At 66.6% G+C, this 57671-nt stretch carries 45 protein-coding genes and 1 tRNA gene (2 of these 46 only partly in view); 22 read left to right on the top strand and 24 right to left on the bottom strand.

Features of this window, described 5'->3' with window-relative positions; all coding sequences use genetic code 11:
* Together LPA45_RS17435 and LPA45_RS17440 are read right to left on the bottom strand one after the other, a co-directional pair.
* Nucleotides 1-1200, bottom strand: the 5' end (the start) of a protein-coding gene (locus tag LPA45_RS17435; RefSeq protein WP_367394683.1) for an alpha-2-macroglobulin. 4869 nt of this gene lie to the left of the window's left edge; 1200 of the gene's 6069 nt are visible here — the first part of the coding sequence; it begins with the start codon at nucleotides 1198-1200; the stop codon falls past the left edge of the window.
* 109 nt (nucleotides 1201-1309) lie between these two features.
* Nucleotides 1310-1795 (bottom strand): Lrp/AsnC family transcriptional regulator, encoded by a 486-nt coding sequence (locus LPA45_RS17440; RefSeq protein ID WP_116320045.1) that lies wholly within the window; start codon nucleotides 1793-1795, stop codon nucleotides 1310-1312.
* Nucleotides 1796-1978: 183 nt separating this feature from the next.
* Between LPA45_RS17440 and phhA the strand changes: the two genes are divergently transcribed.
* The 4 genes from phhA to LPA45_RS17460 all read left to right on the top strand — a co-directional run bounded on the left by phhA (nucleotide 1979) and on the right by LPA45_RS17460 (nucleotide 5981).
* The gene (gene phhA / locus LPA45_RS17445; protein ID WP_376790650.1) at nucleotides 1979-2899 is read left to right on the top strand and encodes a phenylalanine 4-monooxygenase; all 921 of its coding nucleotides are present in this window, start codon (nucleotides 1979-1981) and stop codon (nucleotides 2897-2899) included.
* Nucleotides 2900-3081: 182 nt separating this feature from the next.
* The gene (locus LPA45_RS17450) at nucleotides 3082-3387 is read left to right on the top strand and encodes a 4a-hydroxytetrahydrobiopterin dehydratase (protein ID WP_116320047.1); all 306 of its coding nucleotides are present in this window, start codon (nucleotides 3082-3084) and stop codon (nucleotides 3385-3387) included.
* 158 nt (nucleotides 3388-3545) lie between these two features.
* Nucleotides 3546-4250, top strand: a complete 705-nt coding sequence (locus LPA45_RS17455; protein WP_022537042.1) for a response regulator transcription factor — start codon at nucleotides 3546-3548, stop codon at nucleotides 4248-4250.
* Nucleotides 4251-4322: 72 nt separating this feature from the next.
* Complete coding sequence (locus LPA45_RS17460) at nucleotides 4323-5981, top strand: sensor histidine kinase (protein WP_317922963.1); 1659 nt, start codon at nucleotides 4323-4325, stop codon at nucleotides 5979-5981.
* A 13-nt stretch (nucleotides 5982-5994) separates the two neighbouring features.
* Here the strand turns inward: LPA45_RS17460 and LPA45_RS17465 are convergent, their stop codons facing one another.
* Nucleotides 5995-6498: an SET domain-containing protein gene (locus LPA45_RS17465; RefSeq protein ID WP_116320049.1), complete on the bottom strand. Its 504-nt coding sequence runs from the start codon at nucleotides 6496-6498 to the stop codon at nucleotides 5995-5997.
* 1048 nt (nucleotides 6499-7546) lie between these two features.
* Here LPA45_RS17465 and LPA45_RS17470 point away from each other — a divergent pair.
* Nucleotides 7547-7825 (top strand): HU family DNA-binding protein, encoded by a 279-nt coding sequence (locus LPA45_RS17470; RefSeq protein ID WP_012354324.1) that lies wholly within the window; start codon nucleotides 7547-7549, stop codon nucleotides 7823-7825.
* A 250-nt stretch (nucleotides 7826-8075) separates the two neighbouring features.
* Nucleotides 8076-9071: a DUF2272 domain-containing protein gene (locus tag LPA45_RS17475; RefSeq protein WP_367394685.1), complete on the top strand. Its 996-nt coding sequence runs from the start codon at nucleotides 8076-8078 to the stop codon at nucleotides 9069-9071.
* A 79-nt stretch (nucleotides 9072-9150) separates the two neighbouring features.
* Here the strand turns inward: LPA45_RS17475 and dinB are convergent, their stop codons facing one another.
* The 4 genes from dinB to ltrA form a co-directional block, all read right to left on the bottom strand.
* Complete coding sequence (gene dinB / locus LPA45_RS17480; RefSeq protein ID WP_116320051.1) at nucleotides 9151-10230, bottom strand: DNA polymerase IV; 1080 nt, start codon at nucleotides 10228-10230, stop codon at nucleotides 9151-9153.
* Nucleotides 10231-10277: 47 nt separating this feature from the next.
* Nucleotides 10278-11180, bottom strand: a complete 903-nt coding sequence (gene rarD / locus LPA45_RS17485; RefSeq protein ID WP_116320052.1) for an EamA family transporter RarD — start codon at nucleotides 11178-11180, stop codon at nucleotides 10278-10280.
* 119 nt (nucleotides 11181-11299) lie between these two features.
* Nucleotides 11300-12436, bottom strand: a complete 1137-nt coding sequence (locus LPA45_RS17490; protein ID WP_116320053.1) for a TRAP transporter substrate-binding protein — start codon at nucleotides 12434-12436, stop codon at nucleotides 11300-11302.
* Nucleotides 12437-12721: 285 nt separating this feature from the next.
* Nucleotides 12722-14434 (bottom strand): group II intron reverse transcriptase/maturase, encoded by a 1713-nt coding sequence (gene ltrA / locus LPA45_RS17495; protein WP_224080152.1) that lies wholly within the window; start codon nucleotides 14432-14434, stop codon nucleotides 12722-12724.
* A gap of 1516 nt (nucleotides 14435-15950) precedes the next feature.
* On the opposite strand from ltrA, the gene LPA45_RS17500 reads away from it, so the two are divergent.
* Nucleotides 15951-17660 (top strand): carbohydrate porin, encoded by a 1710-nt coding sequence (locus LPA45_RS17500; protein WP_376790651.1) that lies wholly within the window; start codon nucleotides 15951-15953, stop codon nucleotides 17658-17660.
* Here LPA45_RS17500 and LPA45_RS17505 read toward each other — a convergent pair.
* On the bottom strand, nucleotides 17644-18411 hold the full coding sequence (locus LPA45_RS17505; RefSeq protein WP_116320055.1) for an MIP/aquaporin family protein: 768 nt from the start codon (nucleotides 18409-18411) through the stop codon (nucleotides 17644-17646). The genes LPA45_RS17500 and LPA45_RS17505 overlap by 17 nt on opposite strands.
* 372 nt (nucleotides 18412-18783) lie before the next feature.
* On the opposite strand from LPA45_RS17505, the gene LPA45_RS17510 reads away from it, so the two are divergent.
* Nucleotides 18784-20565, top strand: coding sequence for a diguanylate cyclase (locus tag LPA45_RS17510; RefSeq protein ID WP_367394686.1), 1782 nt, complete (start codon nucleotides 18784-18786; stop codon nucleotides 20563-20565).
* Nucleotides 20566-20572: 7 nt separating this feature from the next.
* Here the strand turns inward: LPA45_RS17510 and LPA45_RS17515 are convergent, their stop codons facing one another.
* From LPA45_RS17515 to def, 9 genes are all read right to left on the bottom strand, one after another.
* Nucleotides 20573-21037, bottom strand: a complete 465-nt coding sequence (locus LPA45_RS17515; protein WP_116320057.1) for a hypothetical protein — start codon at nucleotides 21035-21037, stop codon at nucleotides 20573-20575.
* 272 nt (nucleotides 21038-21309) lie between these two features.
* Nucleotides 21310-21385: transfer RNA gene (locus LPA45_RS17520), tRNA-Phe, on the bottom strand.
* A 60-nt stretch (nucleotides 21386-21445) separates the two neighbouring features.
* Complete coding sequence (locus LPA45_RS17525) at nucleotides 21446-22156, bottom strand: response regulator (RefSeq protein ID WP_116320058.1); 711 nt, start codon at nucleotides 22154-22156, stop codon at nucleotides 21446-21448.
* Nucleotides 22157-22209: 53 nt separating this feature from the next.
* Entirely contained in the window at nucleotides 22210-24645 is a 2436-nt protein-coding gene (locus LPA45_RS17530; protein WP_317922967.1) for a PAS domain-containing sensor histidine kinase, read from the bottom strand.
* Nucleotides 24642-25526, bottom strand: coding sequence for a DUF4390 domain-containing protein (locus LPA45_RS17535; protein ID WP_367394687.1), 885 nt, complete (start codon nucleotides 25524-25526; stop codon nucleotides 24642-24644). Before LPA45_RS17535 ends, LPA45_RS17530 begins: the two co-directional genes overlap by 4 nt.
* A gap of 9 nt (nucleotides 25527-25535) precedes the next feature.
* Entirely contained in the window at nucleotides 25536-26960 is a 1425-nt protein-coding gene (gene rsmB, locus LPA45_RS17540; protein WP_116320061.1) for a 16S rRNA (cytosine(967)-C(5))-methyltransferase RsmB, read from the bottom strand.
* A gap of 180 nt (nucleotides 26961-27140) precedes the next feature.
* Entirely contained in the window at nucleotides 27141-28001 is an 861-nt protein-coding gene (gene htpX, locus LPA45_RS17545; protein WP_116320153.1) for a zinc metalloprotease HtpX, read from the bottom strand.
* Between the two features lie 210 nt (nucleotides 28002-28211).
* The gene (gene fmt / locus LPA45_RS17550; RefSeq protein WP_367394688.1) at nucleotides 28212-29225 is read right to left on the bottom strand and encodes a methionyl-tRNA formyltransferase; all 1014 of its coding nucleotides are present in this window, start codon (nucleotides 29223-29225) and stop codon (nucleotides 28212-28214) included.
* Between the two features lie 159 nt (nucleotides 29226-29384).
* A complete protein-coding gene (gene def, locus LPA45_RS17555) occupies nucleotides 29385-29891 on the bottom strand; it encodes a peptide deformylase (RefSeq protein WP_116320063.1) in 507 nt (168 codons plus the stop codon).
* A 161-nt stretch (nucleotides 29892-30052) separates the two neighbouring features.
* On the opposite strand from def, the gene LPA45_RS17560 reads away from it, so the two are divergent.
* The 4 genes from LPA45_RS17560 to LPA45_RS17575 all read left to right on the top strand — a co-directional run bounded on the left by LPA45_RS17560 (nucleotide 30053) and on the right by LPA45_RS17575 (nucleotide 35762).
* Nucleotides 30053-31222: a LysM peptidoglycan-binding domain-containing protein gene (locus LPA45_RS17560; protein ID WP_116320064.1), complete on the top strand. Its 1170-nt coding sequence runs from the start codon at nucleotides 30053-30055 to the stop codon at nucleotides 31220-31222.
* Between the two features lie 49 nt (nucleotides 31223-31271).
* Nucleotides 31272-32426 (top strand): DNA-processing protein DprA, encoded by a 1155-nt coding sequence (gene dprA / locus LPA45_RS17565; protein WP_367395033.1) that lies wholly within the window; start codon nucleotides 31272-31274, stop codon nucleotides 32424-32426.
* 93 nt (nucleotides 32427-32519) lie between these two features.
* Nucleotides 32520-32924 (top strand): thioredoxin family protein, encoded by a 405-nt coding sequence (locus LPA45_RS17570; RefSeq protein WP_116320155.1) that lies wholly within the window; start codon nucleotides 32520-32522, stop codon nucleotides 32922-32924.
* A 147-nt stretch (nucleotides 32925-33071) separates the two neighbouring features.
* Nucleotides 33072-35762: a DNA topoisomerase III gene (locus tag LPA45_RS17575; RefSeq protein WP_367394689.1), complete on the top strand. Its 2691-nt coding sequence runs from the start codon at nucleotides 33072-33074 to the stop codon at nucleotides 35760-35762.
* Between the two features lie 96 nt (nucleotides 35763-35858).
* Here LPA45_RS17575 and LPA45_RS17580 read toward each other — a convergent pair whose 3' ends face one another.
* Entirely contained in the window at nucleotides 35859-36800 is a 942-nt protein-coding gene (locus LPA45_RS17580; protein WP_116320066.1) for a LysR family transcriptional regulator, read from the bottom strand.
* Between the two features lie 198 nt (nucleotides 36801-36998).
* Between LPA45_RS17580 and LPA45_RS17585 the strand changes: the two genes are divergently transcribed.
* Nucleotides 36999-37289 carry a hypothetical protein gene (locus LPA45_RS17585; RefSeq protein ID WP_116320067.1) on the top strand — a complete coding sequence of 97 codons (291 nt, stop codon included), beginning with the start codon at nucleotides 36999-37001 and terminating at the stop codon, nucleotides 37287-37289.
* Between the two features lie 296 nt (nucleotides 37290-37585).
* On the opposite strand, the gene LPA45_RS17590 is transcribed toward LPA45_RS17585, so the two are convergent.
* The 3 genes from LPA45_RS17590 to LPA45_RS17600 form a co-directional block, all read right to left on the bottom strand.
* Complete coding sequence (locus LPA45_RS17590) at nucleotides 37586-38038, bottom strand: hypothetical protein (RefSeq protein ID WP_116320068.1); 453 nt, start codon at nucleotides 38036-38038, stop codon at nucleotides 37586-37588.
* Nucleotides 38039-38262: 224 nt separating this feature from the next.
* On the bottom strand, nucleotides 38263-38457 hold the full coding sequence (locus LPA45_RS17595; protein ID WP_012354346.1) for a YbdD/YjiX family protein: 195 nt from the start codon (nucleotides 38455-38457) through the stop codon (nucleotides 38263-38265).
* A gap of 25 nt (nucleotides 38458-38482) precedes the next feature.
* Nucleotides 38483-40555, bottom strand: a complete 2073-nt coding sequence (locus LPA45_RS17600; protein ID WP_367394690.1) for a carbon starvation CstA family protein — start codon at nucleotides 40553-40555, stop codon at nucleotides 38483-38485.
* Nucleotides 40556-40947: 392 nt separating this feature from the next.
* On the opposite strand from LPA45_RS17600, the gene LPA45_RS17605 reads away from it, so the two are divergent.
* Entirely contained in the window at nucleotides 40948-42366 is a 1419-nt protein-coding gene (locus tag LPA45_RS17605; RefSeq protein ID WP_116320070.1) for a cache domain-containing protein, read from the top strand.
* On the top strand, nucleotides 42363-43037 hold the full coding sequence (locus LPA45_RS17610) for a response regulator transcription factor (protein WP_116320071.1): 675 nt from the start codon (nucleotides 42363-42365) through the stop codon (nucleotides 43035-43037). Before LPA45_RS17605 ends, LPA45_RS17610 begins: the two co-directional genes overlap by 4 nt.
* Nucleotides 43038-43161: 124 nt before the next feature.
* Here LPA45_RS17610 and LPA45_RS17615 read toward each other — a convergent pair whose 3' ends face one another.
* Entirely contained in the window at nucleotides 43162-45018 is a 1857-nt protein-coding gene (locus LPA45_RS17615) for a phosphoenolpyruvate carboxykinase (GTP) (protein WP_367394691.1), read from the bottom strand.
* Nucleotides 45019-45536: 518 nt separating this feature from the next.
* On the opposite strand from LPA45_RS17615, the gene LPA45_RS17620 reads away from it, so the two are divergent.
* The 5 genes from LPA45_RS17620 (at nucleotide 45537) to LPA45_RS17640 (ending at nucleotide 53526) form a co-directional block, all read left to right on the top strand.
* Complete coding sequence (locus LPA45_RS17620) at nucleotides 45537-46562, top strand: D-2-hydroxyacid dehydrogenase family protein (RefSeq protein WP_116320073.1); 1026 nt, start codon at nucleotides 45537-45539, stop codon at nucleotides 46560-46562.
* A gap of 241 nt (nucleotides 46563-46803) precedes the next feature.
* Nucleotides 46804-47988, top strand: coding sequence for an MFS transporter (locus LPA45_RS17625; protein WP_116320074.1), 1185 nt, complete (start codon nucleotides 46804-46806; stop codon nucleotides 47986-47988).
* A gap of 173 nt (nucleotides 47989-48161) precedes the next feature.
* On the top strand, nucleotides 48162-48800 hold the full coding sequence (locus LPA45_RS17630) for an MOSC domain-containing protein (RefSeq protein ID WP_317922974.1): 639 nt from the start codon (nucleotides 48162-48164) through the stop codon (nucleotides 48798-48800).
* A 265-nt stretch (nucleotides 48801-49065) separates the two neighbouring features.
* Nucleotides 49066-50325, top strand: a complete 1260-nt coding sequence (locus tag LPA45_RS17635; protein WP_116320076.1) for an efflux RND transporter periplasmic adaptor subunit — start codon at nucleotides 49066-49068, stop codon at nucleotides 50323-50325.
* A 3-nt stretch (nucleotides 50326-50328) separates the two neighbouring features.
* Nucleotides 50329-53526 carry an efflux RND transporter permease subunit gene (locus LPA45_RS17640; protein ID WP_367394692.1) on the top strand — a complete coding sequence of 1066 codons (3198 nt, stop codon included), beginning with the start codon at nucleotides 50329-50331 and terminating at the stop codon, nucleotides 53524-53526.
* Between the two features lie 22 nt (nucleotides 53527-53548).
* On the opposite strand, the gene LPA45_RS17645 is transcribed toward LPA45_RS17640, so the two are convergent.
* Both LPA45_RS17645 and LPA45_RS17650 read right to left on the bottom strand, forming a co-directional pair.
* Nucleotides 53549-53926: a helix-turn-helix domain-containing protein gene (locus LPA45_RS17645; RefSeq protein ID WP_367394693.1), complete on the bottom strand. Its 378-nt coding sequence runs from the start codon at nucleotides 53924-53926 to the stop codon at nucleotides 53549-53551.
* Nucleotides 53923-54180, bottom strand: a complete 258-nt coding sequence (locus tag LPA45_RS17650) for a type II toxin-antitoxin system RelE/ParE family toxin (protein WP_367394694.1) — start codon at nucleotides 54178-54180, stop codon at nucleotides 53923-53925. Before LPA45_RS17650 ends, LPA45_RS17645 begins: the two co-directional genes overlap by 4 nt.
* A gap of 274 nt (nucleotides 54181-54454) precedes the next feature.
* Here LPA45_RS17650 and LPA45_RS17655 point away from each other — a divergent pair, with 274 nt between their 5' ends.
* Together LPA45_RS17655 and cobN are read left to right on the top strand one after the other, a co-directional pair.
* Nucleotides 54455-56734, top strand: a complete 2280-nt coding sequence (locus tag LPA45_RS17655) for a TonB-dependent hemoglobin/transferrin/lactoferrin family receptor (protein WP_367394695.1) — start codon at nucleotides 54455-54457, stop codon at nucleotides 56732-56734.
* Between the two features lie 26 nt (nucleotides 56735-56760).
* Nucleotides 56761-57671: the 5' portion of a cobaltochelatase subunit CobN gene (cobN, locus tag LPA45_RS17660; protein WP_367394696.1), read on the top strand. It continues 3106 nt past the right edge of the window; 911 of the gene's 4017 nt are visible here — the first part of the coding sequence; the start codon lies at nucleotides 56761-56763; its stop codon lies off the right edge, out of view.

Raw genomic sequence — 57671 nt, forward strand, 5'->3', positions numbered from 1 at the left:
GTCCGCCGGCGACTTGCCGCGCGGCAGCTCGCCAAAGCGCTCCACCACGCCGAATGGCGCGGCCGAGAACTTGGCCAGCGGCGGCATGGCGGCGGTCGCGACCTTGAGCGGGAACAGGTCGGCATTAGACAGCGTGCGGCCGCTGTCATCCTTCAGGTCCTTCGGTACCTCGATGGTGAATTGGACTTTCTCCGCGAACGGAGCGGCAAAGGTCAATGCGCTGACGCTGGCATCCGGCGCCAGGTCGGGATCGAATCGCGGCGCGCGCGGGCCGTTCGGTGTCTTCAGCACGACCTGTTCGGCCTGCTTGCGCGGCACCGGCGCCGAAAACGTGACCGACATCGGCCGCAGCGGCGTGCACGGCGACTGCGCATGCTCGCGCTCGCAGCTGAAGCTGGCGGTAAAGGGCTCGCGCACGGTGTAGTCGAAGCGCCGCTCGTCGCGCGTGGCCACACCCGACGGCGTGGCGATGCCCGCGCCCAGCACCAGTTGCACGCGCGCCGCAGCCGGCAGCCGCTGCTGGCAGGCAAGCAGATGGACGGCATCGGGCGCCGGCTTGGCCAGCTTGGTCCAGCGGATCGCTTCGAGCAGGTCGTCGCGTTCCTTGCCCGTGAGCAGCCGCACCGGGATGCGCTCGCCCAGCCCTTGCGCCTGGCACCAGGCGTGCTCGCGTACCGACGCCGGCGTGGCCAGTCCGTTGAAGCGCAGCGCGAAGACCTGGTCTTCCTCGATCTCGCCGCCGGACGGCCGGCTGGCGATCACGGTCGGGCCACCGGTCTCGAAGCGGTATTCGGGCTTGCCGGCATAGGCGGTGCCGGCGACGCTCTTCAACCCGGTACGCATGCGCACGCTGCAGCGTACGCCGGGCGGCAGGTCGCTGGCGAAATCGTAGACCCAGTTCCTGGCATCGACCCAGCGGGCCTGGCCGCTGGTGCTGGCGCCGGTGCAGGACACCGCGGCGGGCGCGGCGGCCTGCACGTCGCCCATCGGCACCATGGCCTCGTCGAAGCGGATCGCCACCTGCCGGACCTGCCCCACCGTGCCTTCCGGCGAGAAGCGGGTGACCTGGGCGGCATGGGCGGTTGGGCTCCCGGCAAGCAGGGCGAGCGCGGCGCCCAGCGCCAATGCCGCAGCGCATGACACGCGCGCCGGCTGCCTCCTGCCAAGGTCCCGATCGGCTCCGGCGACGATTCCCCTCATCCTGCCACCCTCCCTTTTCCGCCACTTTGTGGCACCCGGCGAGGGTGACACGCACGCCACAGGAGTGCAAGACCGGCACGCAATCCTGCAAGGCGTCCCGGGAAAAGATTCAACGCAGGTGCGACAGCGGCAGCGCCCCCTCGCACTTGATCGCGGTCAGCACGATATTGGAACGCACGCTCTCCACGCCAGGCACCCGCATCAGCCGCTTCATGGTGAATTCCGCCAGCGTCGGCAGGTCCGGCACGACCACGCGGATCAGGTAGTCGGCCTCACCCGCCACCGAATAGCACTCCTGCACCTCTTCCAGAAGCAGGATTTCCTCGCGGAAGCGCTCGACGATGGTGTCGCCGTGGTGCGCCAGCTTGACGCTGATAAAGACCAGCACGCCCAGCCCCAGCGCCTGCGTCGACAGGCTGACACGGTAGCCAGTGATGACGCCGTCGGCTTCCAGCCGCGCCAGGCGGCGGCCGACCTGGCTCGGCGACAGATGCACGCGCTCGGCCAGCTGCTGGTGGGTGGCGCGGCCGTCGGCCTGCAGCGCGGCAAGCAGCGCAAGGTCGAACTGGTCGAGTGAGACGCTTTGGGCAGTCATACACAAATCCCGCATTCCTTGATCGTATGGCGCACATTACATGCACGCCACCTCCAAAACAAGCCGATATTGCGGCCTGCATGCAGCACGCAATCCATAAACTACGCAGTAAATCCGCATTCAAGCTGCCTGCGCCGCAGCAAACCAACAAATCCAGGAGACAACCCCATGTCCACACCCGCCATGGCCGCCACCGAAGCCCCCGCCGCCTTCCAGGGCACCCTGACCGACAAGCTGCGGGAACAGTTCGACGAAGGCCTGCTGTCCGGCCAGTCGCTGCGCCCCGACTTCACCATCGCGCAGCCGGTGCACCGCTACACCAGCACCGACCACGCTATCTGGCGCAAGCTGTACGAGCGCCAGGCGGCAATGCTGCAGGGCCGGGTCAGCGACGAATTCCTGCAAGGACTGGCCACGCTGGGCATGGAGAAGGACCGCGTGCCGGATTTCGGCCAGCTCAACGAAACCCTGATGCGCGCCACCGGCTGGCAGGTGGTGGCCGTGCCCGGCCTGGTGCCGGACGAGGTGTTCTTCGAGCACCTGGCCAACCGCCGCTTCCCGGCGAGCTGGTGGATGCGCAAGCCCGAGCAGCTGGACTACCTGCAGGAGCCGGACTGCTTCCACGACGTGTTCGGCCACGTGCCGCTGCTGATCAACCCTGTCTTCGCCGACTACATGGAGGCCTACGGCAAGGGTGGCCTGAAGGCGGCCGGCATGGGAGCGCTGGACATGCTGTCGCGCCTGTACTGGTACACGGTGGAGTTTGGCCTGATCCGCACCGGGCAAGGACTGCGCATCTACGGCGCGGGCATCCTGTCGAGCCAGGGCGAATCGATTTACAGCCTGGATTCGGCCAGCCCGAACCGGATCGGCTTCGACGTGCGCCGCATCATGCGCACGCGCTACCGCATCGACACGTTCCAGAAGACCTACTTCGTGATCGACAGCTTCGAGCAGTTGTTCGACGCGACCCGTCCGGACTTCGCCCCGCTGTACCAGGAACTGCGCGCGCAGCCAACGCTGGGCGCCGGCGACGTGGTGCCGGGCGACCAGGTGATCAACGTCGGCACCCGCGAAGGCTGGGCCGAGACTGACGACATCTGAGCGACGCTTTTTGAGCAACGATTTCTGAGCGAAGACGAACGCCGGGGCGCCTGCCCCGCTTCCCGCTTTGTGAAACAATGCCGGCATGCCCGCCGCCACGGCGCGGGCGGGCCGGCTATCCGCTTTTGCGGCGTCCCCGGACGCTGGTTGCTGTTTTCCCCAAGACCCAGATCGAGCCCACCATGACCCCTCTGTCCCCGCAAGCCCGAGCCACGCTGCTCGCCGAACTGCCTGGCTGGACCACCGTCCAGGACCGCGACGCGATCTACAAGCGCTTTACCTTCCACGACTTCAACGCCGCCTTCGGCTTCATGACGCGCGTGGCGATCCAGGCTGACAAGGCCGACCACCATCCCGAGTGGTTCAACGTCTACAACCGCGTCGACATCACGCTGTCGACCCATGACGCCAACGGCCTTACGCAGCGCGACATCGACCTGGCCCACTTCATCGAGCGCGCCGCGGCGGCGCTGGTAGTGCCGGAATAAGACCCGGCAGACCCGGCTCGGCGGCAGATATCCGGGCGGATGTAGGCAAACCGTAAGGAAGCGGCCGTCCGCGCCTAGTACAATCTGCGGCAGGCCCGCACCTGCGTGTGCTGCATGGGCCCTCCTCCAGCCATGCCCAACCTCCTGCCCGAGCCGCCATGCGTATCCTGCTGATCGAGGACGACCGCCAGATTGCCAGCGGCGTCGAAGCCGGCCTGTCCCGCGCCGGCCACCAGGTACGCGTCGTCCATGACGGCGTCTATGCCACCGAACACCTGCTGCGCGAGCAGCACGACCTGGTCATCCTCGACCTGGGCCTGCCCGGGATCGACGGCATGACCCTGCTGGCGCGCTACCGCGCGCGCAACCGCACCACCCCGGTCATCATCCTGACCGCGCGCGACGAGCTGGAAGACAAGCTCTCGGGCCTGAACGCCGGTGCCGACGACTACCTGATCAAACCCTTCGCCCTGCCCGAGCTGGAAGCGCGCGTGCGCGTGCTGCTGCGCCGCAGCCAGCATGGCGAAGCCGCGCCCGAGCGCGACGTGCGCCTGGGGCGCCTGCGCCTGTCCGGCAACGATCGCCGCATGTTCATCGACGCCCGGCCGCTGGAGCTGTCGCCGCGCGAGTTCGCGGTGCTTGAGCTGCTGCTGCAGCGCCAGGGCCGCGTGGTCAGCAAGGCGCAGCTGCAGGACCACCTGGCCACCTTTGCCCACCCCGCCGGCGAAGGCGGCGACACCGTGGGTGACACCGCGATCGAGGTCTACGTGCACCGCGTGCGCAAGAAGCTCGAGGACAGCGATGTCGAGATCGTGACCGTGCGCGGCTTCGGCTACCTGCTGCAGAACCGCGCCGGCCAATGAAACCGTTCCGGCCGCTTGCGCTGCCCGCGGCGCGGCCCTGACCCTCGGCCTTGATCCTCTGCCCAGCCGGCAATGTGGCCCCGCTCCCGCACCTCCTCCCGAGTCTCATGGCGCACTGCCTCCCGCATCGCAACGCGGAACGTGCTGCCAGCTTCCGCCGCAGCTGACGGCAGCGGCGCCGCGCCCGCCTCGACACGCCAGGCCACCCGCCCCGGCTCCAACATCAGCCTGCGCGTGCACCTGCTGCGCGCGCTGGCGACCCCGCTGTTCGCGCTGGTACTGACCAGCGGCTCGCTGTCCTACTGGCTGGCGGCGCACTACACCACGCAGGTATTCGACCGCGCGCTATACGGCGTGGCCAACAACATCGCCCAGCAGATCCGCATTGCCGGCCCGCGGCTGGAGCAGGACATTCCGATGATCGCGCAGACGCTGGTCGAGGCCGAGGGCACCGACCGCATCTACTGGCGCATCCACGGGCCCGACGGGCTGATCGGCGGCATGGACACGTGGCTCGGCTACGGCACCGGCCAGACCACGCTGCACGACGCGCGGCTGTTCTACGCCTGGTTCAGCGGACGCCAGGTGCGCGCGGTGCGGCTGCCGGTGATGCTGCCCAGCGCCGCCGTGGACGAGCTTGGCACCAGCGAGGCCGGCAAGCCGGCGCGCGGGCCCATCGTGATCGAGGTGGCCGAGCTGCTCGACCGGCGCGAGACCGCTGCCAACGAGATCCTGCTGTCGGTGTCGGTGCCGCTGATCCTGCTGCTGCTGGTCGGCAGCCTGATCCTGTCGCACGTGCTCAAGGAAGAGCTGGTGCCGCTGCAGATCCTGGCCGACAAGCTCAACCGGCAGACCGCGCGCTCGCTGGCGGCGCTGGACGAGACCCAGGTGCCGGCGGAAGTGGCGCCGCTGATCCGCGGCCTGAACGGGCTGCTGGCGCGGCTGCGCGACGCCCTCGACGCGCAGCGCAAGTTCATCGCCGATGCCGCGCACCAGCTGCGCACGCCGCTGACCGCGGTCAAGCTGCATGCCGACCGCGCCGTGGAAGCCGATTCGCCGGAAGTCGCCCGGCATGCGCTGCGTGAAGTCCAGACCGCCGCGGACCGCGCGGTGCGGCTGTCGAACCAGCTGCTGTCGCTGGCGCGTGCCGAGCCCGGGCTGTCGCTGGAGCGGCTCGGGCCGGTGGAGCACTTCGACCTGGCCGAGCTTGCCTTCGAGATCGGCGCCGAATGGGTGCCGCAGGCGCTGGCCCGCCGCATCGACCTGGGTTTCGAGATATTGCCCGGACCGACTTTCACCGGCAGCACGCCCGCGGTCGTGCGCGGCAACCGCCTGCTGATGCGCGAGGCGCTGTCCAACCTGATCGACAATGCGGTGAAGTACGTGCCGGCCGGCGGCCGCATCACGGTGCGCGCCGGCGGCGAGGCCATGGGTCACCGCGGCATGGCGGTGGTGATGATCGAAGACAACGGGCCCGGCATCCCGCCGCAGCGGCGCGAAGAGGTGTTCAAGCGCTTTTTCCGCGGCGACCGCGCGGCCCAGAGCGGCGGTGCCGGCCTGGGGCTGGCCATCGTGCACGAGATCGTGACCCTGCACCAGGGCACCATCCATATCGAGGATGTGCCGCAGCAGCCGGCCAGCCCACAGGGCGCGGACGGCAAGCCGGAACGCAGGCCGACCATGCGTTTCGTGATCCGGATCCCGTGCGAGCCGGCAGGCTCGGCCGGCTGAACCGCTTCCGGCCTTACTTTTTCTTTTTCTTGTCCTTCGGCGCCAGCATGGTGCCGCGGCATTGCGGGCTGCCGCAGCGGCACTCGAATTCCTTCTTCAGCTTGGCGGTATAGCGCGCCTCGATCACCAGGCCGTAGTCATAGAACAGTTCTTCGCCCTGGGCGATATCGCGCAGCGCGTGGATATAGACGCGGCCCTTCTTCTCGCGCGCCTCGCAGTTGGGCTCGCAGGCGTGGTTGATCCAGCGCGCGCGGTTGCCGCCGAACTTGGCGTCGATGACGCTGCCATCATCCAGGCTGAAGTAGAAAGTGTGGTTGGGATCGCTCGGATCGTGCGGATGGCGCTCTAGCGCCTTCTTCCACGAGATGTGCTCGCCCTTGTATTCGATCACGCGTTCGCCTTCGACGATGGGTGCGATCGCGTAAACGCCCTTGCCGTGAACGCCTGACTGGCGCACCTCGATGCGGTCGCTCGCTGTCTTCTTGCCCGCTGCCTTGTGCTTTGCCTTGTCCGCCATTTGCCTTTCCGTGCGTGTCGCTTGCCTGTGCCGGCCGTTCCGGCGCGATCGGCATGATACCGGCGCGGCTGCGGCACGTATACGTGATCCCCGTGACCCCGGGTTAACCGCTCGCGCCCCCTCCTGGGGGGGGGTATACCGGCCAACCATGTATACCTCGCCGATGTGGATAACCCCGTCTCCATCTGTGGAAAAGCACGCGGATTCGATGTGGGCTGCCTGGGGCTGGCATGGGGATGCCTCAGGCATAAGTCCGGGCGTTTACCAAACCACTTCATCCGACAGGCTGATTCATCCACTGCGACCAACATTGGATGCGACCACTTCTCGTTTACGTAAACCGTTGAAGACAAAGACGTTTACGTGGTTTTCCACAGACGGAGACGGTGCTTATCTACTACCACTATTTGTATACATGAAAGAAAGATGTAAACCGAAAGACGAGCCCAGGGCGGCGGCAAGGGTTCGGCGTAAACCGGAGACAGCGGAAGGCTTAAGGGAGAGGGACGTATACGCGGGTTTGAATTGCCCGCGGGGATGGGGCTGCCGGAATTCATGCATGCATGAGCCGAATACCGGGCTTCGCAGACACGGACTTGCGGCTATTCCGATATGCAACATAGTGCAGTTGAACTACGCGGGCTTTTGCGCGCCTGCAGGCGCGTTTACGTGCGAGAGGCTTCCCTGGCCCTAAGCTGGCATCCCAGAGTGTCTGTAAACGCCTCTAAAGCGCTTCTGGGGCGTATACGCCCCACCGGCTGACTTCCTGCCTGGCAGCATCCTGCGCAGCGCGTGTGGCCGCCCCGGCGCTCGATGAGAGGCGTTTTCGTCGCAACGGCAGTGTCCGGAACCCGCCTCGCCGGCGCTTCGATTTGCCGCCAGCCAAGGCCTGATGCGGCCTCGCGCAAACCCGCAGGTAACAATCTGTTCCCGGTGCGCCTTGTCCGACACGGTATCATGTGGCCCGCGGCGTCTTGCCGGGGCGGTGCCAGCCTGGCCTCCTCCGACCGGGACGCCTGTGTTTTATCAACTCGATACGGAGTGAAGCATGACGAAAACCGAACTGATCGACGCTATCGCAGCCGGTGTGGACGGTCTGACCAAGGCCAAGGCGGAACAGGCACTGAACGTGACCCTGTCGGCCATCATGGACGCCGTGGCAAAGGGCGATACGCTGAGCCTCATCGGCTTTGGCACGTTCAGCAAGGGCGAGCGTGGCGAGCGCATGGCGCGCAACCCGCGTACCGGCGAAGAAATCAAGGTGGAAGCCGCCAAGACCGTGAAGTTCAAGGCCGGCCAGAAGTTCAAGGACGCTGTCAACCAGTGAGCCTGACGGGCTGCACTGCACGGCCCGAGTTTGTTTGACCCCGCCATGCCGCCGCCGGCCGCAAGGTTCGACCAGGGCGCAGGCGCGCGCCAGGCGGGGGACGTTATCCACAGCATGGATCGACGTTTTCTGCAGTATCCGCCGCTTCGCTGAAGCCATCGCTGCAGCGGGCGCGCGCCAGGTCTTCCAACAGGCGTCCAGCCAAGGCCGATGCAGGGCCGGACGGGGCGCCGAGCCATGTGGGGCTTCCATGTTTGCCCGTCCATCGCGCCGCAGATCTCCACAGCGTTATGCACAGCGCTTTCCACAGCGGATTCCACAGGTTTCTCCACAGGCAATTTGCGCCGCCGCGGCACTGGCGCTGCTGAGCGCCTGCACCACCGTCAGCGAACCCGCGCGTCCGCAGGCACGCCCGCTGCCCGATAACGAGCGGCCAGTCACCACGCCTGGCGCTACCGCGCGCGAGCGCATCGTCGAGATCGCCACGCAGGAATGGTCACGCTGGGGCGGACAAGTGGTACGGCTCGGCCGCGACGACAGCGCCTGCGTCGCTTATAGCCCGGTGCCGGCGCCCGAGCTGCCGCCTGCCTTGCCCGAACCGCCGGAGGTGCAACCCGATGCCCAGGCGAATACGGGGCCCCCGGCCAGCGGCACCAGCGCCGACACCGACAACCAGCACTCGCAACTGCCCCGCGCCGATTGCCTGTCCTTCCCGGACGGCACCGGCATGGAGGCCACGCCGCTGGGCTGCACGCTGGCTCGCCGCTACTGGGGCATCGTCGGCGAGGCCCCCACCTGCCGGCAGGTCACGCAAGGCGCGTGGGCGTGGTCGGCGGTGTTTATCTCATGGGTGCTGCGCAAGGCCGGACTGGACGAGCAGCAGTTCCTGACCGGCCAGTCACATTCGATGTACGTGGTCGACGCGCGCGACGGCATCCTTACCCGCCCCGCTTTCCGCATCGAACCGGTGCCCGCCTTGCCGCGCCCGGGCGACATCATCTGTTCCGGACGCGGGCGCGAACGCTACCTCGAAGATGTGGGCGAGATCGGCTTCGGCACCACGCCGATGCATTGCGACATCGTGGTGGCAGTCGATCCGGCGGCGCGGGTGGTGCGTGCGATCGGTGGCAATGTCCAGCAATCGGTATCGCTGGAGGAAATCGAACTGGGCGATTCCGGGCGGATCGACGGCGTAACGAACTCGCATATGCCGTGGGTCCTGGTGATGCGGAACAACCTGCAATAGGCCGAGCACTCTATTAGTGCGAGTAATCGATTTGCGGCAAGAGTACGGGAAATGATTATTCGCGTAAATAATCCTGGCGTCAGTCGAACAGTTCCAGCTGCGACTGGTCCCGGTCACTGGTCGCCACCCCAACCCCCAGCAACCGCACCGGCAGCCCGCGCCGGGCGTGGCCCTCGGCCAGCAGGCGCGCATAGATGGCGCGGTCCGGCGCATGGCCACGGCATTCCACCGTGGTCTGGCGGAAGTCGGAGAAGCGCAGCTTGACCGTGAGCTTGTCGATGGTGCCGTGTGCCTGTGCGCGCGCAATACGCGCCTCGAGCATTGCGATCAGCGGCTCCATCTCGGCGAGGCATGCCTGCAAATCGGGCAGGTCGTCGGCATAGGTCTCCTCCACGCTGATCGACTTGCGCTCGCGCTCGGGTGTCACCTCGCGCTCGTCCACGCCGCGGCAAAGCTTGTAGAGCCGCGCCCCGAACGCGCCGAATTCCCGGTGCAGCCGGTCCGGCGACCACGGCCGCAGGTCGCCGCAGGTCTGCGCCCCCAGGCGCCGCAGCTTGGCCGCGGTGACGTTGCCGACCCCGTGGATGCGATCGACCGGCAGCGCGGCGACGAAGGCATCGACCGCTGCCGGGCGGACCACGAACAGCCCGTCGGGCTTGTTCCAGTCGCTGGCGATCTTGGCGACAAACTTGCTGGGCCCCACGCCGGCGGAAACGGTTACACCGACCTCGTCGCGCACGCGCTGGCGGATTTCTTCGGCAATGCGGGTGGCGCTCCCGGCGTGGCGCGTGCAGAGACTGACGTCGAGGTAGGCCTCGTCCAGCGACAGCGGTTCGACCAGCTCGGTGTATTCGCGGTAGATCGCAAAGATCTGGCGCGATACCTCGCGATATTTGTCCATGGCCGGGCGCAGGATCAGCAAATCCGGGCAGCGCTTGACTGCCTGCGCCGACGCCATGGCCGAGCGCACGCCGAACGCGCGTGCCTCGTAGTTACAGGTGGCGATCACTCCGCGCCGGTCGGGCGAGCCGCCCACAGCCATCGGCCGGCCGCGCAGCGACGGGTCGTCGCGCGTCTCGACCGAGGCGTAGAAGCAGTCGCAGTCGCAATGGATGATCTTGCGCTGGACCGGGGGCGTGGCATCAGGCGGCGCGGACATTGCCGGGCACCAAATTTATCTACGTGAAGAATGAACTATTGATCGTTTTATATCGATTCATTAGTCGCCCGGATGGATTCCGCCTTTTGCCGGCTGTTCATCCACAACCCTTCCGCCGCATACAGCGCCAGTGAAATCCAGATCAGCGCATAGCCGGCCTGCTTCTGCGCGGGAAACGGTTCATGCCAAAGCCACACGCCCAGCAGCAGCTGCAGCGTTGGCCCGGTGTATTGCAGCAGCCCCAGCAGCGACAGCGGGATGCGCCGCGCGCCGGCGGCAAAGAACAGCAGCGGCACCGCCGTCACCGGCCCGGCCGCCAGCAGCAGCAATTGCGTACCAGGCGCTGCGTGGGTGAAGCCATCCTGCCCCGTGGTGAACAGGTAGGCCAGCGCCGCGGCGGCGAACGGGAACAGCAGCAGCGTCTCCAGCGACAGCCCTTCCAGCGCGCCCAGCGCCCCGGTCTTGCGCAACAGCCCGTAGCCGCCGAAGCTGGCCGCCAGCCCCAGTGCGATCCACGGCAGCTGGCCCGCCGCCACCGTCAGCCACGCCACCCCGGCCGCGGCTACCGCGATCGATAGCCACTGCACTGGCCGCAGCCGCTCGTGCAGGAACATCACGCCCAGCAGCACGCTGAACAGGGGGTTGATGAAGTAGCCCAGGCTGGCGTCGACTACCCGATTGGCCGACACCGCCCAGATATAGAGGAACCAGTTGGCGCACAGCAGCGCCGCGCTGGCGCCGAAGGACAGCAGCAGGCGCCGGTCCTTCAGCTGCCCAAGCCAGGCCCACTGGCGCCGCCAGGCCAGGATCAGGCCCAGGAACACCAGCGACCACACCATCCGGTGCAGCAGGATCTCCATGGGCGCAATGCCGGGCAGCGACTTGATGTAGAGCGGGAGCAGCCCCCAGATGACATAAGCCAGGAGCGCGTAAAGGATGCCGATTTGCATAGGGAATTCCGGTCGATGCCGGCGATTCTACCGGCGCTGCGTCAACCGCGCCGGGCAACAAAAAACCCCATGCCTGACGACAGGCATGGGGTTTGTGCCCGGCACCGGCCGGAATGTGCTTAGAGCTTGCGCGCGAAGCTGAACTGCGAGAATGCCTGCTCGGCCACGTTGAACCAGGCGGCCTCGTTGTTGCGGAACACGCGCCAGTCGTCGTAGATCTTCTTGAACGACGGGTTCTTGGCGGTCTCGTCGGCGTAGGCTTCCTGGGTCGCCTTGAAGCAGGCTTCCATGATTTCCTTGGAGAACGGGCGCAGCTTGACGCCGTTTTCCAGCAGGCGCGCCAGTGCCTGCGGGTTGACCGTGTCGTACTTGGCCATCATGGTGGTGTGGGCCTCGATGGTCGCCGTTTCCAGCGCGCGCTTGTACAGCGCCGGCAGTTTCTCGAACTCGCTGGCCGAGGCATAGAACGACAGCTGCGCGCTGCCTTCCCACCAGCCCGGGTAGTAGTAGTACGGCGCCACCTTGTAGAAGCCCAGCTTCTCGTCATCGTACGGGCCCACCCACTCGGCCGCGTCGATGGTGCCCTTTTCCAGCGCCGGGTAGATGTCGCCGCCGGCGATCTGCTGCGGCACCACGCCCAGGCGCGACAGCACCACGCCGGCAAACCCGGCGATACGGTACTTCAGGCCCTGGAGGTCGGCCACGGTCTTGATTTCCTTGCGGAACCAGCCGCCCATCTGCGCGTTGGTGTTGCCGCCCAGGAAGTTGACGACGTTGTATTCCTTGAAGAACTCGCGCATCAGCTTCATGCCGTTGCCTTGCAGCATCCAGGCGTTCTGCTGGCGCGCGGTCAGGCCGAACGGCACGGTGGTGTCGAAGCACAGCGTCGGGTTCTTGCCGAAGTAGTAGTAGCCGGCCGTGTGGCCAAGCTGCACGGTGTTGTTCTGCACCGAGTCCAGTACCTGCAGGCCCGGCACGAGCTCACCGGCCGCGAAGACCTTGATGTTGAACTTGCCGTCGGTCAGTTCCTTCACGCGCGCCGACAGCAGCTCGGAGGCGCCGAAGATGGTGTCGAGCGACTTGGGGAAGCTCGAGGCCAGGCGCCATTCCACGGCCGGGTTGCTGCCGACCACGGCCGGTGCTGCCGGACCGCTGGCGGCGGCCGGCGCCGCCTTCTCTTCACCCTTGCCGCACGCGGCCAGTGCCCCGGTGGCGGCAACGGCCGACGCCTTCAACAGAAAGGAACGACGTTCCATCTCTACTTCTCCTCTTATAGATTTTGGTTCGGATGCAAGCGCGCGGCTCGCTTGGTGCCGGCGCCGGACCGTGACGCACATGCCGCCGGCGATCGTGTCGATGGACGGCCTGCGCACGCTGTGCCTGTTGCGAACGGGCACGGCGGCGTGCCCTGCATGGCCGGGACATCAGTCGCACGGCGAGGGCTGTCTTACCCGAAAGAGTAGGGTAGGGACGAAGGTCATTACTGACCTGTCCCCCCCTAGGAACCGTACGTGCGAGTTTCCCCGCATACGGCTCGAGTCTCAACTAAATGCCCCTTCGGACACCGGCTTCACAACAGTTCTACCTTGGTGATGCACTTGCTTGTGACAGTTCGGATGCAGCAGCACGCGATTCCCTAGAGCATCGGAGCCCCCGCGTATGCGAGGTTCGATGTGATGATCTTCCCATCCTGTTTCCTTGGTTATCTTGCACTGACACACTGCGCACAAGCCTTGCTGGGATAGATACAACTTGATCCACTGCTTCCGGTGCGCCATGTTTTCCAACATACGCTCCTGTCGCAGCTTCTCGCCGTACCGTTCCTGCGTTGGATCGAAGGGATTGTAATCCCCCCGAATCTTCTTGTGCCGCCGGATAGGCGTACCCGCGAGCGAGTACAACTCCGTCCAACCTACACTGCCGTTGCCGCTCACGAACTTGGTTCCAAACACCCAGTTTCGTTCGCCGACGGTCGCAAAGTATTTCCTACGCACCCATTCGACGGACTTATGTGGATGTCGCCGCTTTGCCCACCGTCGCAGAGCATTAAAGATTTCATGCTCCACGCGGGCGAACACCGCTTTCGCCACCACCGGACTGTGATACTGTGCCCAGCCCCGTAGCATCGGGTTTAACAGTCGAATTAAGTCCGACTGCTCCACCGTCTTGTTGGTGCTGATGACCGCCTTTACCTTGCGATAGAACGCTTGCGCGTTTTTCTTGCTTGGCTTTATGAGCAGGGTTCCCGAGTACTTCCGGAAATTCCACCCTAGGAAGTCAAAGCCATCAGTGATGCTGACGATCCGCGTTTTCTCCGTAGACAGCGACAGCCCCCGTACTGCAAGGAACTGTTCTACCCACGGCTTCACTTCGTCCTCTAGGACCTCCGGCGTATCACCGGTGATGACGAAGTCGTCCGCGTAACGCACAACGTTCACTTTGAGCCTTTTCGCCTTGGTCGCTCCCAACTTCGTTCTGAGGAACTCGATCAGTTGCGTTTCCAAGCCGTTCAGCGCCACATTTGCCAGAGTCGGGGAAATGATGCCTCCCTGCGGTGTTCCGGCTTCGGTCGCCTGAAACTGGCCCTGAAATACCACGCCAGCTTTCAACCACTTGCGCAGGATTGCTTTGTCCATGGGGACATTGCTCTCCAGCCAGTCGTGACTGATATGGTCAAAGCATCCTTTGATGTCTGCTTCCAGTACCCATTGAGCCGAGGCCTTCTGAGATAGGGAAACAAACAGCTGGGACATGGCATCCGCGGTGGATCGGTTGGTCCGGAACCCATAGGAGTTCGGATCGCTCGTTCCTTCGGACACCGGTTCCAGCGCCAGCAAATACAGCGCTTGCATGGCTCGGTCCAACATGGTTGGAATGCCCAGAGGGCGCTCCTTCCCATTGGCCTTGGGGATGAAAACCCTCCGTAATGGCAAAGGTCTGTACCCCCGGCGCTTCAACCTCCCAATGGCTTCCCACCGGGCTTCAGGCGTTGTCCACTTTTCGCGATCGACGCCTGCCGTTCGCTTACCTTGGTTCATCGTCACTCGTCGTACCGCCAGTGCTTTGGCGGAGAACGAGCGGGTCAGAGACCGTTGCAGGGCTTTCACCCTACGCCAGTCCCCTTCCTGTGTCGCCTTCGCAATTCGAATCTGCATTTCTCGAACGTTCCGCTCCACGCGGCGCCAATTAATGGCGCCCCAGGTTTGCGGCACGCCGGAGAGCGCAGATTCATCCTTGCGGATCAATGCTTCCATGCTGCTCTCCAATCTTGAGGATCTCCCCCAACATCAAGAGACAGCACGCCCCTTGAGGGACGTGTTGCCCCTCAAGGGAAGAAAAATTTAAACAAGCGAGATCAGTCAGCCGTCCTGCGACGATTGACCAGTTGGAAGTCTGCCCGCTTTCGCGTGGGATGATGTCTCAACCCCTATCCGGACCATTACAGCCCGGCATTCGCTTTTTCCAACCTCCCATACCCGCACAGCCAACAGCGTTCCTTGCGGTTCGCCTGCCTGAGCCAAACTGCGCTCCGGCAGCCATACGGGCTTACCACGTTCCCTGCGCATTACACGACTGGGTTAGGGTCTGCCTTTCCGCCGGTGGTCATCGTGGCGACGTGTCCCAAGGCTTGAGTAGGACAACCGACCACACACCTTTTGGTTAATGCCTAGCAGCAGCTTTGGCATCTCAATCGTTACGACGTTTATCAGCAGTTCACTTACGTTACCCATACCAGTCAGCCTAGCGCCTCAACCCCGTTGCTGCTCGGAGCCTCCACCATCCTGTCTCGCGACCTGATGGCACCCTTTCGGGGGCTACATTGTCAGGAGAGCTTCACACCCCACCGTTACCAGTGACGCATGTCTCCCTAGGCTACTGCTAGTCGCATAGCAGGTTCTCTATCGTGTAACCCTTTCGGGCATATCCGACCGAACCATAATGCACAGAGCTACCGCTCCGGGACCTCACTTACCTACCGCTGTGCTCCTATGCAAGCGAGCGCTTGACGGCATCGGTCGCTCTTGCGAGCGCTGGCTGCCGTCCCAAAGAACGTAGCGCCGTTCCATCCAGAACGGTTTGAATGCTATGTTGCGGCGATACAACGGAATCTCCGCTGTTTGGCCGCATACACCCTCCGTTAGGGGGATGTCTACAGAGAACTCGCCCAAAGGCGAGCGTCCCCGCCCTTGGGCAATGGCTGGAAACCCATCCAGCAAAAAGCAAGCTGCAAGTCGGCCAGCGTTCCGGCTTCCTCACAACACATCGGACTCCCCTCTGGCTGTTCGGCCGGGTTCGTCTAAGCAAGTAATGGTCGAGATTGGACGGTTCAGGCCGAGGCCCTCCCCTTGTCTCGACAAAGGTCGATGCTCCTTACGTTGGAGCTACCCGGACACGAGAATGCGTGTCGCACCAAGCCAGCCGATTATAGCGGTGGCCCTTTCGGCACGGGGCATCGCGCCACTGCGGGTTTTCGCTAGTCGATTGCGACAGCCGGCGTGTGATTTTCGCATTGTGAGACGGCCAACACTGTGATGGATTTTGTAACCCGGCTTGCGGTCAAATGGACCGGCTGATAAAAAAACAGTCCCCGCCATCGGCGGGTTTGTTCGTTCCGGCGGACCGTTTTGGTCGCTGGAATCGTTATTCGCCTTGTTGCCTGTCTTGCCGTTCGTCTTGCTGCCCACCTCCTGCCGGCTTACCGCCGCCCTGCCTTGCCCGAGCCCTGCCGCCGGGCCGGGCGGCTTGCCCGTGCGCCGCTTCGGCTTTGCCGTGCTGGCCGCCTGGGGGCTGGTGGCGTGCGCGCAGACCGGCGGGCTGGTGGCAGTGGCCGCAAGCGACGGTACACAGCCGCCGCGCATAGCGCACCGTCCAGCGGTGCCGCCTGTGGTGCTGGCCGCGAATGCGGCGGCGGCCCCCGGCCAGTCCATCGGTCAGTCCATCCCCCAGCCTCCCGCTGCGGGCCAGGACGACCCGCTGGCGGCGCTGATCGCCGGCAATGCAGCCCCGGCGGCTGGCGTGACCGTACCCGCTGCAGCGCCCGCCCCGGCCGGTGCCGAGACTGCGGCGGCGACGCCCGCGCCGTCCGAGGGCAGCCCGCCGGCGACTGTTGCCGGCACCAGCGTGGCTGATACCAGTTTCGTGGGGCCGCCTGAGCCGCCCGCGCCCTCACCTCCGCCGTTGGTGCTGTTCCCGCCCCGTCTGGGCGAATTCCAGGCCGATCCGCCTGCACAGCGGGCAGCGGCCAGGGCAGATGCGCCGGCGGAAGCACCCGCGGACGCGTCGGCCGCCAATATGACCCAAACACCTTCCGAAGCGCCGCCTGTGCTGCGTTCGCAACTTCCAGCCGATGATCCCGCGGGCGACTCGGTGTGGCGGCTGAGCTACAGTGGCCGCGCCGCGGCCGAAGACCGCCCCGCCACCATGCGGGCCTGTCCGGGCGGCGCGCTGTCGACCGGCATCGGCAGCGGCCTGGCCTGCCGCAGCGCCGGCGAAGTGAAGATCCGCGAATCGGTGCTCGACCTGGACGGCGGCGCCCAGGTGATGCTGATCGCCCAGGCGCGTGGCACCGATGCCACCACCGTCAATGGCCGCCCCGCCGCGATCGATCCCTACGCGCTGGTGCCGCAGTTCTATACCGCCGTCAGCGGGCTGGCGGTGCTGGACGGCGCCACCATGTGGGCCGGCCGGCGTGACAATGCGCCGTTCCTGATGTCGTCCGGCCTGCTGCCACCCAATTCCACGGCGATGCGTTTCGGCGTCGACAACGCCAAGGTGATCGGCGACATCGGGCTGAGCTACCAGTACACCGCGCGGGCCGACCAGAATGGGCAAAACCTGCCGAGCTACCACTCGGTGCGCACCGCGCCGATCCCGACCAACGACAAGGGTTCGGTGCAGCTGGGCTTCACCCGCGTCGAAGCCCAGCCGATGGTGGAAGACACCGGCGGTGCATGGTGGGCGTCGGCGCTGCATGAGCAGAAAGGCGTGCTGTACGGGACCAATCGCCTGGGCATGCAGTTCGGCTCGGGCTCGCGCAATGCCATGACCGGCTATACCGGCATGGGGCCGTCGCTGTCGCGCATGCGCGTGGCGGAATCGATCGAATGGAAAGGCCGCTCGGGGCTGGGCGGCGCGGTGGAACAGAGCCTTCAGTTCGATCGCTCGCCGGTCGGCACGCTACAGTGGACTACCACGCGCGTGCGTCCTTCCTATGTGGCGAGCGACCAGTTCCGGCTGAACTTCGAGGTCTCGCACGACCAGATTTCGTCGGGCTTCGGCGTCGGCGGCCAGCGCACCGCGCTGACGGTCGCGCCCACGCTGACGCTGGGCAAGTCGGCTGGCAACGCCAACCTGCGCGCGTTCTATACCTACAGCCGCGCCAGCGACGTGGACGGTATCGGCTATACGGCGCCGGCCGATGCGTGGGCGTCGCAGGCCAGTGGCTCGATCTTCGGCGTGCAGCTCAATCGGCGCTGGTAGCGCTGGTCTGCCAGCCGCGCCGCGATGAAGCGCTGGTCGTTGCGTTGTCGGCGTTAGCCGGCTTTGACGCATTCGTCGCGCCATCGGCCGCCACCGGCTTGCGGCACAGCCAGTGGAACACCAGCGTCGCCGCCAGGCCGCCGCCAAGCTGCGCCAGCACGAAGCCCGGCACATCGATCGGCCGGATCCCGGTGAAGGTATCGGTCAAGGCGCAAGCGATGGTCAGCGCCGGGTTTGCGAACGATGTCGACGACGTGAACCAGTAGCCCGCCGTGATATAGCCCGCCACCACGAATGGCACCAGCTGCGGCCGGCTGCGCATCGTGCCGATGCCCACGCCGACCAGCCCGAAGGTCGCCACGCATTCGCTCCACCACATCGACGCCCCGGTACGCGCCTGGCCAGACCACGCCAGCGCCGGCTCGCCGAACATCGCATGCGCGGCCAGCACGCCGCACACGCCGCCCGCCAGCTGCACCAGCACGTAGCGCAGCGCATCGCGCGGCGACAGCGTCCCCTGCACCAGCGCGGACAGGCTCACCACCGGGTTGAAGTGCCCCCCGGACACCGGCCCCAGCGAAACCAGCAGCGCCACCAGGCCGGCGCCGGTGGCCAGCGAATTGGCCAGCAGCGCCAGCGCGGTATCGCCCGCGGCCAGGCGCTCGGCGCGGATGCCCGAACCCACCACGATCGCCACCAGCAGCGCCGTGCCCAGCCCTTCGGCCACGAGGCGGCGGGCGCGCGTACTCATCGCCGCGCTCCGGCGCCGGCGAGGTGGCCGGCAGGCACGCGCAAGGTAGCGGCAACGGGTGCGGGACGAGCGGGGAAAGCGTGCAGCGGCAAGATCGGCAACGTCGCCTGAGACGACGCCTCATACGGTGGGATTCAGCGGGGCAAGTCCCGCGCGGCAAGGGCCGGCGCGGACGCGACAGTGTTCCGCCGGCGGCAGGGAGCGTCAATGCGCGGCGGCTTTGTTGTGTGCTGACGCCGGGTATCGAATCGACACCGTCGGTCGGCTCTCGTCTACACTAAGCCAGTCCGCACGGCCAGCACATCGACATCGCGCGCCTGGTCGCCGGCATGCGACGCCCGACCCCTGACCGCACCGACAGGAGCCCGCCCCATGTGGCGACGTTTGCTGCCGCAGCCGCGCTGGCTGCCCCGCCTTGCCGTCATGCGCCCGCAACGGGTCGTGCTGGTTTGCTTCGGCGCGGTGTTCCTGATCACACTGGTGGTTGCCGCGCGCGAGCTGTATCTGGTGCGCGAGCGCGTCATTGGCGAGCGCCAGCATGCGCTGGTGCTGCGTGCGCTGGGTGTGGACGCAATCCTGTCCGCCGAGCGTCGCCGCCTGTTCTTCCTGCGCGACTTCGCCGAGCACCTGTTCGCGCTGCACGCCAATGTCGGCACCGCCGATGCCGATATCGAGCGCGCCTACGCCGCCCGCAATGACGAGGTCTGGCAGTTGCCCCTGCCGCGTGGCGATGCGCCCCTGACCGGTGTCAGCCCCGGCAGCCTTGCCGGTCTGCAAGGGTTTGCGCGGCGCGATGCCGACCTGAAGGCCGATCTGATGGTCGGCCGCACGCTGAGCCAGCTGCTCGGCCTGGGCCTGCGCGGGGACCTGATCCAGGGCAACGCGCTGTTCATCTCTTCCAATGGCTTCTTTGCCATCTATCCGCAGCAGGATCCCGCCAGGGCCGCCCGGCTCATGCAGCGCTTCGACAGCATGGATTACTACCGTGGCCACATGCCGGCGCAGAACCCGACCCGTGCCATCCATTGGGCGCCGCTCTATACGGAGTTCGAGGGCGCACGCGTGCTCACCACGATCAGCATTCCGGTCTATGCCGGCAGCCAGTTCCGCGGCGTGATCGCCGTGGACGTGGCGCAGCAGCGCCTGCACGACTTGCTGGGGGCGGCAAGCGCGCCCGGCACGGTGCAGTACATGGTCAACGTGCACGGCGATGTGGTGTCGTCATCCGGCAGCGGCTTCTCCACGCTGCAGAAGTGGCCCGAGGCTGTGCCCGGTGACTGGTCGGGTTATCGCGTGGCGGACCTGTTCGCGCGGGGTTCGGGCGTGCTCAGTCACCACGGCGACCTGCTGTTCTTCCAGCGCGCCGGGCAGAGTCCGTGGCTGGTGGTCAACGTGCTGCCCTTGTCGGCGATCGTGCCGGCGATGTTCAGCCAGCTGAGCGGGCCGCTGCTGATCGTGTGGCTGCTGTTGCCGCTGCTGCTGTGGGTCACGATGCGTGTGGTCACCCAGCTGTTCGACCATTACCTTGCGCTGGGCGAGAAGCTGCAGGAACTGGCGCAGCAGGACCCGCTGACAGGCCTGGCCAACCGCCGGCATTTCCGCGCAAGCTTCGGGCGCGAAGCCAGGCGCCAGCAGCGCGGCGGCACCGCGCTGTCGCTGCTGATGATCGATATCGATTTCTTCAAGAAGGTCAACGACCGCTGGGGCCATGCCAGCGGTGACCGCGTGCTGGGCACGCTGGCGCAGGCCCTGCACGGCACGCTGCGCGCCTTCGACCTGCCCGCTCGTCTTGGCGGCGAGGAGTTCGCCGTGCTGTTGCCGCAGACCGCGCTGGGCGATGCGGTGCGGATTGCCGAGCGCCTGCGCGAGGCCATCGCCGGGTGCAGGGTGGAGGCCGAGCCGGAAGCCGAGCCCGAGGCCGACCCCGCGCTGCGTGCGGGCGACGCCGGAACCGCGGGCCCCGAGCGCGTGATCCGCTTCACGATCTCGATCGGCGTGGCCGAATCGCCGGCCGACGCCCCGCTCGCGCTCGACGCGCTGCTCGCCATTGCCGACCGTCGCCTCTACGATGCCAAGACGCACGGGCGCAACCGCGTCGTCAGCGACGACGGGCTGCATGAAGGCGAAGCGGAGAATACGGAGCCGGCGACCTGAACGCGCGTCAGCGCAACAGGAACGCGATATCGTCGACGCCGATCTGCGATACCGGGATGCCCCTGCGGCGCTGGAACAGGATGTGCTGCTGCACGCGGCTGCGCTGCTCGGCGAATACCGCCGGATCGATCGGCGTACCCAGGCGCATGTAGTGCTGCACCAGCAGCTTGTAGGCGCGATGGCGCACCTGCATGGCCTCGGTCTCGGCACGCAGCCGCCGGATCTCGGCCGGACTGCGGTCCACCGCCTGGTGCAGTTCGTCGACGGTGCGGGCGTGGAGTTCGCGATAGACATCGCGCTCCGCCTCGGCATGGTGCAACGCATCGCGCAACTCGCGGATCTTGCGCTGCAGTTTCAGCGTCTGCGTCACCGCCTGCTGCATCTTGCCGGCCGCGCCCAGCGCCTGGCTCGCCGCGGCCATGGTGCTTTTCCACAGGCCGCGCTCGCCGGCCGTCCCGCTCAACGTATCCATCTGACCCCCGGTAGAAAGGACTGCCCTGGGCCGGATACCGCATTGTTCTGCAGCCGAGTGCGGTTCTCCGGCGCGCGACGCGCTGCCAGGTGGCAGGGCATCAGGCAATCCTAGAGATACCTATAACGGGTGCCAAGTAGAAGATATTTACTTCTGGATTGGGTGTTGCGTGGCGAGCAAAGACATTTGATTTGATGCCAGTGTGCCGGACAAATGATGGGCACGGCGCCAATGCAAAAAGCCCGGCTGCAAGAGCCGGGCTTTTTTTGTTCTGGTGGCCTGGGACGGAATCGAACCGCCGACACAAGGATTTTCAATCCTCTGCTCTACCGACTGAGCTACCGGGCCAAAGAAGCGAAACTATAACCGTTGATTTTGACGCCGTCAAGCGTCATCTGCATCACTGGCTCATTGCTCTGCCGGTTCGGGCTTGTTGCGGCCCAGTTCAACGCCGAGCTGCTTGAGCTTGCGGTACAGGTGGGTGCGCTCCAGCCCGGTCTTCTCGGCCACGCGGGTCATGCTGCCATGCTCGCGCAGCAGGTGGTACTCAAAGTAGGCGCGCTCGAACAGGTCGCGCGCTTCACGCAGCGGCATGTCGAACGAGAACTGCATCTCGGCCTCGGGCACGCGCGCCGGGCTGCCGTTGGTGGCGGTTTCGGCCGCGGCTTCCGGTGCGGCGGTGGCGTTGGCGGAGTCCACCGACGGCGCGCTTGCCGGTGTGGCGGCAGTGGCGGGGACGCTGCGCGGACGTTCGATGCCGCGTGCCAGGCCCTGCTCCACCGCCGACAGCAGCTTTTGCAGCGCGATCGGCTTTTCCAGGAAATTCAGCGCGCCGATCTTGGTGGCCTCGACCGCGGTATCGATGGTGGCATGGCCCGACATCATGATGACGGGCATGCTCAGCTGGCCCTGCGCGGACCATTCCTTGAGCAGGCTGACGCCATCGGTATCGGGCATCCAGATATCGAGCAGCACGAGATCGGGCGTGCTCGCCACGCGGTATTCGCGCGCCTGTTGCGCGTTTTCCGCGAGTTCGACCACGTGGCCTTCGTCGCTGAGGATCTCCGAGAGCAGCTCCCGGATTCCCATTTCGTCATCGACTACGAGGATGGTTGCCATACTTCCCCTCTTAAACCCACCGCAGCGTTCCGGAGCGGAGCGCCAAATGTTGACTATGTCAGCTTAACGAACAGGATCGAGATCTGTGCGCCGATGACCTCCGCACCTTCCATGCGATTGCGCAGCTCGATGCGCGCACCGTGTTCGTCAATGATCTTCTTTACCATCGCGAGCCCGAGACCCGTGCCCTTGGCTTTGGTGGTCACATAGGGCTCGAACGCACGGCTCAGGATCCGTGGTGCAAAGCCGGGACCATTGTCCGCAATGGTGAGCTTGACGGCCTGCCGGTTTTCGCCGGCAGAATCTTTGTATTCTACAGTCTCGGTGTTCAGAGTGATATGGGGCGCCGCCCTACCCGCCGCGACGTTCTCCGTCGCCGCATCCTGCGCGTTCTGCAGCAGGTTGTGGATGACCTGGCGCAGCTGCGTGGGATCGCCCTTGATCTCCGGCAGCGCACTGCCCAGCGTCGGATGGATCACCGGATGCTCATGCACTGCCGGATCGTCGATCCCATACAGATGCAGCACGTCCGCCACCAGGCTGTTGAGCTGCAGCGATTGCAGCACCGCGGGCGGCGTGCGCGCGTAGTCGCGGAAATCGTCGACCATGCGCTTCATCGCCGCCACCTGGTTGACGATGGTGGCAGCGCCGCGCTTGAGCACGTCGACATCGGTACCTTCCAGCTTTGGCGAAAGCTTCATCTGCAGCCGCTCGGCCGAGAGCTGGATCGGCGTCAGCGGATTCTTGATTTCGTGCGCGAGGCGTCGGGCCACTTCGCCCCATGCCACCGAGCGTTGAGCGGAAATCACATCGGAAATATCGTCGAAGACGATGACGTAGCCGGGCTCGTCGCGCTCGCCGCCAGGCAGCCGCGCACCGCGCACCAGCAGTGTCAGCGGCTGCTCGTCGGTGCCGGCGTGGCCTTGCGGCAGCTCGATCTGCTTCTGCCAGTGCTCGGCGCCGCCCAGGACCTCGCTGGTGTTCTGGTCCGAGAAGGCCTGGCGCACGATTTCGCCGAACGGGCCCATGCCGGGGATTTGTTCTACCGGCAGTCCCAGCACCGCGCCGAACGGCTGACGGAAAATGCGCTCTGCGCCGGGGTTCGCGGTGACCAGCACGAAGCGCCGGTCGAATACCAGCACGCCCGCAGTCAGGTTCTGCAGCACGCTTTCGAGGTAGGCCTTGGACTGCTCCAGCGCCGTGCGGTTTTCTTCCACCGCCAGGCGCGCTTCGGCCAGCTGCCGCGTCATCTGGTTGAACTGCTGCGTCAGCATGCCAAGCTCATCCCGGCTCTTCAGTTCGCGCTTGGGCGACAGATCACCCTCGGCCACTTCCTTGGTCCCCTGCAGCAGCATCAGCAGCGGCCGCGCCAGCTGGCCGCCGAGCAGCAGCGCCAGCATCACGGCGATAAAGACCGCGAGGAACAGCGTCAGCGTCAGCGTGCCGATATACATCTTGCGCAGGCCGGTGCGGCCCAGCGCCTTTTCCTGGTATTCCTGGTACGCGCGCTGGACCTCGTCGGCATTGCGCGCGAGCACCGCAGGCACCGGGTGCAGCACCTGCAGGTAGCGTTCTTCGCGCACGGTCTCGCCGACCAGGCCGAAGCCGCTCGACGGCGATTCCTCGGGCCGGCGTTCCACCGACAGGCCCGATCCGGCCCAGCGCGGGCGCGTCGCCGCGCGCGGCGTGCTCGCGGCCATCTGGTCCTGCGCGGTGGTTGGCGCCGCGCCCAGCGGGATGATCACGCGCAGCCGGTACAGGTGGCTGCTGTCGACGCGCTCGGCGCTCTTGCTGTCCTGCGCCGGATCGGTACCGCCTTCCACCGCCGCGTAGCCGCCTGCCAGTCGCGCCTGCTCGGCCAGCACGCCCGAGGGCAGGTCGGGCACCAGCGCCGCGTAGTTGCTCGACGCGGTCGCCAGCACGCGACCGCTGCCGGTGAAGATCGCCGCCTCCTGCACGCCATACTGCTCGCGCAGCCGGCTCAGCTGCAGCGAGGTGGCCACGCCCGACGACCCGGCCAGTTGCTCGCCCATCAGCCGCGCCTTGCCCTGCAGGTCGGCCAGTGCGCTGTCGATGGTGGAGCGGCCCAGGTTGAGGCCGGCTTCGAGCGCGGTTTCCACGCGCACGTCGAACCAGGACTCGATGCTGCGCGAGACGAACTGCAGCGACACCAGGTAGATCAACACACCTGGCAACACGCCCACCACGCCGAAGAACACCGCGAGCTTGGTCATCAGCCGCGTGCCAAACTTGCCGCGGCGATAGCGCAGCCACAGGGTCACCGCGAGTGCGCCGATGATCAGCACCAGCAGTACGCCGATCACCAGGTTCACCTTGAACAGCAGCGTGAAATAGCGATCGAAGAATTCGGTATTGGCCGACGCCCCGGCCAGCAGGCCAACCAGTACCAGCGCCAGGAAAACGATAATCCCTGCCACGACGCGATACAGCACGCGCCGGAAGCGGCTGTCCCACAGCGAAGTGTTCATGGCTGGCTTGAGGCAGACAGCGCTGGCTGCGCCAGCAGCGCCGGCGACAGCGCGTTCGACACCGTCTGCACGAAGACGGCGTTGCGCGGGTCCGCGGCGGCGGCCGGTGCGCCCGGCGCGGACGCAGGCGCGGGGACGGCAGGCGAAGCGGGCAGCGGCGGCGATGCCGGTGGCGGCGCCGGAACCGCGGGGGCCGGCACCGGCACCGGCGCTGGTACCGCGTTCAGGTCCGTGGGCACGGTATAGGTAAAGCGGCGCCAGTCCGATGCCAGGTTCCAGTCGCGTGTATTGACCGCATTGATCTGGAATGGCTTGGGCAACTGCGACAGGTCAAGCCGCATGCGCACCTGCGCGTGATAGCTTTCGCCGAGCCTGACCGCGTTGCGTTCGAATACGCGCCAGCCGCGTACCCGCTGGATAAACTGCAGCGCGCTCTTCAGCCGCGAGAACGGCAACTGCAGGCCGCCGGTGGAAACGCGGTATTGCCGCGTCAGCGGCTGGTAGGACAGGCGCACGCTGCGGCTGGTGTTGACGGGCTTGTCATCGAACCAGTACCAGCGTGGCCGTGTCAGCTCGAAATCGACCACAAAATAGAGCGAGATGCCCTTGTGCAGGGCCTCTTCCGGCGCGGGCGGCAGGTCGAACTCGAAGCTCGCGGCCAGATCGAAGCCGCCGTCCTGGTATTCGATGCGGGCCTCGGTGGCCTCGATCACCTGCGCATGGGCTGCGGGCGGCAGCCACAGCAGCAAGGCCAGCGCGAGCATCAACACCACCCGCAAGCGCGCCAGCAGGTGCGTCTGCAGGTGCGTCTGCAGGTGCCCTGTTCCCGTGGCGGAATCCACAGTAACGCGGCAGTCTGACGGGCGCGGCGTGCTCAGCATCGGATCAGATCAGGCGCGCTTCTGGAAGCGGGCGTAGTAGAAGCCATCGTGATCCGATGGCAGGCTGGCATTGCCGGCATCCTTTTCACCTTGTTCACCGGCCGCGGGCGTTGTCGTACGGGTGCCGGGCAGCAGCTGCCCCGGCGCCTCCAATCGTATCGCATCTGCCAGTTGTGCACCAAACCAGCGCGCCTGCTCCTCGCCTTCCGTTGGGAAAATAGAACACGTGACGTAGACCAGGATGCCGCCCGGCCTGAGCAGCGGCCACAGCTGCGACACGATGCGGCGCTGCTCGGTGATCAGCTTGGCGATATCGGTTTCGCGCCGCAGCCAGCGGATATCGGGATGGCGCCGCACGATGCCCGAGGCCGAGCATGGCACGTCGGCCAGGATGCGGTCGAAGGGCTGGCCGTCCCACCAGTCGGCGGGCCGGCTGGCATCACCCACCACGATGCGGGCCTGCTTGCCGAGGCGCGCCAGGTTTTCGTTGATGCGGGTGGCGCGTTGCGGGTCGCTTTCGACCGCGGTCACGTCGATGTCGGCAAGCTCCAGCAGGTGGCCGGTCTTGCCGCCGGGCGCTGCGCAGGCATCGAGCACGCGCATGCCGTCGGCCACCTCCAGCAGCGGCGCGGCCAGCTGCGCGCCGGCATCCTGCACCGACACCACGCCTTCGGCAAAGCCCGGCAATTGCGTCACCGGCACCGCGCGCACCAGGCGCACGGCCTGCGGGCCAACCACGGCGCCGGCCAGGCCGGCATTGGCCAGGTCGGTCTGGTATTGCTTCACGCTGACCCGCGCGGTGTTGACGCGCAGCGTCATCGGCGGGCGCACGTTGACGCTCGCGGCGAGGTCGGTCCACTGCTCGGGGTACGCCTCGCGCAGCATGCGCAGCCACCACGGCGGCAGGTTCCAGCGTGCCTGTTCGTCACGGTTGACCTCGGCCAGCAGCGCCTTGCGCTCGCGCAGGAAACGGCGCAGCACCGCGTTGACCAGGCCGCGCGCATGCGCGGTCTTGGGTTCCGAGGCGGCCGCGCCGACCGCCTGGTCGACCACCGTGAAGGTGCTGTAGCCGGCGCGGCCGGGCGCGCCTTGCGCCGTGTCCTGGCCGTCCTTGTCAGCCTTGTCCTGCCGCTGGCCCGGTGCCTGTTCCAGCAGCAGCGCCAGCGCCACCGCCAGCAGCGAGTCCACCTGCGCGCCAGGCGGGCGCGTGACCAGCTTGGTCACCAGCGCGCGCGCGGTGCCGAACTGGCGCATGGTGCGGTAGGCAATGTCCTGCAGCGCGCCGCGCGTGGCGGCATCGCGCACGCGGTCCAGGCGCAGCTGCGCCGAGGCGTCCTCGATTGCCTGCGGCAAGGCGGTGCCTTCGCTGACGGCACGTACCGCGGCGGCGGCGCCAAGCATCTGGAAGGCAAGCGAATCGGGAGGCAGGCGCATATCGGTCAGGCAGCGGGTGAGGCAGCAGGTAAGTCGTGAATCGGTGGGCAGCCGGGCATGGGTAAGAAAAAAAAGCCCGCTGGTCCATGTGGAAACCAGCGGGCAGTTTACCTTGTGCGAGGGGCCGGCACCGGATTTGCGGCCGCGACGGCTCCCCGACGGCGGCCAGCGCCCGCCTGGTCAGGCGGGATAGGTCCCGGTCTGCGCCATCTGCATCAGGCGCGCGATGCGTTCCTCGGTCGCCGGGTGGGTCGAGAACAGGTTGGCGATGGCGCCGCCCGAGAGCGGGTTCATGATCATCATCTGCGCCGTGGCCGGGTGCTCCTCGGCCGCCTGGAACGGGATGCCCTGCGCATAGCGATGGATCTTGTCCAGCGCGCTGGCCAGCGCCTGCGGGTCGCCGCTGATCTCGGCGCCGCCACGGTCAGCCTCGAATTCACGCGCGCGCGAGATCGCCATCTGGATCAGCGAGGCTGCCAGCGGCGCCAGGATCGCCACCGCGATGCTGGCGATGGGGTTGCTGCGGTTGCCATTCTCGTCGCGGCCGCCGAAGAACATCGCCATGTTGGCCAGCGCCGAGATGGCACCGGCCATGGTCGCGGCGATAGTCGAGGTCAGGATGTCGCGGTGGCGCACGTGCGCCAGCTCATGCGCCATCACGCCGCGCAGCTCGCGCTCGGACAGCACGCGCAGGATACCGGTGGTCGCCGCCACGGCGGCGTGTTCCGGGTTGCGGCCGGTGGCAAAGGCGTTCGGCGCGTCTTCGTTGATCAGGTAGACGCGTGGCATCGGCAGGCTGGCGCGCTGCGCCAGCTCCTGCACCATGCCGTAGAACTGTGGCGCGGTACTGGCGTCGACTTCCTGCGCGTTGTACATGCGCAGGACCATCTTGTCCGAGAACCAGTAGGAAAAGAAGTTCATGCCGAGCGCGAGCAGCAGCGCCATCATCATGCCGCTGCGTCCGCCGATCATGCCGCCGATGACGATGAACAGCGCCGTGATGGCCGCCATCAGCATGAAGGTCTTGACCCAGTTGAACATTGCGGTGATCTCCATGTAGTGGACCGCGCCTGCCGCTGCAAGACTTTGCAAAACATGCCGGCGCGATGACCGTTAGATAGGGGCCAACACCAGAAAATTCAACCGCTTGCGGGCGAAAGGGACCCGTGCCGGTCCCCTGTCTCCGCGTCATGGCGCATGGCGCACACTGCATGTGCACGCCGCGCTGATTCCGCCCGCGGGTACCACCGATTATGCCTGCGGCGCCCCGTTGCCGGGTACCGCGCAGCGCGTTCCGGGGGGCAGCGGCATGGCCTGCAGGAACTGCTGCGCCGGCTGGCGGCGCCCGCCCGGCTTTTGCAGCTCGGTGACCTGCAGGGCGCTGCCGTCGCCGCAGGCGATGAGGATGCCGCCGGCATCGGCCGCCAGCACCGTGCCGGGCGGGTGCGGCAGGCTGCTGGCCGCCGCCAACGGCAGCGCCTGCCAGCACTTGATGACGGTATCGCCGACCTGCACGGTGGCGCCGGGGAACGGGTTGAAGGCGCGCACCTGGCTGGCGAGCGCGGTGGCCGGGCGGCGCAGGTCCAGCGGCGCCTCGTCCTTGGCGATCTTCTCGGCGTAGGTGACGCCGGCTTCGGGCTGCTTCGTCGCCGCCAGCGCGCGGCCCGCGGCCAGTTCCTGCAGCGCCGCGACGGTCATGCGCGCGCCCAGCGCGGCCAGCTTGTCGTGCAGCGTGCCAGTGGTGTCGTCGGCGCCGATCGGCACGGCCTCGCGCGTGAGCATGTCGCCGGTGTCCAGGCCCTCGTCCATCTGCATCAGCGTGATGCCGGTCTCGGCATCGCCGGCCTCGATGGCGCGGTGGATCGGCGCCGCACCGCGCCAGCGCGGCAGCAGCGAGCCGTGGATGTTGAGGCAGCCCAGGCGCGGCAGCTCCAGTACCTCGACCGGCAGGATCAGGCCGTAGGCGGCCACCACCATCACATCGGGGGCGATCTCCGCCAGCGTATCCACGGCCGCGGCGGCCTCTTCCGGATACTTGCCTTGCCGGCGCAGCGACCGGGGCTGCAGCACCGGGCCGATCCCGTTGGCCACCGCGTACTGCTTGACCGGGCTCGCCTGCAGCTGCATGCCGCGGCCCGCAGGCCGGTCCGGCTGCGTCAGCACGGCCACCACGGGAAAGCCGGCGGCGTGGATGGCTTCAAGCGCGACGCGCGCGAACTCGGGCGTGCCGGCAAAGGCGACACGCAGGGGTTTGGCTTGGGACATGGCAGGTTCCGAGGTGAATACGGGCTGAAAGCGCAACCGGCCGCTATCGCGGCCGGTACGTTTGTTCTTCGGAAGTCATAAAGATAACAGACCCCGCGCACGTGTCGAGTGCAGGAGGCGGATTCCGCCGTGCTGTTACATCTTCGCGCGGACGCCGCCTTACATGCGGGTGCGCTCGCGCTTCTGCAGCTTGCTCTTGATGCGGTTCAGCTTGAGCGGCGACAGGTACTCGACGAAGACCTTGCCGCGCAGGTGGTCGATCTCGTGCTGGATGCACACAGCCAGCAGGTCGTCGGCGTCCAGCTCGAAAGTCTCGCCCTTTTCGTTGAGCGCGCGCACGCGCACGCGGTCGGGGCGCTCGACGCGGTCATAGACCTCCGGCACCGACAGGCAGCCCTCTTCCCACACCTTGCGGTTGTCGCTGGCCCAGACGATCTCCGGATTGATGAAGACCTGGAGCTGGTCGCGCGTTTCGGACACGTCGATCACCACCACCTGCTCATGGACGTTCACCTGCGTAGCGGCCAGGCCGATGCCGGGCGCTTCGTACATGGTCTCGGCCATGTCCTTCACCAGCTGGCGGATGCGGTCGTCCACTGCCGCGACGGGTTTCGCGACGGTGTGCAGGCGGGGATCGGGGTAAGTCAGGATGTCGAGTTTTGCCATGATGCTAGGGCGCAACGCCCGCTTGAGCGCGCGACCCGGCCGCGTTGCGGCGTCGGGTATTTACATGCAGAATCGGGGCGCCAGTACAAAAAATCAAGGCGCGCCGAAGCAGGCACGCTCTCCAGGGTCAATCCGGCCGTACCACCGGCCGGTTCAGGAAAATGCGCGATCTTACCAAAGAACACCAGGCGGCGTCGGGCCGCAGGCTGCACGCGTTCACCCTTACATTGCTGAGTGCCGCCGGCATCACTGCTGCGGCAAGCCTGCCCGTGCGGGCCGCTGACCTGACGGTCACGGCGGCGCAGCAGGCCGAGGCCCAGCGCACTGCCCGGCAGGGTATCCCGATCGCCGATCTCGCCCCCAATGCGCCCTCGCAGTACACCGTGCGCAACGGCGATACGCTGTGGGGCATTTCCGGCCGGTACCTGCGCCAGCCGTGGCGCTGGCCCGAGCTGTGGGGCATGAATCAGCAGCAGATCCGCAACCCGCACCTGATTTACCCCGGGCAGATCCTGTACCTGATCCAGCGCGACGGCCGCGCCTGGCTGTCGACCACCCCCGCCGGCAACGGGACCGTGCAGCTGTCGCCGCGCATGCGTGGCGGCGACGCGGACGGGGCCGCCATCCTCAGCATTTCCGCCAGCGATATCGAGCCGTTCCTGATTCGCCCGCTGGTGGTCGATGAGGGCACGCTGGCAACGTCGGCACGGATCGTCGCGGTGCCCGAATCGCGCGTGTACCTGGGCCGCGACGACAGCGCCTACGCGCGCGGCATTGCCGCCGATGCGCCGGCCGGCAGCGACTGGCAGGCCTATCGGCCAGTCACGCCGGTGCGCGATCCGGTCACCAACGCCGTGCTCGGCTATGAGGCCGAATACGAAGGCAATGCCCGCCTGGCGCGCGGCGCGCAGGGTCCCGACGCGGTTTCCACGCTGCAGGTCACGCAGGCCCAGCAAGAGATGGGCGTGGGCACACTGCTGATGCCGCAGCCGGCGCGCGAAGCGGTGCGCTACGTGCCGCACGCGCCCGATGCGGAGGTCGACGGCCGCGTTGCCAAGGTCTATGGCGGCGTCGAATTCGGCGGTGCCAAGCAGGTGGTGGTGCTCAACGTCGGCAGCAAGGCCGGGCTCGAGCCCGGGCAAGTGCTGGCGCTGTCGCGCGCCGGCGAGACCGTGCACGACCGGACCGATCAGAACCGCAGCATCCGCCTGCCCGACGAGCGCTACGGGCTCGCCTTTGTCTTCCGTGTGTTCCCCGGCGTTGCATACGCGCTGGTGACCGACGCCTCCAACGTGATCGCGGTCGGCGACCGCGCCACCTCGCCGCGCTGAGCCGGCCTTGGCGGATGGCGTGAAGGCCTTGCTCCTGGCTGGCGCAAGGCTGGACAACTCGGGGCAGGGCAACCCGCGGCAGGACACCGCGCGCGAGCCCGCGGACGTGCTCGCATGGCTGCGGCTGGCCAATGCGCCGGGCGTCGGCCCGGTGGCCGCGCAGCGCCTGCTGGCGGCGTTCGGCCTGCCACAGCAGGTGCTGGCGCAAAGCGTGGCAGCGCTGTCGTCGGTGGTGCCGGCCAAGCTGGCGCGCGCCGTGCTGGCTGCCCCCGGCGCCGCGGTGTCGGCGCTGGCCGAACGAACGCTGCGCTGGCTCGACACGCCCGGCAACCACGTCGTCACGCTCGCTGACGACGCCTATCCGCGGCGCTTGTTCGACCTGGCCGATCCGCCGTTGCTGTTATATATCCAGGGCGATCCCGCCATGCTGGCTCGCCCCGCCGTGGCCATCGTCGGCGCGCGCTCGGCCACCGTGCAGGGCACGCGCGACGCGCTGGCGTTCGGGCGCGCCCTGTCCGAGTCAGGGCTGACGGTGGTGTCGGGCCTGGCGCTGGGCATCGACGCGGCGGCCCATACGGGCGGCCTGCGCGGCTGCGGCGGCACCGTGGCGGTGACCGGCACCGGGGCGGACCGCGTCTATCCCGCCGGGAACCTTTCATTGGCACGCGAAGTGGCGCAGCGCGGCGCTATCGTCACCGAGTTCCCGCTCGGCATGCGCGGGCTGGCGGCCAATTTCCCCCGGCGCAACCGCATCATCGCCGCGCTCGCGCGCGGCGTGCTGGTGGTCGAGGCGGCAGCGCGCTCGGGCTCGCTGATCACGGCGCGGCTGGCGGCGGAGCTTGGGCGCGAGGTGTTCGCGATCCCAGGCTCGATCCACGCGCCGCTGTCGCATGGTTGCCACATGCTGATCGGCCAGGGGGCGAAGCTGGTGGAGTCGGTCGGGGACGTGCTCGACGAACTTGGCCTCCCCGCCCTACCCCGGGGCGCGGCGGCCCCGGACCACCACGATGTCACCGGCACGGCCCGATTTTCAGAACCGGCTGCTACCCTGTTGCCGGCACTCGGCTACGATCCGGTTACGCTGGACGCGCTGTGCGAGCGCAGCGGCCAGCCCCCGGAGTTGGTCGCGGCGCGCCTGCTCGAGCTGGAACTGGCCGGCGTGGCCGAACGTCTACCGGGAAACCTGTTCCGGCGCCTCGGCTGAGCCAGGCTTGGTGCCGCAAGAGAGGGGTGCAGTCCCGATACCGCTACAATCGCCGGCGTCCGCATGCTGCGGGCGCCTCATGATTCCGATGCCATGACCGTTTACTTTCCCGAGCGTGACGCCGCCGCCATAGCCGAATGCCTGGCGGCGCGGCCACAGGGCCGCCTGGTGGCATGCCTGTGCGCGCAATGGTGCGGTACCTGCCGGGATTACCTGAAGGCGCTGGCGGCGCTGGCCGGGCGCCATCCGCAGGATTGTTTCGTCTGGATCGATATCGAGACCCATGCCGACGCGCTTGGCGATATCGACATCGAGAACTTCCCGACGCTGCTGGTACAGCCGGCGTCGGGCGGCGCGCCGCAGTTCTATGGCACGCTGCTGCCGCACATCGAGGTGCTGGAACGCATGCTGACGCGTGGTGGCGCGATGCCGGCGAGCGCCGAAGAAATGCCGCAGGTGCTGGACTGGTTACTTGCCGGAGGCCGCGGCGCCGCCTAGGCGGTGCAGGCGACGACGATGGGGCTTGCTTGCACCGTCGTTGAAACCGCGCTTATTATTGGCGCCTCAAAGCCTCCCGGCGTTCTGATTACTACGTTTGCAGTGCAATAGCGGGTTGCCGGAAGCGGCTCGCAAGGACCCTTTCCCATGTCAAAAGCCCTCATCATCGCGGAAAAGCCGTCGGTCGCGGCGGATATCGCCCGTGCCCTCGGGGGGTTTACCAAGCACGACGAGTATTTCGAGAGCGACGAATACGTGCTGTCTTCGGCAGTTGGCCACCTGGTCGAGATTGCCGCCCCGGACGAATACGAGGTCAAGCGCGGCAAATGGAGCTTTGCCAACCTGCCGGTGATCCCGCCGCATTTTGACCTGCGCCCGATCGCCAAGACCGAGTCGCGCCTGAAGGTGCTGAACCGCCTGATCAAGCGCAAGGACGTGACCGGGCTGATCAACGCCTGCGACGCGGGGCGCGAAGGTGAACTGATCTTCCGCCTGATCGCGCAGCAGGCCAAGGCCAAACAGCCGATCCGCCGCCTGTGGCTGCAGTCGATGACGCCGCAGGCCATCCGCGATGGCTTTGCCAGCCTGCGCGAGGACGAGGACATGCTGCCGCTGGCTGACGCCGCGCGCTGCCGCTCGGAGGCCGACTGGCTGGTCGGCATCAACGGCACGCGCGCCATGACCGCCTTCAACAGCAAGGGCGGCGGCTTCTTCCTGACCACCGTGGGCCGCGTGCAGACGCCGACGCTGTCGATCGTGGTCGAGCGCGAAGAGAAGATCAAGCACTTCGTCCCGCGCGACTACTGGGAAGTGCACGCCGAGTTCATCGCCGCCGCCGGCCTGTATGAAGGCCGCTGGTTCGATCCCAAGTTCAAGAAGAGCGAGTTCGATCCCGAGGCGCGCGAGTCGCGACTGTGGAGCGAGGCCGAGGCCAAGAGCATCGTTGCCGCCTGCCGCGACAAGCCGGGCACCGTCACCGAGGAATCCAAGCCTTCGACGCAGCAGTCGCCGGCGCTGTTCGACCTGACCACGCTGCAGCGCGAGGCCAACTCGCGCTTCGGCTTCTCGGCCAAGAACACGCTGGGCCTGGCACAGGCGCTGTATGAGAAGCACAAGGTACTGACCTATCCGCGTACCGACGCGCGCGCGCTGCCAGAGGACTACCTGGACACGGTCAAGCAGACCATGGACATGCTGGCCGACAGCTCGCCCAACTACCTGCCGCACGCCAAGAAGATCCTGGCGCAGGGCTGGGTCAAGCCGAACAAGAAGATCTTCGACAACAGCAAGATCAGCGACCACTTCGCCATCATCCCGACGCTGCAGGCGCCCAAGAACCTGTCCGAGCCAGAGCAGAAGCTGTACGACCTGGTGGTGCGCCGCTTCCTGGCGGTGTTCTTCCCGGCGGCCGAGTTCCAGGTCACGACCCGCATCACCGAAGTTGCCGGCCACCACTTCAAGACCGAAGGCAAGGTGCTGGTCAACCCGGGCTGGCTGGTGATCTATGGCCGCGAGGCGCAGGGCGACAAGGACGCCGCCAACCTGGTGCCGGTGGCCAAGGACGAGAAGGTCAAGACCGACAAGGTCGAGAGCGTCGGCCTGACCACCAAGCCGCCTGCCCGCTACAACGAAGCGACGCTGCTGTCCGCCATGGAAGGCGCCGGCAAGCTGGTGGACGACGACGCGCTGCGCGAAGCCATGGCCGGCAAGGGCCTGGGCACGCCAGCGACGCGCGCGGCCATCATCGAAGGCCTGCTGACTGAAAAGTACCTGGTGCGCGAAGGCCGCGAGCTGATCCCGACCGCCAAGGCATTCCAGCTGATGACGCTGTTGCGCGGCCTGGGCGTGCAGGAACTGACGCAGGCCGAGCTGACCGGCGAGTGGGAACACAAGCTCTCGCAGATCGAACGCGGGCGCCTGAAGCGCGACGAGTTCATGCTCGAGATCGCGCAGATGACGCAGCAGATCGTCAAGCGCGCCAAGGAATACGACAGCGACACCATCCCGGGCGACTACGCCACGCTGGATACGCCGTGCCCGCAGTGCGGCGGCCAGGTCAAGGAAAACTACCGCCGCTTCGCCTGCACCGCGTGCGAATTCTCGATCAGCAAGATCCCGGGCGGACGCCAGTTCGAGATCGAAGAGGTCGAGGAGCTGCTGCTGAAGAAGGAAATTGGTCCGCTGCAGGGCTTCCGCAGCAAGATGGGCCGGCCGTTTGCCGCCATCCTGAAGCTGGGCAAGGACGACGACGGCAATTTCAAGATGGAATTCGACTTCGGCCAGAATGACGACGAGGGCGACGGCGAGCCGGTCGACTTCAGTGGCCAGGAGCCCGTCGGCACCTGCCCGAAGTGCGGCAGCGCGGTGTTCGAGCACGGCATGAAGTACGTCTGCGAGAACAGCGTGGCCAGCCCCAAGAGCTGCGACTTCACCACCGGCAAGATCATCCTGCAGCAGGAAATCAGCCGCGAGCAGATCGGCAAGCTGCTCAACGACGGCAAGACCGACTTGCTGACCGGGTTCAAGTCGTCGCGCACGGGCCGCAACTTCAAGGCGTTCCTGGTCAAGCAGCCGGACGGCAAGATCGGCTTCGAGTTCGAGGCCCGCGAGCCCAAGCCGGGTGCCAAGACCGCGGCCAAGACGGCGTCGCGCGGCGCGGCCAAGGAGGCTGACGCCGAGCCCGCACCGGCACCGGCCAAGTCCGCGGCTACGAAGACGGCGGCTACAAAGACGGCTGCCACGAAAACGGCAGCGAAGAAGACCGCCACCAAGACCGCGGCCAAAAAGGCGCCAGCCAAGAGCGCGGCGCGCAAGACCGCCGTCGAAGCCGGCGAGTAACGTGGTCGAATCGCGGCCGAATCGCGGTAACAGCACGGTAAAAGCAAAGGGGCCCGCAAGGGCCCCTTTTTCAATCCGGCATCGGCCCCTGAGCCCTTATGAGCTGACGCTATGCGCCGCATGCCGCGGCTCGGCGCCCTCTGCCTTCCCCTTCACCTGACCTTCCTCCAGCAGGAAATCGATAAACGCACGGACCTTGGTCGGCAGGAACTTCCGGCTCGGGTAGACCACGCTGACGTCGCGCCGTGGCAGCTGGTACTGCGGCAGCACATGGACCAGCTTGCCCGATTCGATATTCGGCCGGGCCAGGTAGGAAGACAGCATCGCCACGCCCATATTGGCCAGCGCAGCCTGGTGCGCCAGCTCGGCATTGCTGCACAGCAGGCCCGGGCGGATCGGCACGGTCACCTCGCCCTCGGGGCCAAGCAGCGTCCATTCATGTTCGGCGTTGGGCAGCCGCATCGCGATGCAACGGTGGTGGCTCAGCTCGTGCGCATGGCGCATCGGCGCGTGCGCGGCCACGTAGCCGGGCGATGCGCACAGGATCACCTCGGCCGACAGCAGCGGACGCGCCACCAGGTGCGAGCCCAGGCCCAGGTCCGACAGCATCACGGCCACGTCTCGGCCTTCTTCGACGATATCGACGTTGCGGTCTGACAGCAGGACGTCGAACACCACATCCGGATAAAGCTGCTGGAAACGCGACAGGAGTTCAGGCAGCAGGTGCAGGCCGAACATCACCGGCGTCACCAGCCGCAGCGTGCCCGACAGCGACTGGCTGCGCGCGGCGACCACGCTTTCGGCCTCTTCCACGTCCTCGAGGATCTGCTGGCAGCGCTGCAGGTAGGTTTCGCCGGCGTCGGTCAGCGACAGGCTGCGCGTGGTGCGGTTCAGCAGCCGGGTGCCCAGGTGGCTTTCCAGGTCGGCGACGTAGCGGGTGACGACGGCGTTGGACATTTCCAGCTGTTGCGCTGCACGCGCGAAGCTTCCCAGTTCCACCACCTTGGAAAACACACGCATCGATTGCAGGCGATCCATGACATAGTCTCCCGTTTCTGCGCTGAATCCTTACGCGGTCAGGCTGCTTTATTGTTGGAATCAGAACCAATCATTGTGGATCCTGATATTTATTGATATGAGGGAAATGCCTAATATCTAGCCTTCGGATGCCGCAATGCAACAATCATCTTTCGCCGAAGTGCCGGCTGAGGCATCCACGCAATAAAGAAGACCTGAATCATGAAAAACCGCTCCGCCCTGATCGCTGTCGCCACCATCGCCGCCGCCCTGTCGGCCACGCCTGCCTTTGCCAAGGCCGGCAAGTTCGATGTGTTCGCCGACGGTGCCAAGGTGGCCAAGTTCGACGTCTACGCGGACGGCGCCAAGGCCGGCAAGTACGACGTGTTCGCTGACGGTGCCAAGGCTGGCAAGTTCGACACCTACACCGATGGCGCCCGCGCCGGCAAGTTCGACGCCTTTGCCGACGGCGCCAAGTACGACACCGGTACCGATCGCGCGCCGCTGTAAGCGGCCCGTGCCTCCGGGGCCGCCACACAGGCAACAGGGCTCCTGCAAGCGCGATCCGGGGCCGCTCCTCCCCAGAGCGGCCCCTTCTGTTTTTGCCTGGTCTCCAACCGGCTTTGGGAGAGTGCGCGAACGCCTCTTCCGACTTTACTGGAGAAGAAGCCCGCCTCCGGCATGTCCGGCCGCGGGCTTCTTTGTTTCGGGGTGCGGCAGGTCAAGTGCCTTGCCGAACCGATTATGCCTGACCGCGCAAATAAATAACGGGCCCTTGGGGCCCGTTCTTGCTTAACCACCGCAGATCAGTCGTGGTGGTGGTGATGGTGATGCTTGTGCTTCTTGCGCTTGTAGCTGCTCTTGTAATAACGACGGTCATCGTCATACGAGTTGCTGCGCGAGACATTGCCGCCCAGCGCCGCGCCGGCACCGCCGCCCAGGCCGGCGCCGATCAGGCCGCCGGTACGGCCGCCCATGGCGTTGCCCGCTGCGGTACCTGCACCACCGCCCAGCGCGCCGCCGATGATGGCGCCCGTACGCTCGCGGCGGTTGGACGTCACGGCGCCACCTGCGCCGCCACCCACCGCACCACCGATCACTGCGCCGGTGCTACCGCCGAGCGCACCGCCAACTGCGGCACCGGCGACGCCGCCGAGCGCGCCGCCCAGTGCGTTGTTCATGTCGCTCGCGACGGCCGGCAGCGCGCAGGCCGCCAGGGCGAGGGCAATGGTCAGATTGCGAACGGGATGGCGAGTCATATGTTTTGTCCTTTGAATTGCCATGATGTGTCGCAAGTGTAGAGAAGGAGCCCCACCCTTGCTGTAACTACCTGTAAAGCCCTGTAACCCCCCACAGAAACGGCGTAACCGGGCATAAAAACGCGGGGAAAATACAACACTTAACAAAAAGACAGGCGATCAAGTGATCGCCTGTCTGCTTTGTCTGCACCCGGAAACTTGCCCGGATGCCTCTTACGGTGTGCTCAACAGCACTTTCCTTGCCCGCCGCCGTATCGGGCTTCCTGGCGCTCGCGGAAGAATTCTTCGTAGCTCATGGGCGCGCGGTCCGGGTGGGTGCTCTCCATGTGCGCCACATAGGTCTGGTAGTCGGGCAGGCCGACCATCAGCCGCAGCGACTGCCCGAGATAGCGCCCCATCGTACCCAGTTGTTCCAGCATGGCGGGCTCCTTGTCGAGGTCAGGGTCAGGACTGGGCCGAAGCAGCGCCCGGCAGCGGCTCGAACGGCGTTTCCTTGTCGGTCGGGCGATTCACGGCGCGGGCCTGCAGTGCGGTTTTGAAGCCGTAGAACACGATCGACAGCACTACCACCATGAACAGCGCGCACAGGCTGGCGTCCAGGTAGTCGTTGAAGACGACGCGGTGCATCTGCTCCATCGACTTGGCGGGGGCCAGTACCTTGCCTTCTGCGATGGCGGCGCTGAACTTGGCGGCGTGGGTCAGGAAGCTGACCTTCGGGTCGGCGTGGAACAGCTTCTGCCAGCCGGCGGTCAGCGTGCAGATCAGCAGCCAGATGGTCGGCAGCAGCGTGACCCAGGCGTACTGGCCGCGCTTCATCTTGACCAGCACGCAGGTGCCCAGCACCAGCGCCACCGCGGCCAGCATCTGGTTGGAAATGCCGAACAGCGGCCACAGCGTGTTGATGCCGCCGAGCGGATCGACCACGCCCTGGTACAGGAAGTAGCCCCAGGCCGCCACGCACAGCGCGGTGGCGGTCAGGTTGGCGACCAGCGAGTCGGTCTTGCGCATCGACGGGATGAAGCTGCCCAGCAGGTCCTGCAGCATGAAGCGGCCGGCGCGGGTACCCGCGTCGACGGCGGTCAGGATGAACAGCGCCTCGAACAGGATGGCAAAGTGGTACCAGAACGCCATCATGGCCTGGCCGCCCACCACCTGGTGCAGGATGTGGGCGATGCCAACGGCCAGCGTCGGCGCGCCACCGGCGCGCGAGATGATGGTGTTCTCGCCGACGTCCTTGGCGGTCTGCACCAGCACGTCAGGCGTGATCACGAAGCCCCAGGTCGAGACCGCCTGCGCCACCGCTTCCGGCGTGGTGCCGATCACGGCGGCCGGGCTGTTCATGGCGAAGTACACGCCCGGCTCGATCACCGAGGCGGCCACCAGCGCCATGATGGCGACGAAGGACTCGGCCAGCATCGCACCGTAGCCGATGAAGCGCGCGTGCGATTCATTCTCCAGCAGCTTGGGCGTGGTGCCCGACGAGATCAGTGCATGGAAGCCCGACACCGCGCCGCAGGCGATGGTGATGAACAGGAACGGGAACAGGTTGCCCGACCACACCGGGCCGCCGCCCTGGGCGAACTGCGTGAACGCCGGCATCTTCAGTTCCGGCGCCACGATCACGATGCCCACTGCCAGCGCGATGATGGTGCCGATCTTCAGGAAGGTCGACAGGTAGTCGCGCGGGGCCAGCAGCAGCCACACCGGCAGCACGGCGGCGATGAAGCCGTAGATGATCAGCATCCAGGTCAGCGCCTTGCCGTCGTAGGTGAACAGCGGCGCCAGCGTCGCGCTTTCATGCACGTACTGGCCGCCGATGATGGCCAGCATCAGCAGCACGAAGCCGATCACCGACACTTCGCCGATGCGGCCCGGACGGATGTAGCGGGTGTAGATGCCCATGAAGATGGCGATGGGGATGGTCACCGCCACGGTGAAGGTGCCCCAGGGCGAGTCGGCCAGGGCCTTCACGACGATCAGCGCCAGCACCGCCAGGATGATGATCATGATCATGAAGCAGCCGAACAGCGCGATCAGGCCCGGCACCGTGCCCATTTCGGACTTGACCAGGTCGCCCAGCGAGCGGCCGTCGCGGCGCGTCGAGATGAACAGCACCATGAAGTCCTGCACCGCCCCGGCGAACACCACGCCGGCCAGCAGCCACAGCATGCCCGGCATATAGCCCATCTGCGCGGCCAGCACCGGGCCGACCAGCGGGCCGGCGCCGGCGATCGCGGCGAAGTGGTGGCCGAACAGCACTGCCTTGTTGGTCGGCACGTAGTCCAGGCCGTCGTTGTGGCGCCATGCGGGCGTCATGCGGCGCGGATCGAGTTGCATCACCTTGTCGGCGATAAAGCGGCTGTAGTAGCGGTAGGCGATCAGGTAGATGCAGAGCGCGGCAACCACGATCCACAGCGCGCTGACGGCCTCGCCGCGCGCCAGCGCGACGGTGCCGAAGGCAAACGCGCCGAGCACGGCGACGGCCAGCCACACCAGGTGTTCTCCGATGCGATTCATAGTGAAGGTCTCCTCAGACCGGGATTTGGAAAGCCTGCGGCGGCGAAGGACTGGTAACTGGCAACGGGGTGGGTCGGCGGCGGGCGCGCCTGGGGCGGGCAGCTGGGGCAATCCGGCGGTGAGGGTATCTCCTGGATCTGGCTGCTGCTCGCCCGGTTCGTGTCGTTTCCGGATCTCGTCTTGCAGGCAGGCGGTGCACCATCCGGGTAGGCCGGTGCACCAGCTGCGTGGACGCGCGCCGCATGTTGGGGCGGCTTGCGTGTCCGGCGTGTAGTATTGACACCCGCCAAACCACGCACAAGCGCGTAACTACGCAGCACTTCTGCGTAGTACTACGCAAATCGACGGTGGCATGCCGCCTGCGCGGCATCGGTGTTTACCCCCGGTCCTGTATGAAACTCCGCCAGAAGATCCTGTTGCTCGCAGTGGCACCCCTTGCGGTGGCCATGCTGGGCATCGCGCTTGCCGTACGCTACCAGGCCACCCAACTCGCGCAGCACGAGCGCGCGCTGGTCGAGGCCGCCTACCTGCAAAGCAAGGAAATGGAGTTGCGCCACTACGTAGAACTGGCGCAGAGCGCGATCGCGCCGATGGTGCGTTCGGGGCGCAACGACACCGCCACGCGACAGGCGGCCATGGAGGCGCTGGCCCGGCTCGACTACGGGCCGGATGGCTATTTCTTCCTGTACGACCTGCAGGGCCGCAACCTGATGCACCCGCGCCAGCCCGAACTGGTCGGGCAGGACTTGTGGACCATGCGCGACCCGCAAGGGTCGCTGACCATCCAGCAACTGATCGCGGCGGCCAGGGACGGCGGCGGTTCGGTGCGCTACCTGTGGAAAAAGCCGTCGTCGCAGCAGCTGGTGCCCAAGCTCGGCTATGTGGTGTCGGTGCCCGAATGGGGCTGGATGCTTGGCACCGGCATCTATCTGGATGACGTGGAAAACACGCTGCGCCAGCTCGACGCCCGCGCCGAGACCGATATCCGCGAGACCATGGCCTGGATCGGTGTGATCGCGGCGATCAGCATCCTGCTGGTAGCGGCCAGCGGCCTGGCGCTCAATGTCAGCGAGCACCGGGAGGCCGATGCCAAGCTGCGCCAGCTGGCGCAGCGCGTGGTGCAGTCGCAGGAAGAGGAACGCGCGCGGCTGTCGCGCGAGCTGCACGACGGCATCAGCCAGTTGCTGGTGTCGGTCAAGCTGGTGCTGGAAACCGCCACCAACCGGCTGAGACTGGCCCCGACCGAAGGCGCCGCGGTGGCGCCGGTGCTGGGCATGGCGTTGAACCGGCTCGACACGGTTTTCAATGAAGTGCGGCGCGTGGCGCGCAACCTGCGCCCGGCGCTGCTGGATGACCTGGGTCTTTTTGCCGCGCTCCAGCACCTCGCGCGCGAGATGCAAGGCGGCAGCCGGCTACAGATCACCGTGGCGCAGTCAGGCACCCCGCGCGAACTGCCCGACGAGCAGGCCACCGCGCTGTTCCGCATCGCCCAGGAGGCGCTGACCAACGTGGAGCGCCATGCGAACGCCCGGCACGTGAGCGTGTCGCTGGCATTCGATGCCGACGCCACGCGGCTGACCGTGCGCGACGATGGCAGTGGTTTCGACGTGGCCCGCATGCAGGTCGATCCGCAGCGCGGCATCGGGCTGCGCAATTTGCGCGAGCGCATTGCCGCGCTGTGTGGAGAGTTCGGCATTGTTTCCGGCATTGGCGGCACGGAGCTGGTGGCAGCCTTGCCGCTGGCGAAGCCGCTGCCCCGGCCAGCCGCCGTTTCAGAACACCCTGTTTCCGCTGGACCTTCGCAGACATGAACCTTTCGTTTGAACCAACCCTCGCCGATGCGCCTGCGCGCGTGCTGCTGATCGACGACCACGCGCTGGTGCGCGACGGCATGCGCATGCACCTGGCGTTGCAGCCGGGTTTGCGGGTCGTTGGGGAAGCCGATGATGGCGAGGCGGCGCTCACCTGGCTGGGGCGTGCCGGTGAGGTGGACATGCCTGATCTGGTGATTACCGATATTGGCATGCGCGGCATGGGAGGGATTGCGCTGGCGGCGGCGCTGCATGACCGCTATCCGGAACTGGCGGTGTTGATCGTGTCGATGCACGACAACCTGGAATATGTGCGACAGGCGGTTCGTGCCGGGGCGCGGGGTTATGTCCTGAAGGATGCGCCGGCGGATGAACTGATGGCGGCGATTCAGGCGGTGCTGGCTGGGCGGGTGTTTTATAGCGCGCGGATTGCCCGGGGCATGGCGGAGCAGAACCCGGGGCCGCTGGATGCGCTGACGCGGCGTGAGCGGGATATTCTCGGGGGTATCGGGCGGGGGATGGCGAACAAGGAAATCGCGGCGCAGCTGGGGGTGTCTGTGCGGACGGTCGAGACGCATCGGCTTAATCTCAAGCGCAAGCTTGGGATTGAGGGGCGGGCTGGGCTGGTGAAGTATGCGGTCGAGGTATTGGGGGAGATTGAAGGCGGGTAAGGGTTTGATTTTGATATTTATCGTTCAATAAAAAAAGCCCGCCTCAATCAAGAGGCGAGCTTTTTAAATTAAAAGCAATAACACCAACTATTATCCAATAGCAGTGCACCGCTAGAAGCCAAAATCACCCCTCAAGCCGCTTACCCAGCGCCGCGCGAGTTTCCGCCAGCGCCTGCGGCAGGTTGTGCTTCAGCTGCGTGAACAGCTCATCATGCAGCGCCAGCTCCTTGATCCAGGCATCACGGTCGATCGAGGTCACCTGCTCGAACTGCGCCGGCGAGAACTCGACGCCGTTCCAGTTGAGGTCCGCGTAGCGCGGCGTGGTGCCGAACACGTGCTCGGCGCCCTGCCCCTTGCCTTCGACACGGTCGATCATCCACGACAGCACGCGCATGTTCTCGCCGAAGCCCGGCCACACGAAGCTGCCGTCGGCGTCCTTGCGGAACCAGTTGACGCAATAGATCTTCGGCAGTTTCGCGCCCGAGGCCTCCAGCTTCTTGCCCAGTTCCAGCCAGTGGCCAAAGTAGTCGCTCATGTTGTAGCCGCAGAACGGCAGCATGGCGAACGGGTCGCGGCGCACCACGCCTTGCTGGCCGGCGGCCGCGGCGGTGGTTTCCGAGCCCATGGTGGCAGCCATGTACACGCCCTCGGTCCAGTTGCGCGCCTCGGTCACCAGCGGCACGGTGGTCGAGCGGCGACCGCCGAAGATGAACGCATCAATGGGTACGCCAGCCGGGTTGTCCCAGTTCTCGTCGATCGACGGGCACTGCGACGCCGGCGCCGTGAAGCGCGCATTCGGGTGCGCCGCCTTGGCACCGGTAGCCCTGGCGATCTCCGGAGTCCAGTCCTTGCCCTGCCAGTCGACCAGGTGCGCCGGCGCTTCCCTGGTCATGCCCTCCCACCACACGTCGCCGTCGTCGGTCAGCGCCACGTTGGTGAAGATGACGTTTTCCTTCAGCGTCGCCATGGCGTTGTAGTTGGTCTTCTCGCTGGTGCCCGGGGCCACGCCGAAGTAGCCGGCTTCCGGGTTGATCGCGTACAGGCGGCCATCCTTGCCCGGCTTGATCCAGGCAATGTCGTCACCGATGGTGGTGACCTGCCAGCCCTCGAAGCCCTTGGGTGGGATCAGCATGGCGAAGTTGGTCTTGCCGCAGGCCGACGGGAACGCGGCGGCAACGTGGTACTTCTTGCCGGCCGGCGAGGTCACGCCCAGGATCAGCATGTGCTCGGCCAGCCAGCCTTCGTCGCGGCCCATGGTCGATGCGATACGCAGTGCGAAGCACTTCTTGCCGAGCAGCGCATTGCCGCCGTAGCCCGAGCCAAACGACCAGATCTCACGCGTTTCCGGGAAATGGACGATGTACTTGGTCGGATTGCACGGCCACGGCACGTCCTTCTCGCCGGCGTCGAGCGGCTTGCCGACGGTGTGCACGCACGGCACGAACTCGCCGTTGGTGCCCAGCACGTCATACACAGCCTTGCCCATGCGCGTCATGATGCGCATGTTGACCGCAACGTATGGCGAATCGGACAGTTCCACGCCGATATGCGCGATCGGCGAGCCCAGCGGGCCCATCGAGAACGGCACCACGTACAGCGTGCGGCCGCGCATGCAGCCGTCGAACAGGCCGTTCAGCGTCTGGCGCATCTCGGCCGGGGCGGTCCAGTTGTTGGTGGGGCCGGCGTCTTCCTGCTTGTCGGAGCAGATAAAGGTGCGGTCTTCAACACGGGCCACGTCCGACGGATCGGACAGCGCCAGGAAGGAGTTCTTGCGCTTGGCCGGGTTCAGCCGCTTCATTGTGCCGGCGGCGACCATCTGCTCGCACAGGCGGTCGTATTCTTCCTGCGAACCGTCGCACCAGTAGATATTGTCGGGCTTGGTCAGCGCGGCGATTCCGGCGACCCAGGCCACCAGCTTGGGGTGCTTGACCCAGGCCGGGGCATTCACTGGCGCCGTGCCTTGCATTGTGGGGTGGTTCATGCTGCAACTCCAGGTTTATAAGGGAAGAAGGGAAGGGAAACCTTGCAAAGCCTGGCCGGCGGGCGGTTTTTCCGCAGCTCGCGCGGTGGACGGAATCGCGGCATCGCGCCATGGGGTCGTCATGTCCCGATCGTCACATCCCGTTACAACTCCGCGGCGGCCCGTGTTGTGCAAAAGGTCGCGGCGGTCCCTGCGGCTGCGCTAAAGTTGCGCTTCGCCCGCGCAGGGGTAGCTGCGCGCGCCGGGCGGGCTTTGTCCGGCGGCGTCCGCTTGCCGGGAGCATGGCTCGACCGACAATCCACGGCGGCACCGGAGCGGGCAAGGATACCACTGGCGCACCCCCCTGTTTTTTGCTGCGCAACAATTGACACCATTGTTTCGCAAGAGTTATTCCACCTCGCGGCGGTCGGACATGCTGGCCCGACGCTGGGTTATCCACAATACTGTTGGCCGGCGCGCGGCTCGGTTGCCGCGCGCACCAACCGGCACAAGCGCCGGAAGACAAACCAGAGTTGCCGATGAAGATTGCCGTACTCGACGATTACCAGGACGCCGTGCGCAAGCTGCCGTGCTTCAGCCTGCTGGAGGGACACGACGTCAAGGTGTTCAACAACACCGTCAAGGGCGTGGGCCAGCTGGCCGCGCGCCTGTCGGACGTGGAAGCCGTGGTGCTCATCCGCGAACGCACCCGCATCACCCGGCAACTGCTGGAAAAACTGCCCAAACTGAAGCTGATCAGCCAGACGGGCAAGGTCGGCGCCGGCCCCGGCAGCCATATCGACCTGGATGGCGCCACTGACCGCGGCGTGGCCGTGCTGGAAGGCGTCGGTTCGCCGGTGGCTCCGGCCGAGCTGACCTGGGCGCTGATCATGGCGGCGCAGCGACGCATTCCGCAGTACGTGGCCAGCCTCAAGCACGGCGCGTGGCAGCAATCGGGGCTGAAATCGACCACCATGCCGCCCAACTTCGGTCTGGGCCAGGTGCTGCGCGGCCAGACGCTCGGCATCTGGGGCTACGGCAAGATCGGCCGTCTGCTGGCCGGTTATGGCAAGGCCTTCGGCATGCGGGTGATGGTGTGGGGCCGCGAGGCGTCACTGGACGCGGCGCGTGCCGACGGGCTGGACGTCGCGACCTCGAAGGACCAGTTTTTTGCCGACAGCGACGTTTTGTCGCTGCACCTGCGCCTGAACGACGACACCCGCGGCATCGTCAAGCTGACCGACCTGACGCGCATGAAGCCCACCGCCCTGTTCGTCAACACCAGCCGCGCCGAGCTGCTGGAAGAGAACGCGCTGGTCACCGCGCTCAACCGCGGCCGGCCCGGCATGGCGGCGGTCGACGTGTTCGAATCCGAGCCGATCCTGCAGGGGCACGCGCTGCTGCGCATGGAAAACTGCATCTGCACGCCGCACCTGGGCTATGTCGAGCGCGACAGCTATGAGCTGTACTTCCGCACGGCGTTCCAGAACATCCTGGATGTGCTGGGCGGCAATCACGACTGCATCGTCAATCCCAAGGCGTTGACGCCGGCGCTGTCGCGCTGAGGCGTTTCAGTTCCTGCCGGTTTGCACCCTTCTCCCGCGTTTTCCCGCGTTTTCCCGCGCTCTCCCGCGCGCGGGAGAAGAGGTGTCCAGTTCGCAAGGTGTTGACTGGCGCGATTGCGTCGTCAACGCGAATCCCCCAATCCCGCTACACTCGGGACTTCCCTAACCGCCGGCCGCAACGGCCCTGGCGGCAGCCCGAGAACAACAAGCGCCCGCGCGCACCCCTCTTCCCAAGGCCGGCATGGATCCCAGGCTTGTGACGCTCTGCGTCGGCAACTTCGTCATCGGCACCGGCGCGATGATCGTGACCGGCATGTTGAACGACATTGCCGGCGATTTCGGGCTGGGCGCCGCCAGTGCCGGGCAGCTGATTTCGGTATTTGCCCTGGCCACCTGCGTGGGCGCGCCGCTGTTCGCCACGCTGGGTTCGCGCATCGACCGCCGCCTGCTGCTGGCGGGATCGCTGCTGGTCTATGCCGTGATGCACCTGGCGGCCGCCTTTGCGCCCAGCTTCGCGGCGCTGATGGCCATCCGCTTCCTGACCGCGATCGGCGCCGCCATCTACACGCCGCAGACTGCGGCGACGCTGCCGCTGCTGGTCAACGCGCAGACGCGCGGCCGTGCCATCAGCTTCGTCTTCCTGGGCTGGAGCGTCGCCAGCGTGGTGGGCGTGCCGCTGGGCACGTGGATCTCGACCACGCTGGGCTGGCGCGTCAGCATGGGGCTGGTGGGAGGGCTGGCGCTGCTGGTGTCGGCCGCGGTATGGCGGGCGCTGCCGCGCGGGCTGTACGTGGAGCCGGTCGGGCGCGAGGCCTGGGCCGCGGTGCTGCGCCACAAGCCGATCATGCTGGTGGTGCTGACCACCATGGTGTCGTCGGCCGGCATGTTCACCATGTTTACCTATGTCGCGCCGCTGATGCGCGATGTCTATGGCATCAGCGGCGGCGCGCTCAGCCTGATGTTCCTGGCCTACGGCGCCTGCGGCGTGTTCGGCAATGCGCTGGCCGCGTCGCGCATGGACCGCGTCACGCCCAGCCGGATCGTGCAGGTCGCCCTGCTGAGCTCGGTGACCGCCATGGTGCTGTGGCCGCTGGCGGGGCTGGGCGGCGTGGCGCTGGTGCTGCTGTTCATGCTGTGGGGGCTCGGCGGGTTTGCCACCAACAGCGCGCAGCAGGCGCGGCTGGTGCTGCTGGCGCCGGAGCGTGCCTCGGCCTCGATCTCGCTGAACTCTTCGTCGATCTACCTGGGGCAGGCCGCGGGCGCGATGGCCGGCGCCGGCATCTATACCCTGGCCGGGGTCGATTCGCTGCACTGGGGTGCCGCGGCGCTGATGCTGGCGGCGCTGGTGGTGTCTCAGCGCGCCCGCTCGCTGGGCTGCCAGTGGCAGCGCCCGCAAGCCCCGCAGCAGGCGCCCAACGCCGGCTGAAGCCCCGCCCCGGGGCATCATGTCCCCGGGCGCGCGCCCCGCCTTGCGCCGCCAACGGCGTCTTGTGAGGCACCGCACCAAGCACTTGTCCACAGCGTTATCCGCCCCTTTATCCTCAGGGATATCCGCAGCTTATCCACATCTCTTTCCACAACCACCGAGCGGGGGCGCATGTGAGCGATTCCAGACGCTGGCAAGGCAATGCACGCGTGCTGGCCGTGAGCCTTGGCAAGGCGATCCCGCTGGTCGTGGCCGGCGCCGGCACCGAGGCGGTGGTCCTGTCCGGCATCCGCAAGCATCCCGTCAGCACCCTGCTGCACCCGCTCTCCGTGCAGGTCCGCGCGCTGGGCCTAACCGGCGACGAGCAGGCCGACCTGACCGTCCATGGCGGCCGTGACAAGGCGGTCTATGCCTACCCGTCCGAGCACTACCCCTGGTGGAATGCGCGGCGGCGTGCCTGCGGGCAGCCCGAGTCGGGGCAGCCGCTGCCGTTCGGCGCGCTGGGCGAGAACCTGAGCCTGGAAGGCCTGCTGGAGTCCGACCTGTGGATCGGCGACCTGGTGCGCGTCGGGACGGCGCTGCTGCGGGTGGAGGCGCCGCGCCGGCCCTGCTACAAGTTCAATGCCGCGCTCGGCTACCGCCATGCGGTGCGGGACATGGTGCAGAGCGGGTATTCGGGCGTCTACCTGAGCGTGCTGGTGACCGGCCAGGTCCGCGCCGGCGACGCCGTCATTGTGCAGCCAGGGCCACGCGAACTGTCGATCGACAGCGTCAATCAGTGGCGTCGCGACAGCCGGCGGCAGCTTTTCTGATAATGTTTGTCTAACGATACAAGCGCCCCGCCAATCTCATATCCGGTTTTCTCCGTGGTCCGGAGGGCGCTTGCCGGCGCCCGCCCGTCCCCACACCGCATTGCACCCCTGTAACGGACTGTAATACGCGACGCTGGCTCCGGCGGGCGAAGCGCGGTACTAGTAGAGTCTTTGCGCGACACGCGCCGGCGACATTCGATCACAACAAGCCGGCGCGGATCACGGGGAGTGGCGCAAAAGACGCGGTGCAGAGGGTCCACAGAACATGAAAACTGACAGGATCGACCAGCCCAAGGGCTTCGTCGACAGCAACTGGAGTGCGGCGGCCGGAACCGGGCGCGGCCGGGTATCGCCGTGGGTATTGGTCACGGCCGTGCTGGTGCTGGCCGGGCTGGGCTGGTTTGCCTGGCGCACGTGGCTGGCGCCCAAGCCGGCGCCCAAGCCGCCCGCCGCGGTGGTGGTGACCACCGCGCTGGTGCAGCAGGGCGACGTGCCGCTGCAGGTCACGGCCAACGGCAACGTCACCGCGTTATCCACGGTCGAGGTGCGGCCGCAGGTGTCGAGCACGGTGCGCACGGTCCATATCAAGGAAGGCCAGACGGTCAAGCCGGGCGAGCTGCTGTTCTCGCTCGACACGCGCATGGACGAAGCCAACCTGGCCAAGGCCCAGGCGCAACTGCTGAAGGACCAGGCCGATCTTGCCGACGCCCGCCGCACGCTGGCGCGCAGCAAGGAACTGCTCGAGCGCAACTTCATTTCCAAGAGCGCGGTCGATACCGCCCAGGCCAAGGCCGATGGCTTCGAGGCCACCGTGCGCGCCGACCAGGCCACTATCGAGGCCAGCCGTGTCGCGATCAGCTATGGCTCGATCCGCGCCACCATCAGCGGCCGCACCGGCGTGATCAACGCCTTCCCCGGCTCGCTGGTGCTGCCCACCGGCGCCGTGCCGATGGTCACCATCGCGCAGGTGCAGCCGATCGCCGTGACCTTCAGCCTGCCCGAGCGCCAGCTGGCGGCGCTGCGCGAGGCGCTGCAGGCCGGCCCGGTGCAGGTCACCGCCCAGCCCAACGATGGCAGCAAGACCCCGGTGACCGGCAAGATCACCTTTGTGGACAACACGGTCGACCCGCAGTACGGCACCATCCGCGTCAAGGCCCAGTTCGACAACGACGAGCAGCGGCTGTGGCCGGGCACCTACGCCAACGTCAACGCCGTGGTGCAGACGCTCAAGGGGGCGCTGTCGGTGCCGCCGCAGGCGGTGGTGACCGGCCCCGAAGGCCGCTTCGTCTATGTGGTGCAGCCCGACAGCAAGGTCGCGCGCGTGCCGGTGCAGGTGATCACCACCACTGCCGCCGCGGCCGTGGTGGAAGGCGTGCAGCCCGGCGCCCGGGTGGTGGTGGAAGGCACGCAGAACCTGCGCCCGGGCGCGCTGGTGCGCGAGGCGCCGGCGGGCGCCGCCTCCGGTGCGGCCGCCGCACGGCCCGCCGGTTCCGCCACCGCCGCCAACGCCGCCGCGGGGCACTGAGCCATGACGCTGTCCGAACTCTGCATCCGCCGTCCGGTGATGACGGTGCTGCTGTGCCTGGCCGTGATCGTGACGGGCATCGTGCTGTATCCGACCATCCCGATCGCCGCGCTGCCCAGCTTCAACTCGCCGGTGATCCAGGTCACCGCGACGCTGCCGGGCGCGAGCCCGGAAACCATGGCGGCGTCGGTGGCGACGCAGCTGGAAAAGCAGTTCGCCACCATCCCCGGCGTGTCGGTGATCAGTTCGTCGAATACGCTCGGCAACTCCAGCATCACCATCGAATTCAACAGCGACCGCGATATCGACGACGCGGCCGTGGACGTGCAGGCGGCGCTGTTCCGCGCCCAGCGTTCGCTGCCGATCGAGATGACGACGCCGCCGTCGTACCGCAAGGTCAACCCGGCCGACGCGCCGGTGCTGCTGCTGGCGATCAACTCGCCGGCGATGAGCCTGGCGGACCTGAATGCCTTCGGTGACAACCTGATTTCGCCCACGCTGGCGACGCTGCCGGGCGTGGCGCAGGTGCAGATCTTCGGGCAGAAGCGCTTTGCGGTGCGCGTGCGCGCGCACCCGGATGCGCTGGCCGCGCGCGGCCTGACGCTGGACGAGCTGGCCACCGCGCTGAACCGCGCCAACGCCAACACCCCGGTGGGTACGCTGGACAGCGCACGCCAGACGCTGACGATCCAGGCCAACCGGCAGATGACCAACGCCGACGCCTTCCGCAACATCATCGTCGCCAGCCAGCCCAACGGCGCGCTGGTGCGGCTGTCCGACGTGGCCGAGGTCGAGGACAGCGTCGAGACCATCAAGACCGGCAGCTGGCTCAACAATGAACGCTCGATCGTGCTGGCCGTGCTGCGCCAGCCCGATGCCAATACCGTGGCAGTGGTCGATGCGATCAAGGCCGCCCTGCCCCGCCTGATCGCGCAGATGCCGGGCTCGGTCAATGTGGCGGTGGTCAACGACCGCTCCAATTCGATCCGCGAGTCGATCCACGACGTGCAGTTCACGCTGGCGCTGACGGTGGCGCTGGTGGTGATGGTGATCTTCCTGTTCCTGCGCCGCGCCGCCGCCACGCTGATCCCCACCGTGTCGCTGCCGATCTCGCTGATCGGCACGGTGGCGCTGATGAAGGCGTTCGGCTACAGCCTGGATAACGTCTCGCTGCTGGCCATCACGCTGGCGGTGGGGCTGGTGGTGGACGATGCCATCGTGATGCTCGAGAACATCGTGCGCCATATCGAGGAAGGCGTGCCGCCGCTGAAGGCAGCGCTGGTGGGATCGCGCGAGATGGGCTTCACCATCCTGTCGATCTCGATCTCGCTGGTGGCGGTGTTCATCCCGATCTTCTTCATGCCGGGCGTGATCGGCCTGCTCTTCCATGAGTTCGCCGCGGTGGTGTCGCTGTCGATCCTGGTGTCGGCGGTGGTGTCGCTGACGCTGATCCCGATGCTGTGCGCGCGCTTCCTGTCGGCCGAGAACGTGCCGGTGGATGAGTCGCACCATGCCTATGGCGACCATGCGGTGGCGCAGCCTGCCGCGCCGCAGAAGCAGACCCTGGGCATGCGCTCCACGCAGTGGTTCGAGAACCTGTTCGAGTTCACGCTGCACCGCTATGCGCGCGGGCTGGACTGGTGCCTGGCGCACCGGCGCACCGTGCTGGCGATTGCCGGCCTGACCTTCGTGCTGACCGCCGTGCTGTTCGTCACGATCCCCAAGGGCTTCTTCCCCGAGGAAGACATCGGCCAGATCCGCGTCAACGCCGAAGGCCCGCAGGATATTTCCTTCGACGCCATGGCCGAGCGCCTGCGCGACGCGGCCGAGCGCATGCGCGCCAACCCCGCGGTCAAGAGCATCGTGGTGGCCATCGGCGGCGGCCCGTCGCCGGCGATCAACACCGGCCGCATGTTCGTCGAGCTCAAGCCGCGCGGCGAGCGTAATGCCATGCCCAAGGTGATCGAGTCCCTGCGCCGCGATGTGGCCGGCGTGCCCGGCCTGGCGGTGTATTTCGCGCCGGTGCAGAACCTGCAGCTCGGCGGGCGCCAGAGCAAGAGCCGCTACCAGTACACGCTGCAGAGCGTGAAGGCCGGCCAGCTGCAGGATTACTCCGACAAGCTGATGGCCAGGATGCGCGCCGACAGCCTGTTCCGCGACGTCACCAGCGACTCGCAGCAGTCGGGCCTGGAGGCGCACCTGTCGATCGACCGCGACAAGGCCAATGCGCTCGGCGTGCAGATGCAGGACGTGCGCACCGCGCTGTATTCGGCGTTCGGCGAACGGCAGGTGTCGACCATCTACACCCCGATCGACAACTACTACGTGATCCTGCAGGCGGCCGACCTCGACCGCGTCGACGAGACCGCGTTCGCCAAGCTCTACGTGCGCAGCAAGACCGGCCAGATGGTGCCGCTGTCGGCGTTCGCCACCACCGAGCGCCGCGTCGGCCCGATCGCGGTCAACCACCAGGGGCAGCTGCCGTCGGTGACGGTGTCGTTCAACCTGGCACCGGGCGCGGCGCTGGGCGACGCGTCGGCGCGCATCGACCGCTACAAGCAGGAGATCGCGATGCCGACGTCGATCTTCACCAGCTGGGGCGGCGACGCGGCGGTGTTCCAGTCATCGCAGGCCACGCAGATCGTGCTGCTGGTGGCCGCCATCGCGGTGATCTACACGCTGCTGGGCGTGCTGTACGAAAGCTATATCCACCCGCTGACCATCCTGGCGGGCCTGCCCTCGGCGGCGGTCGGGGCCTTGCTGACGCTGTTTATCTTCAATGTCGAGCTGTCGCTGATCGCGGTGATCGGCGTGCTGATGCTGATCGGCATCGTCAAGAAGAACGCGATCATGATGATCGACTTCGCGCTGGCGGCGCAGCGCGAGCAAGGCATGCTTCCTGCCAAGGCAATCCGGCAGGCATGCCTGCTGCGCTTCCGTCCGATCATGATGACCACCTTCGCCGCGGTGATGGGGGCGCTGCCGCTGGCGCTGGGCCTCGGCGCCGGCGCCGAGCTGCGCCAGCCGCTGGGCCTGGCGGTGGTCGGTGGCCTGCTGTTCTCGCAGGTGATCACGCTGTTCATCACGCCGGTGATCTACCTGGCGCTGGACAAGTTCTCGGGCACGGGGCCGCTGCAGATCGACTCGGAAGGCAACAAGCTGCCGGAGAAGGTGCCTGGGGAGACGGTGCGGCAGCACTGAGGGCGATGGCTGGCCAGACCAGCTATTCGCTCGCTTCGCCCAGCATGTCGCAGGGCACGCCCAGTGCTTGCGCCAGCCTGCGCAGCGCATCGGGGCTGCCGGCGCGCGAACGGTTTTCGATCTGGCTGAGATATGGCTTGCTCAGGCCCGCGGCCCGGGCAAGCGCGTCCTGCGTCAGCCGGCGATAGTTGCGCCATGCCTTGACCGGATGGTCGCCGGCCAGTTCGGCATCGAGCACGGCGGCCGGCACGCGGAAGCCGTCGTCCTTGGCCCTGGCGGCGTCGAACAGGGCGACGTCGCCCGCGTCTTCAATCAGGTATTTGACGCGCTCCCACACCTCGATGGGGATCACCGCATATTCGCGGCGGCCGTCTCGTTCAATAAACTGGATTCCAGTCATTTGTAAGCGCCTCCACGTGGGATGACGGCCAGTACGAGAATCACCAGCCGTCCGTCCTCGATTTCGTACAACACTCGCCAATCCCCTACCCGGAGCCGATAGCCGTTTCGTCCCGCAAGCTTTCTTGCGTTCGGGTTCGGTGCGTAAGGATCCACGGCAAGGCCATTGACCTTCGCGACGATCGTTGCGGCAAAGTTTCTGGGCATGGCCTTCAGGGTCTGTGCAGCTTGCCGGGTGAACTCAATGGCGTACATGCAGCATGTCAGTGCTGCGCTAACATGCTAGCAAACAAAGTTAGCACGACACGGTAGAGTTGTTCAAGCAGTCGAACATTGCATACATGTGGCATACACGCCACGCCCTTTGATGTAAGTCATTTACCTATCTGCTGTAAATGATAATAATTCTCGTTAACTAAAAACGGCGTCACCCGCGGCAATGCGCCGGACGGGCAGCGCCTCTACGCGAGCCAGCCACCCTGTCACGGTTTTCCGCCAGCCAGCGTTCGATTTCTTCTGGGGAGAATCCATGAAACGTCGCTGCCTGGCGCGCCTGCGCGCCTCCGTCCGGGTCACGCCTGTTGCCGCCGTCTGCGCGGCGCTGGGCTCGCCAGCCTTCGCCGCCGAGGGCGATAGCCAGACCACCGCGCTTGCCTCGCTCAATGAAGTGGTGGTCACCGCCACGCGCACCGAGGAGCGTGCCGATGCGGTCGCCTCCACCATCACCACGCGCGAGGCGCGCCAGATCGAGCGCGCGCAGCCGGTCGACGAGACTGGCCTGTTCGCCGACGAGCCCGATATCGACGTGCCGCGCGACCGCCGCCGCTTTGGCGCGGGCAGCATCAATATCCGCGGCATCGAAGACAACCGCGTGCTGCAGATGGTCGACGGCGTGCGCCTGCCAGACTTCTTCAATGGCGGCGGCCCGTCGAACATCTCCAGCTCGACGCGCGATGCGCCGGAGTTTTCGTTCCTGAAGCGCGTGGAAGTGCTGCGCGGGCCGGCGTCGAGCCTGTATGGCTCGGATGCGATCGGCGGCGTGGTGGCCTATGCGACCAAGGACCCGGTCGACCTGACGCAGGGCCGCAAGGTCGGCGGCGAGGTCGGGCTGAACTGGAACGGCATCGACAATGGCTTCGGGCAGACCGCGGGCGTGGCCGGCGGCAGCGACACCATCCAGGGCCTCTTCATGGTCGCGAACCGCAACGCGCACGAAATGAAGAACATGGGCACCGACGACTCCAACTCGGTCAACCGCACCAGGCCCAATCCGCAGGACGTGCGCACGCAGGCATGGCTGGGCAAGATCCTGCTCAGCGCCACGCCCGAGCACAAGTTCAAGTTCACCTACGAGCATCGCGACGGCAATACCGACACCGACCTGCTGCGGTTATCCACAGCCCTGCCGCGTGTGACCGCCGCCAGCGGCAATGAAGACCTGAGCCGCGACCGCGTCAGCCTGGACTACGAGTGGAAGCCTGCCAGCGGCCTGCTGGATCGCCTGGCCGCGCAGGTCTACTACCAGGAATCGGAGACCTCCACGCTGACCAACCAGGTGCGCAGTAACACCAGCACCGGCTGCTCCGCCACCACGCGCGGCACCAGCCTGTGCAACGTCGCGCTGGGCTTTGCCTTCAGGCAGGAGCAGACCGGCTTCAACGTGCAGGGCGACAAGTCCTTCGTCACCGGCAGCGTCGGGCACCGGCTGATCGGCGGCGTCGATTTCATGCGCACGCGCACGTCCGAGTCGCGCGATGCCACGGTGGTCAACCTGACCACTGGCACCACCACCAAGTCCCTCGCCGGCGAGAACTTCCCGGTGCACGACTTCCCCACCGGCGAGACGCGCCAGACCGGCGTGTTCGCGCAGGACGAGATGCGCTTCTTCGATGGCCGCTTCACGCTGACGCCGGGGCTGCGCTTCGACCACTACTCGCTGTCGCCGGATGGCGACGACCTGGTCTACACCAGTGCGGGCGGCCGCCCGGCGGTCAGCAAGAGCGATTCGCACGTGTCGCCCAAGCTGTCGGCACTGTGGCAGGCGACCGACCACGTCAACCTGTGGGCGCAATATGTGTTTGGCTACCGCGCGCCCAACTACCAGGAGGTCAACGGCAGCTTCCGCAATCCGGTGCAGGGCTACGGCGCCGCGCCTAACGCGGACCTGAACCCGGAGAAGAGCCGCTCGTTCGAGGTCGGCGCGCGCTATACCAGCGACAACGTGCAGACCAGCGTGGCGCTGTTCGATAACCGCTATCGCGACTTTATCGAACAGGTGCAGCTGACCTGCCCGTCCGACCCCGCCTGCCTGCCCGGCCTGCGCGCGACCTACCAGTACCGCAACCAGACCAGCGTGCGCATCTACGGCGCCGAGTGGCGCGGCGTGTGGCGCTTCCTGCCGCAATGGCGCATCGACGGCGCGGTCGCGTATGCGCACGGCACCAATGAGCAGACCGACCAGCCGCTTAACAGCGTGTCGCCGCTGCGCGCGAGCGCGGGGCTGACCTGGGAGCGCGTGCAGGGCCAGGGTGCCGCAATCCGCTGGCGCGGCGCGCGTCCGGTCACGCGTACCGATGACACGTCGTTCACCTACTTCAAGCCCGCCGGCTACGGCGTGGTCGACCTGCAGGCGTGGTGGCGCTTCAACCGCTTCGTCAGCCTGGCGCTGTCGGTGAACAACCTGTTCGACAAGAAGTACTGGCTGTGGGGCGACGTGCGCCAGACCGGCGTATCGGCCACCGAGCCCGGCGTGGACTTCTACACGCAGCCGGGCCGTACCTTCGCCGCCAGCCTGAAGCTGTCGTTCTGAGCCACATCGGCTCAAGGAGGTATCGCATGTCCCCACAAAACATAACCGGTCGCTGCCTCTGGGCGCTGCTGTGCCTGCTGGTGTGGATGGGCGCGGCGCAGGCTGCCACGCCGCGCATCGCCATCCTGACCAGTTCGCCGGTGCCGGCCGGCAAGTTCGGCCCGCTGCGCGAGATGGCGCAGGCGCAGGGCATGACGCTCGATGCGCAGTACCTGGAGCGCATGGCGGCGCAGGACATCGCGCCGTTCATCAACAACGCAGACCTGCTGATCGTCGATGCGCCGCGCGACCACATCGTCACCGCGACGCTGCAACGCCTCGGACCTTTGTGGACCGAAGCGCGCGTACCGCGCGTACTGATCGCCACCGACCGCTACGAAGCACACGGCGTCGACGACAAGCTCGCGGTGCAACTGCATGCGTACTACGTCAACGGCGGCCGCGGCAACTTCGGCGCGATGATGCGCACGCTCGCGGCACAGCAGTTCCGCCTGCGCGGTGACGACGGCATTCCGGCACCCGTGGTGTTTCCCAAGGCCGCCTATTACCACCCGAAGCTGGCAGGCGTGATCACCACGTCGCCGCAGGACGCGCTGGCCGCATCGGGCAGCAGCGGTCCGGTGATCGGCATTGCCATCCACCAGGCCTATGTGTCCGGTCTCGACAGCGCCTTTATCGACGACCTGATTGGTCGCCTCGAAGCACGCCATGCGCGCGTGCTCACGTTTTACGGCCCGGTGATGGATGCCGACGGCATCACGCGCATGGCGATGCCCGGCGGCAAGCGCCTGGTCGATGTGCTGATCAACGGCCAGATCATGCTGAACCCGCACGGCCGCAAGGCCGAATTCGAGAAGCTCGACGTACCAGTGACGCAGGTCATGCCCTATCGCAGGGGAGATGCGCAGGCGTGGCAGGACGACCCGCACGGCATCAG

Origin of the sequence: Cupriavidus sp. Agwp_2, from assembly GCF_040784895.1 — a bacterium.
GTDB lineage: Bacteria > Pseudomonadota > Gammaproteobacteria > Burkholderiales > Burkholderiaceae > Cupriavidus.

Excerpts from the sequence above, each read along its gene's own strand:
- LPA45_RS17575 (WP_367394689.1), top strand. The coding sequence starts at position 33,072 with ATGTCAAAAGCCCTCATCATCGCGGAAAAGCCGTCGGTCGCGGCGGAT.
- LPA45_RS17600 (WP_367394690.1), bottom strand. The coding sequence starts at position 40,555 with ATGAATCGCATCGGAGAACACCTGGTGTGGCTGGCCGTCGCCGTGCTC.
- LPA45_RS17505 (WP_116320055.1), bottom strand. The coding sequence starts at position 18,411 with ATGAGTACGCGCGCCCGCCGCCTCGTGGCCGAAGGGCTGGGCACGGCG.
- LPA45_RS17475 (WP_367394685.1), top strand. The coding sequence starts at position 8,076 with ATGTTTGCCCGTCCATCGCGCCGCAGATCTCCACAGCGTTATGCACAG.
- LPA45_RS17650 (WP_367394694.1), bottom strand. The coding sequence starts at position 54,180 with ATGTACGCCATTGAGTTCACCCGGCAAGCTGCACAGACCCTGAAGGCC.
- rsmB (WP_116320061.1), bottom strand. The coding sequence starts at position 26,960 with ATGCGCCTGCCTCCCGATTCGCTTGCCTTCCAGATGCTTGGCGCCGCC.
- LPA45_RS17455 (WP_022537042.1), top strand. The coding sequence starts at position 3,546 with ATGCGTATCCTGCTGATCGAGGACGACCGCCAGATTGCCAGCGGCGTC.
- LPA45_RS17570 (WP_116320155.1), top strand. The coding sequence starts at position 32,520 with ATGACCGTTTACTTTCCCGAGCGTGACGCCGCCGCCATAGCCGAATGC.
- LPA45_RS17610 (WP_116320071.1), top strand. The coding sequence starts at position 42,363 with ATGAACCTTTCGTTTGAACCAACCCTCGCCGATGCGCCTGCGCGCGTG.
- rarD (WP_116320052.1), bottom strand. The coding sequence starts at position 11,180 with ATGCAAATCGGCATCCTTTACGCGCTCCTGGCTTATGTCATCTGGGGG.
- LPA45_RS17560 (WP_116320064.1), top strand. The coding sequence starts at position 30,053 with ATGCGCGATCTTACCAAAGAACACCAGGCGGCGTCGGGCCGCAGGCTG.
- LPA45_RS17640 (WP_367394692.1), top strand. The coding sequence starts at position 50,329 with ATGACGCTGTCCGAACTCTGCATCCGCCGTCCGGTGATGACGGTGCTG.
- LPA45_RS17440 (WP_116320045.1), bottom strand. The coding sequence starts at position 1,795 with ATGACTGCCCAAAGCGTCTCACTCGACCAGTTCGACCTTGCGCTGCTT.
- LPA45_RS17510 (WP_367394686.1), top strand. The coding sequence starts at position 18,784 with ATGTGGCGACGTTTGCTGCCGCAGCCGCGCTGGCTGCCCCGCCTTGCC.
- LPA45_RS17605 (WP_116320070.1), top strand. The coding sequence starts at position 40,948 with ATGAAACTCCGCCAGAAGATCCTGTTGCTCGCAGTGGCACCCCTTGCG.
- LPA45_RS17450 (WP_116320047.1), top strand. The coding sequence starts at position 3,082 with ATGACCCCTCTGTCCCCGCAAGCCCGAGCCACGCTGCTCGCCGAACTG.
- LPA45_RS17620 (WP_116320073.1), top strand. The coding sequence starts at position 45,537 with ATGAAGATTGCCGTACTCGACGATTACCAGGACGCCGTGCGCAAGCTG.
- LPA45_RS17595 (WP_012354346.1), bottom strand. The coding sequence starts at position 38,457 with ATGCTGGAACAACTGGGTACGATGGGGCGCTATCTCGGGCAGTCGCTG.
- LPA45_RS17515 (WP_116320057.1), bottom strand. The coding sequence starts at position 21,037 with ATGGATACGTTGAGCGGGACGGCCGGCGAGCGCGGCCTGTGGAAAAGC.
- def (WP_116320063.1), bottom strand. The coding sequence starts at position 29,891 with ATGGCAAAACTCGACATCCTGACTTACCCCGATCCCCGCCTGCACACC.
- ltrA (WP_224080152.1), bottom strand. The coding sequence starts at position 14,434 with ATGGAAGCATTGATCCGCAAGGATGAATCTGCGCTCTCCGGCGTGCCG.
- LPA45_RS17470 (WP_012354324.1), top strand. The coding sequence starts at position 7,547 with ATGACGAAAACCGAACTGATCGACGCTATCGCAGCCGGTGTGGACGGT.
- LPA45_RS17615 (WP_367394691.1), bottom strand. The coding sequence starts at position 45,018 with ATGAACCACCCCACAATGCAAGGCACGGCGCCAGTGAATGCCCCGGCC.
- phhA (WP_376790650.1), top strand. The coding sequence starts at position 1,979 with ATGGCCGCCACCGAAGCCCCCGCCGCCTTCCAGGGCACCCTGACCGAC.
- LPA45_RS17590 (WP_116320068.1), bottom strand. The coding sequence starts at position 38,038 with ATGACTCGCCATCCCGTTCGCAATCTGACCATTGCCCTCGCCCTGGCG.
- LPA45_RS17535 (WP_367394687.1), bottom strand. The coding sequence starts at position 25,526 with ATGCTGAGCACGCCGCGCCCGTCAGACTGCCGCGTTACTGTGGATTCC.
- LPA45_RS17490 (WP_116320053.1), bottom strand. The coding sequence starts at position 12,436 with ATGGAACGTCGTTCCTTTCTGTTGAAGGCGTCGGCCGTTGCCGCCACC.
- dinB (WP_116320051.1), bottom strand. The coding sequence starts at position 10,230 with ATGTCCGCGCCGCCTGATGCCACGCCCCCGGTCCAGCGCAAGATCATC.
- LPA45_RS17465 (WP_116320049.1), bottom strand. The coding sequence starts at position 6,498 with ATGGCGGACAAGGCAAAGCACAAGGCAGCGGGCAAGAAGACAGCGAGC.
- LPA45_RS17645 (WP_367394693.1), bottom strand. The coding sequence starts at position 53,926 with ATGACTGGAATCCAGTTTATTGAACGAGACGGCCGCCGCGAATATGCG.
- LPA45_RS17530 (WP_317922967.1), bottom strand. The coding sequence starts at position 24,645 with ATGAACACTTCGCTGTGGGACAGCCGCTTCCGGCGCGTGCTGTATCGC.
- LPA45_RS17580 (WP_116320066.1), bottom strand. The coding sequence starts at position 36,800 with ATGGATCGCCTGCAATCGATGCGTGTGTTTTCCAAGGTGGTGGAACTG.
- LPA45_RS17460 (WP_317922963.1), top strand. The coding sequence starts at position 4,323 with ATGTGGCCCCGCTCCCGCACCTCCTCCCGAGTCTCATGGCGCACTGCC.
- LPA45_RS17625 (WP_116320074.1), top strand. The coding sequence starts at position 46,804 with ATGGATCCCAGGCTTGTGACGCTCTGCGTCGGCAACTTCGTCATCGGC.
- LPA45_RS17655 (WP_367394695.1), top strand. The coding sequence starts at position 54,455 with ATGAAACGTCGCTGCCTGGCGCGCCTGCGCGCCTCCGTCCGGGTCACG.
- fmt (WP_367394688.1), bottom strand. The coding sequence starts at position 29,225 with ATGTCCCAAGCCAAACCCCTGCGTGTCGCCTTTGCCGGCACGCCCGAG.
- LPA45_RS17525 (WP_116320058.1), bottom strand. The coding sequence starts at position 22,156 with ATGGCAACCATCCTCGTAGTCGATGACGAAATGGGAATCCGGGAGCTG.
- htpX (WP_116320153.1), bottom strand. The coding sequence starts at position 28,001 with ATGTTCAACTGGGTCAAGACCTTCATGCTGATGGCGGCCATCACGGCG.
- LPA45_RS17635 (WP_116320076.1), top strand. The coding sequence starts at position 49,066 with ATGAAAACTGACAGGATCGACCAGCCCAAGGGCTTCGTCGACAGCAAC.